General features: G+C 45.4%; 47 protein-coding genes and 1 pseudogene. 32 read left to right on the forward strand and 16 right to left on the reverse strand.

The window, feature by feature from the left end; translation table 11 throughout:
- Nucleotides 1–54 precede the first annotated feature (54 nt).
- The 3 genes from B3F51_RS12700 to B3F51_RS12710 form a co-directional block, all read right to left on the reverse strand.
- Nucleotides 55–1,248 carry an IS256 family transposase gene (locus B3F51_RS12700; protein ID WP_422652835.1) on the reverse strand — a complete coding sequence of 398 codons (1,194 nt, stop codon included), beginning with the start codon at nt 1,246–1,248 and terminating at the stop codon, nt 55–57.
- A gap of 198 nt (nt 1,249–1,446) precedes the next feature.
- Nucleotides 1,447–2,685 (reverse strand): glycosyltransferase family 2 protein, encoded by a 1,239-nt coding sequence (locus B3F51_RS12705; protein WP_070371594.1) that lies wholly within the window; start codon nt 2,683–2,685, stop codon nt 1,447–1,449.
- 289 nt (nt 2,686–2,974) lie between these two features.
- Nucleotides 2,975–3,187, reverse strand: coding sequence for a hypothetical protein (locus B3F51_RS12710; protein ID WP_070371593.1), 213 nt, complete (start codon nt 3,185–3,187; stop codon nt 2,975–2,977).
- Between the two features lie 151 nt (nt 3,188–3,338).
- Between B3F51_RS12710 and B3F51_RS12715 the strand changes: the two genes are divergently transcribed.
- The 6 genes from B3F51_RS12715 to B3F51_RS12740 all read left to right on the forward strand — a co-directional run bounded on the left by B3F51_RS12715 (nt 3,339) and on the right by B3F51_RS12740 (nt 10,025).
- Complete coding sequence (locus B3F51_RS12715; protein WP_070371592.1) at nt 3,339–4,214, forward strand: efflux RND transporter periplasmic adaptor subunit; 876 nt, start codon at nt 3,339–3,341, stop codon at nt 4,212–4,214.
- Nucleotides 4,214–4,903, forward strand: coding sequence for an ABC transporter ATP-binding protein (locus B3F51_RS12720; RefSeq protein WP_070371591.1), 690 nt, complete (start codon nt 4,214–4,216; stop codon nt 4,901–4,903). The genes B3F51_RS12715 and B3F51_RS12720 overlap by 1 nt, the downstream gene beginning before the upstream one ends.
- A complete protein-coding gene (locus B3F51_RS12725) occupies nt 4,896–6,068 on the forward strand; it encodes an ABC transporter permease (RefSeq protein ID WP_286947455.1) in 1,173 nt (390 codons plus the stop codon). The genes B3F51_RS12720 and B3F51_RS12725 overlap by 8 nt, the downstream gene beginning before the upstream one ends.
- A gap of 20 nt (nt 6,069–6,088) precedes the next feature.
- On the forward strand, nt 6,089–6,760 hold the full coding sequence (locus B3F51_RS12730) for a response regulator transcription factor (RefSeq protein WP_148636927.1): 672 nt from the start codon (nt 6,089–6,091) through the stop codon (nt 6,758–6,760).
- Nucleotides 6,761–6,778: 18 nt separating this feature from the next.
- Nucleotides 6,779–8,092, forward strand: a complete 1,314-nt coding sequence (locus B3F51_RS12735) for a sensor histidine kinase (RefSeq protein ID WP_070371588.1) — start codon at nt 6,779–6,781, stop codon at nt 8,090–8,092.
- A gap of 244 nt (nt 8,093–8,336) precedes the next feature.
- Complete coding sequence (locus B3F51_RS12740) at nt 8,337–10,025, forward strand: HD domain-containing phosphohydrolase (RefSeq protein WP_286947458.1); 1,689 nt, start codon at nt 8,337–8,339, stop codon at nt 10,023–10,025.
- 87 nt (nt 10,026–10,112) lie between these two features.
- On the opposite strand, the gene B3F51_RS12745 is transcribed toward B3F51_RS12740, so the two are convergent.
- From B3F51_RS12745 to B3F51_RS12755, 3 genes are read right to left on the reverse strand one after another with little or no spacing between them, the layout of a single operon-like run.
- Nucleotides 10,113–12,044: an ABC transporter ATP-binding protein gene (locus B3F51_RS12745; RefSeq protein WP_250934410.1), complete on the reverse strand. Its 1,932-nt coding sequence runs from the start codon at nt 12,042–12,044 to the stop codon at nt 10,113–10,115.
- The gene (locus tag B3F51_RS12750; RefSeq protein ID WP_286947460.1) at nt 12,041–14,275 is read right to left on the reverse strand and encodes an ABC transporter ATP-binding protein; all 2,235 of its coding nucleotides are present in this window, start codon (nt 14,273–14,275) and stop codon (nt 12,041–12,043) included. Before B3F51_RS12750 ends, B3F51_RS12745 begins: the two co-directional genes overlap by 4 nt.
- Nucleotides 14,272–14,799, reverse strand: coding sequence for a MarR family winged helix-turn-helix transcriptional regulator (locus tag B3F51_RS12755; protein WP_263992915.1), 528 nt, complete (start codon nt 14,797–14,799; stop codon nt 14,272–14,274). Before B3F51_RS12755 ends, B3F51_RS12750 begins: the two co-directional genes overlap by 4 nt.
- Before the next feature lie 195 nt (nt 14,800–14,994).
- Between B3F51_RS12755 and B3F51_RS12760 the strand changes: the two genes are divergently transcribed.
- From B3F51_RS12760 to B3F51_RS12770, 3 genes and pseudogenes are all read left to right on the forward strand, one after another.
- Nucleotides 14,995–15,723: an AzlC family ABC transporter permease gene (locus B3F51_RS12760; protein WP_070371583.1), complete on the forward strand. Its 729-nt coding sequence runs from the start codon at nt 14,995–14,997 to the stop codon at nt 15,721–15,723.
- Nucleotides 15,720–16,055: a branched-chain amino acid transporter permease gene (locus tag B3F51_RS12765; protein WP_070371582.1), complete on the forward strand. Its 336-nt coding sequence runs from the start codon at nt 15,720–15,722 to the stop codon at nt 16,053–16,055. The genes B3F51_RS12760 and B3F51_RS12765 overlap by 4 nt, the downstream gene beginning before the upstream one ends.
- Nucleotides 16,056–16,093: 38 nt before the next feature.
- Nucleotides 16,094–16,231: pseudogene (locus B3F51_RS12770) on the forward strand (MerR family DNA-binding transcriptional regulator); the annotation flags it as partial.
- Nucleotides 16,232–16,434: 203 nt separating this feature from the next.
- Here B3F51_RS12770 and B3F51_RS12775 read toward each other — a convergent pair.
- Nucleotides 16,435–16,791, reverse strand: a complete 357-nt coding sequence (locus B3F51_RS12775) for a winged helix-turn-helix transcriptional regulator (protein ID WP_148636934.1) — start codon at nt 16,789–16,791, stop codon at nt 16,435–16,437.
- A 138-nt stretch (nt 16,792–16,929) separates the two neighbouring features.
- On the opposite strand from B3F51_RS12775, the gene B3F51_RS12780 reads away from it, so the two are divergent.
- Together B3F51_RS12780 and tsaA are read left to right on the forward strand one after the other, a co-directional pair.
- Nucleotides 16,930–17,238 carry a pyridoxamine 5'-phosphate oxidase family protein gene (locus tag B3F51_RS12780; RefSeq protein ID WP_148636935.1) on the forward strand — a complete coding sequence of 103 codons (309 nt, stop codon included), beginning with the start codon at nt 16,930–16,932 and terminating at the stop codon, nt 17,236–17,238.
- Nucleotides 17,239–17,474: 236 nt separating this feature from the next.
- A complete protein-coding gene (gene tsaA, locus B3F51_RS12785) occupies nt 17,475–17,951 on the forward strand; it encodes a tRNA (N6-threonylcarbamoyladenosine(37)-N6)-methyltransferase TrmO (protein ID WP_263992916.1) in 477 nt (158 codons plus the stop codon).
- Between the two features lie 8 nt (nt 17,952–17,959).
- Here tsaA and trmB read toward each other — a convergent pair whose 3' ends face one another.
- The 3 genes from trmB to B3F51_RS12800 all read right to left on the reverse strand — a co-directional run bounded on the left by trmB (nt 17,960) and on the right by B3F51_RS12800 (nt 21,357).
- Entirely contained in the window at nt 17,960–18,616 is a 657-nt protein-coding gene (trmB, locus tag B3F51_RS12790) for a tRNA (guanosine(46)-N7)-methyltransferase TrmB (protein WP_228880865.1), read from the reverse strand.
- A 24-nt stretch (nt 18,617–18,640) separates the two neighbouring features.
- Nucleotides 18,641–20,119, reverse strand: a complete 1,479-nt coding sequence (gene abc-f / locus B3F51_RS12795; RefSeq protein WP_250936207.1) for a ribosomal protection-like ABC-F family protein — start codon at nt 20,117–20,119, stop codon at nt 18,641–18,643.
- Nucleotides 20,120–20,454: 335 nt separating this feature from the next.
- The gene (locus B3F51_RS12800; RefSeq protein ID WP_286947464.1) at nt 20,455–21,357 is read right to left on the reverse strand and encodes an SPL family radical SAM protein; all 903 of its coding nucleotides are present in this window, start codon (nt 21,355–21,357) and stop codon (nt 20,455–20,457) included.
- Nucleotides 21,358–21,534: 177 nt separating this feature from the next.
- Between B3F51_RS12800 and B3F51_RS12805 the strand changes: the two genes are divergently transcribed.
- A complete protein-coding gene (locus B3F51_RS12805; RefSeq protein WP_286947466.1) occupies nt 21,535–22,680 on the forward strand; it encodes a transglutaminase domain-containing protein in 1,146 nt (381 codons plus the stop codon).
- 59 nt (nt 22,681–22,739) lie between these two features.
- Here B3F51_RS12805 and B3F51_RS12810 read toward each other — a convergent pair whose 3' ends face one another.
- From B3F51_RS12810 to thrC, 3 genes are read right to left on the reverse strand one after another with little or no spacing between them, the layout of a single operon-like run.
- A complete protein-coding gene (locus B3F51_RS12810) occupies nt 22,740–23,183 on the reverse strand; it encodes an ACT domain-containing protein (protein ID WP_286947468.1) in 444 nt (147 codons plus the stop codon).
- A gap of 4 nt (nt 23,184–23,187) precedes the next feature.
- Nucleotides 23,188–24,078 carry a homoserine kinase gene (thrB, locus tag B3F51_RS12815; protein ID WP_070371573.1) on the reverse strand — a complete coding sequence of 297 codons (891 nt, stop codon included), beginning with the start codon at nt 24,076–24,078 and terminating at the stop codon, nt 23,188–23,190.
- Nucleotides 24,071–25,576, reverse strand: a complete 1,506-nt coding sequence (gene thrC, locus B3F51_RS12820) for a threonine synthase (RefSeq protein WP_286947470.1) — start codon at nt 25,574–25,576, stop codon at nt 24,071–24,073. Before thrC ends, thrB begins: the two co-directional genes overlap by 8 nt.
- A gap of 150 nt (nt 25,577–25,726) precedes the next feature.
- On the opposite strand from thrC, the gene B3F51_RS12825 reads away from it, so the two are divergent.
- Complete coding sequence (locus B3F51_RS12825) at nt 25,727–26,980, forward strand: homoserine dehydrogenase (RefSeq protein WP_148636941.1); 1,254 nt, start codon at nt 25,727–25,729, stop codon at nt 26,978–26,980.
- Between the two features lie 20 nt (nt 26,981–27,000).
- Nucleotides 27,001–28,209, forward strand: coding sequence for an aspartate kinase (locus tag B3F51_RS12830; RefSeq protein WP_148636942.1), 1,209 nt, complete (start codon nt 27,001–27,003; stop codon nt 28,207–28,209).
- A gap of 63 nt (nt 28,210–28,272) precedes the next feature.
- On the opposite strand, the gene B3F51_RS12835 is transcribed toward B3F51_RS12830, so the two are convergent.
- Nucleotides 28,273–29,721 (reverse strand): TrkH family potassium uptake protein, encoded by a 1,449-nt coding sequence (locus B3F51_RS12835; protein WP_070371569.1) that lies wholly within the window; start codon nt 29,719–29,721, stop codon nt 28,273–28,275.
- The gene (trkA, locus tag B3F51_RS12840) at nt 29,721–31,091 is read right to left on the reverse strand and encodes a Trk system potassium transporter TrkA (protein ID WP_286947473.1); all 1,371 of its coding nucleotides are present in this window, start codon (nt 31,089–31,091) and stop codon (nt 29,721–29,723) included. Before trkA ends, B3F51_RS12835 begins: the two co-directional genes overlap by 1 nt.
- 238 nt (nt 31,092–31,329) lie before the next feature.
- Between trkA and B3F51_RS12845 the strand changes: the two genes are divergently transcribed.
- Both B3F51_RS12845 and B3F51_RS12850 read left to right on the forward strand, forming a co-directional pair.
- Nucleotides 31,330–32,994 carry a GspE/PulE family protein gene (locus tag B3F51_RS12845; RefSeq protein WP_286947475.1) on the forward strand — a complete coding sequence of 555 codons (1,665 nt, stop codon included), beginning with the start codon at nt 31,330–31,332 and terminating at the stop codon, nt 32,992–32,994.
- A 9-nt stretch (nt 32,995–33,003) separates the two neighbouring features.
- Nucleotides 33,004–34,230 carry a type II secretion system F family protein gene (locus tag B3F51_RS12850; RefSeq protein ID WP_286947476.1) on the forward strand — a complete coding sequence of 409 codons (1,227 nt, stop codon included), beginning with the start codon at nt 33,004–33,006 and terminating at the stop codon, nt 34,228–34,230.
- 149 nt (nt 34,231–34,379) lie between these two features.
- On the opposite strand, the gene B3F51_RS12855 is transcribed toward B3F51_RS12850, so the two are convergent.
- A complete protein-coding gene (locus B3F51_RS12855) occupies nt 34,380–34,664 on the reverse strand; it encodes a hypothetical protein (RefSeq protein ID WP_070371565.1) in 285 nt (94 codons plus the stop codon).
- Nucleotides 34,665–35,092: 428 nt separating this feature from the next.
- Between B3F51_RS12855 and B3F51_RS12860 the strand changes: the two genes are divergently transcribed.
- The 16 genes from B3F51_RS12860 (at nt 35,093) to B3F51_RS12935 (ending at nt 54,207) form a co-directional block, all read left to right on the forward strand.
- Complete coding sequence (locus tag B3F51_RS12860) at nt 35,093–36,283, forward strand: FprA family A-type flavoprotein (protein ID WP_070371564.1); 1,191 nt, start codon at nt 35,093–35,095, stop codon at nt 36,281–36,283.
- Nucleotides 36,284–36,328: 45 nt separating this feature from the next.
- Nucleotides 36,329–37,405, forward strand: coding sequence for a tRNA 2-thiouridine(34) synthase MnmA (gene mnmA, locus B3F51_RS12865; protein WP_070371563.1), 1,077 nt, complete (start codon nt 36,329–36,331; stop codon nt 37,403–37,405).
- Nucleotides 37,406–37,597: 192 nt separating this feature from the next.
- Nucleotides 37,598–39,658 carry a hypothetical protein gene (locus B3F51_RS12870; protein ID WP_286947477.1) on the forward strand — a complete coding sequence of 687 codons (2,061 nt, stop codon included), beginning with the start codon at nt 37,598–37,600 and terminating at the stop codon, nt 39,656–39,658.
- 11 nt (nt 39,659–39,669) lie between these two features.
- Nucleotides 39,670–40,353, forward strand: a complete 684-nt coding sequence (locus B3F51_RS12875) for a response regulator transcription factor (protein ID WP_070371561.1) — start codon at nt 39,670–39,672, stop codon at nt 40,351–40,353.
- A complete protein-coding gene (locus B3F51_RS12880) occupies nt 40,340–41,653 on the forward strand; it encodes a sensor histidine kinase (RefSeq protein WP_070371560.1) in 1,314 nt (437 codons plus the stop codon). Before B3F51_RS12875 ends, B3F51_RS12880 begins: the two co-directional genes overlap by 14 nt.
- Complete coding sequence (locus B3F51_RS12885) at nt 41,650–42,789, forward strand: iron-containing alcohol dehydrogenase (RefSeq protein ID WP_286947479.1); 1,140 nt, start codon at nt 41,650–41,652, stop codon at nt 42,787–42,789. The genes B3F51_RS12880 and B3F51_RS12885 overlap by 4 nt, the downstream gene beginning before the upstream one ends.
- A gap of 97 nt (nt 42,790–42,886) precedes the next feature.
- On the forward strand, nt 42,887–45,094 hold the full coding sequence (pcrA, locus tag B3F51_RS12890; RefSeq protein ID WP_070371558.1) for a DNA helicase PcrA: 2,208 nt from the start codon (nt 42,887–42,889) through the stop codon (nt 45,092–45,094).
- 30 nt (nt 45,095–45,124) lie between these two features.
- On the forward strand, nt 45,125–47,116 hold the full coding sequence (gene ligA / locus B3F51_RS12895) for an NAD-dependent DNA ligase LigA (RefSeq protein WP_414632378.1): 1,992 nt from the start codon (nt 45,125–45,127) through the stop codon (nt 47,114–47,116).
- Between the two features lie 138 nt (nt 47,117–47,254).
- The gene (gene gatC / locus B3F51_RS12900; RefSeq protein WP_286947483.1) at nt 47,255–47,542 is read left to right on the forward strand and encodes an Asp-tRNA(Asn)/Glu-tRNA(Gln) amidotransferase subunit GatC; all 288 of its coding nucleotides are present in this window, start codon (nt 47,255–47,257) and stop codon (nt 47,540–47,542) included.
- Nucleotides 47,543–47,551: 9 nt separating this feature from the next.
- Entirely contained in the window at nt 47,552–49,024 is a 1,473-nt protein-coding gene (gene gatA, locus B3F51_RS12905; protein WP_286947486.1) for an Asp-tRNA(Asn)/Glu-tRNA(Gln) amidotransferase subunit GatA, read from the forward strand.
- 3 nt (nt 49,025–49,027) lie between these two features.
- Nucleotides 49,028–50,464 (forward strand): Asp-tRNA(Asn)/Glu-tRNA(Gln) amidotransferase subunit GatB, encoded by a 1,437-nt coding sequence (gene gatB / locus B3F51_RS12910; protein ID WP_286946277.1) that lies wholly within the window; start codon nt 49,028–49,030, stop codon nt 50,462–50,464.
- A gap of 106 nt (nt 50,465–50,570) precedes the next feature.
- Complete coding sequence (gene rph, locus B3F51_RS12915) at nt 50,571–51,329, forward strand: ribonuclease PH (RefSeq protein ID WP_286946275.1); 759 nt, start codon at nt 50,571–50,573, stop codon at nt 51,327–51,329.
- Between the two features lie 13 nt (nt 51,330–51,342).
- Nucleotides 51,343–51,942, forward strand: a complete 600-nt coding sequence (gene rdgB / locus B3F51_RS12920; protein ID WP_286946273.1) for an RdgB/HAM1 family non-canonical purine NTP pyrophosphatase — start codon at nt 51,343–51,345, stop codon at nt 51,940–51,942.
- Between the two features lie 56 nt (nt 51,943–51,998).
- The gene (locus tag B3F51_RS12925; RefSeq protein ID WP_070371551.1) at nt 51,999–52,484 is read left to right on the forward strand and encodes a metallophosphoesterase family protein; all 486 of its coding nucleotides are present in this window, start codon (nt 51,999–52,001) and stop codon (nt 52,482–52,484) included.
- Nucleotides 52,485–52,510: 26 nt separating this feature from the next.
- Nucleotides 52,511–53,416 (forward strand): ABC transporter ATP-binding protein, encoded by a 906-nt coding sequence (locus B3F51_RS12930; RefSeq protein WP_070371550.1) that lies wholly within the window; start codon nt 52,511–52,513, stop codon nt 53,414–53,416.
- Between the two features lie 8 nt (nt 53,417–53,424).
- Nucleotides 53,425–54,207: an ABC transporter permease gene (locus B3F51_RS12935; protein WP_228880816.1), complete on the forward strand. Its 783-nt coding sequence runs from the start codon at nt 53,425–53,427 to the stop codon at nt 54,205–54,207.
- Nucleotides 54,208–54,348 lie beyond the last annotated feature (141 nt).

The raw sequence follows: 54,348 nt of genomic DNA on the forward strand, positions 1-54,348 counted from the left end.
GGTAGTGTCAATAATTTTTCGCAAAAATGGAAACAACCATTTGGGAAATAAAAATCACCCAACAATTGAATCATTTTCCTGAAGTACCATTTCTTTCAGATGATCCATGTTCATGTAGCGTTTCACACCCCATTCAGTGCCGGCAACATGACGTAGCCTGGCACAAACAAGCATTAACGCACTCTGACCATCCGGAAAAGCACCAATGGCTTTAGTCCGCCGTTTTATTTCCCGATTCAACCGTTCAATGGTATTGTTAGTTCGAATTCGTGTCCAGTGCTGAGATGGAAAACCCATATAAGTGAGGGTTTCATCAATGCCATCTTCGAGTTTTTTGGCCGCTGCAGACAGCTTCATTTCCCGGAGTTTTTGAGCCACCTGCTTTGCTTTTTCCTGAGCGGAAACCCGGCATTCCTGGGCGTGAATAGCTTTAAGCATCATCGATACGGTCTTCATTTTATTGCGTGGCGTGACTGAAAAGATATTGCGGTAGAAATGGACGGTGCAACGCTGATACCGGGCATCCGGGAAAACTTCGGGAATGGCATTAAGCATTCCAAGGTTTTTGTCACCAATAATCAGTTGAACCCCTTTGAGGCCCCGGCTTTTCAGCCAGACAAAGAATTCATGCCAGCTGTCATGATCTTCCTTCATGCCTTCAGCGGCGCCTATGATTTCGCGACAGCCATCTTCGTTAACACCGATGGCAATCAGTACGGCAACGTTCTGAATTTCACCACCCCAGCTGCGTTTCAGATAAATCCCATCGACATAAACATAGGGATAGTTCCCGGACAGTGGTCGGGAACGCCAAGTTTCAATGTGGCCATAGGCTTTTTTATTCAGATTGCTGATGGTGCCCGGGGATACCCTGGTTCCCCACAGGGCTTCGGTAATATCTTCCACACGACGGACTGAAACACCAGCGAGATACATTTCAATCAGCGCTTCCTCCACTGAGCATTCCCGGCGTCGGTAGCGCTCAATGATTGCCGTTTCAAAGGGGATTCCCTTGAGTTTTGGCACTTTCAAGGTCACTTCGCCTGCTGTTGTATGAAAATTCCGGTTATAATGACCGGAACGATGGCCTTTTCGTCCTTCACTTCTTTCATACTTATCGGCATTGATCAGTACATCTGCTTCCTGATCCAGCATGGCATTGAGCGTTTCTTCGACGCTGTTTCTCACCAGATCACGCAATTCATTATGGATAATTTCCTGGTTCAGTTGTATAATATTCTCAGACATGGTTTTAGCCTCCTGGTTTATATTTGGTTGTGGTGACTTTATTCTACCAAATGGCTATAGACCATGTCTATTTTTCGTTATTCACTTTTGCGAAATATATTATACGTTATCAACAACAAAAGGAGCTGCAGCGAAGGACGAAGCATAAATTAATTATCAGCAAAAAAACAAGGATGATCCGAAGATCATCCTTGTTTTTTATTCGACTAATTGTGAGATCTTAATACTTTTGGTATGTTCGATGGGTTCCCAGATTTCGATTGGTTTGATAAAACATAAAACATTAATGGGAATCCAGGAAGCCAGATATAACCAGAAAGAAAAAACCGAAACATTATTAATCTGACGAATCTTTTTACCTTCCAGCCATAATACCATGGCGGTAAAGACCACACTGAAGATGACACCACCAACTGAAAAGAGGATGGCAAAGGTTAAAGCGTTGGACCAGACAGAGGTGGTGACAAAGAGCATACCCAGGATGATAAATGAACAAATGGTATAGATACAGGTCAGCACCTGCATAAAGGGGGAAACCAGAAACATTAGCATATCCAGGGCACAACGGTTTTTATCGTTGATCACGGCATCGATGAGCTGTTGGGAATACTGGTTAAAACATTGAATGGTACCAGTCGACCAACGCTTACGCTGGGACCAGGATTGATCAAAGGCAATCGGGTGCTCGTCATAGGTAATGGCTTCAGGTACCCAGGCAACCCGGTAGCCCTTAATAATGCACTGGGTGGTAAATTCGATATCTTCAGTCAGACTGAACGTTTTAAATCCTTCTTTTTTGATGACATCAGCATGCATCATAAATCCGGTACCATTTAAGGTGGCTGACCAGCCGAGTTTGTGACGGGCCAGGTTCATAAAGCGGTTTAAGGTCCAGTAAAACACGGACTGACAACCAGAAATCCAGGAATCATCCGGGTTCTTGCTGTCCCGGTAGCCTTGGGCAATTTTTTCACCTGATTCAAGAACATTATTCATGGTCGAAACAAAGTGCTTATCGACCAGATTATCAGCATCGAAAACGCAGAAAGCATCATAGATGTCATTTTCGGCAAAAATATAATCAAAAAACTGGGAAAGGGCAGCTCCTTTTGATTTGACTTCTGCTGTACAGGTCATGATTTTAGCACCATGTTCAAGGGCCACTTCTCTGGTATTGTCAGTGCAGTTATTGGGAATCACATAGACATCCATCAGTTCTTTGGGATAATCCTGCTGATGCAGACTTTCGATGAGGTTTCCAATAACCGCAGCCTCATTTCGGGCGGCAACCACCACAGCAATGCGGTTTTTGGGAGGGGAGAGGGTATATTTATTGTGTTTGGTATATCCAAATAAGCCAATTCCGAGATAATAGATACCATAAATAAAAAACGGGATACCTAAAATAAATAACAGAGTAAAAATTTGTGAAACCATCTCTCTTTAATTTCTCCTTTATATTCAGTTACATCGATCGTTTTGAGAACCGAAAACAAGTTGTGTTGTTCGGTTCAAATAACTACCTGATATAGTATAAATGCTTTTTTATCATGACACAACCACCAGGAATGATTATTCATGGTGGTTGTGTGAGTTTATGTTCGTCGCATTTAAGTTGTCTCATTTTAACATGAAACAGACTTTTTATCAAGGATAGGGACTACTTCCTGAAAACGAGATCATCAATATTTTAAGGTTATTCAAAGGTTTGTATCGGTTATTCGGCTTATATATCCTCTAAATTATCTTTGATCAGTCGAGTTCGGGGCATTTCATTTTTATGCATGTTGGCGTAATAGCCCCAAACCATTAGCAATCCAATTGGCCAAAGCAGAAGGCACCACAATAACAACCACCACTTAGAGTAATAAAAGGGTTTTTTTTCTGTGTTATCATCGGGTATCTTTTCTTCCATCATATCTAATTTATCATCTAACATTGTCACATCCTCCTTTAATTTCTTTTATTAACATATAGATACCCAAAAACTGTAATAAACAACAAAAAATAAAATCAATGGGTTCATTTTTAATTCATATTGATTGGTTAGAATGCCGATACTAAATAAATTCAGTAAGTGGAGGATCGACGTGAAAAAAGGAAGTACAAAGAAAATTGTGATTGGTAGTATCATTGGGGTGTTGATGATTGGCGGAGGATTTTTGGGCTATCAGGTACTGGCAGATTCGGCAACGACTCAGTACACAAAAACCACCGTTACAGTGGGTAATATTATTAATGACAACCGTTTTACAGGGGTCATTGAGAGTCAGTCCCGGGAAGCGATTGTTGCGACCAGTACCCTGGAAATAAGTGAGCTATATGTCAGCGAAGGCGAACTGATTGCTGAAGACACTGATCTTTATGAACCCGTCACTGGGGATATCGTCACATCATCTGTGGCTGGAGAAGTCGCCGATATTTTTTATGAGGTCGATGATACGGTGGCTGCCGGGGAGAAAATTATGGAAATCGTTGATTTTAATAACCTTCAGTTAAGCATCAAAGTCGACGAGTATCAGTTGTCAACGCTGAGCGTTGGGGCTCCGGTTACCATTAATATTGACAGCATCGGGCGTAGTGTTCCGGGCACTGTCAGTGAAATCAGCCGGGAAGCTAAAAATGAAAATGGGGTCGCTTATTTTACTGCGATTGTAGATTTTTTAGGGGATCCGCAAATTCGCATTGGCATGAATGCAGAGGTGGTTATTGTAAAAGAGCAGGTCGAAAATGCCGTGATGGTTCCGGTGACGGCTATTTTATTTGGGGAGGATAATATGACTTATGTGCTGGTCAAGGGCGAGTCAACGGATCCCGAGCAGCGCCCGGTAACTACCGGGATTACCGATGGCATTAACATTCAAATCATCACCGGTTTAAGCGAGAATGAGGTGGTTTGTGTGCCCATCCTGGACGCCACCGAGGCAACAACCTTCCAGCGACCAGAAAGCGGCGGTGGAATCTGATGAAAGAAAAAATTCTGGAAATGAAAAATCTCGTTAAAACGTATACCATGGGTGATGAGGAGCAGGTGGTTCTAAAAGGCATTGATCTAAAAATCAATCGGGGTGATTTTTTATCGGTGCTGGGCCCATCGGGCTCGGGCAAATCCACCTTGATGAACATTATTGGTTGTCTGGATGTACCCACCAGTGGCAGCTATTATCTGTCCGGAGAACGGATTGAGGATCTGCCGGAGACGGCGCTTTCGCATATCCGTAACCGGGAAATCGGCTTTATCTTTCAGCAGTTCCAACTATTGCCCCGACTATCAGCCCAGAAAAATGTCGAGCTGCCATTGATTTATGCTGGTGTCCCGGAGAAAGAACGACAGCTCCGCAGTGCCGATATTTTAAAACGGGTGGGACTGGCCGAAAAAATGAAAAACCGGCCCAATCAGTTATCCGGCGGTCAGCAGCAGCGGGTGGCCATTGCCCGGGCGCTGGTGACTGAACCAACCATTTTGCTGGCCGATGAACCCACCGGCGCCCTGGATCAACAGACCGGTCATCAGATTATGGAACTGTTTAAAGAACTGTATCAGGAAGGAAAAACCATTGTGATGATTACCCATGATGGCGATGTCGCTAAAAATGGTAGCCGGATTGTGCGGATTGTTGATGGGAATCTCAGCGAGGGGGTATACAATGCTTAAGGAAAGTATTAAAATGGCGTTAGAAAATATCATCAGCAATAAAATGCGCTCCTTTCTCACCATGCTAGGGATTATTATCGGGGTGGGATCGGTGATTGCCCTGATTACCATTGTCTCGGGAGCGACCAGCACCGTTACCGATCAGGTGGCCTCAATGGGGGCTAATACCGTGACCATTCAGGTTCAGGGAACACCGCTGAAACAGGGACTGACCCAGGGGAATGTCACTAAAATTTCTGAGCTTTCAAATATTGAAGGAATTGCCCCGACCATTTCCGGCCAAACGACGGTGGCTTTCGACGGCAAGACCATGGATGAGATCAGCCTCCAGGGAAAAAATGATGTTTACTTTCAAAACACTGAAGATGTCATTTCGGCTGGGCGAATCATTAATCCTGTTGACACTGAAAATAAAAGCCGGGTGGCTTTAATTGGAAATGATATTGCCAACGAACTTTATGTCGGGAAAAACCCCATTGGCCAGGAAATAAAAATCGGCGGCATTACCTATCAGGTCATTGGCATCTTACAGGAATCGGACAGCTTTGCTCAGGCGGATACCAATAAGGCAGTGATGATTCCCTACACCACCGCTATGGGGGTCGTTGGCGCCAAGTACATTAACAGCTTGACTGTTTACATTGCTGATGAGGCTCTGGCGGACACGACCACCCGGCAAATTGAAGGGGTTTTAACCAAAGCTTTTAACGGTGATGATGATGGCTACTCGATTGTAAACATGCAGAGTATTCTAGAGACCATAGCAGAAATGACCAGTATTCTGTCGATGATGCTGGGTGGCATCGCCTCAATTTCGCTGGTCGTCGGGGGGATTGGAATTATGAACATGATGCTGGTTTCGGTCACTGAACGAACCAGCGAAATCGGCTTGCGCAAGGCCCTGGGAGCAGAGCCGAAGCAGATTCAGCTCCAGTTTCTAATTGAATCAGTGGTGCTTTGTCTGATTGGTGGCATCATCGGCTTTGGGCTGGGGGTCGTTCTGGCCTGGGTCGTGGCCAACCTGATTGGAACCAGTTTTGCTCTGACGGCTTCCACCGTTTTATTGGCAATCGGCTTTTCCGCTGCCATCGGCGTTGTTTTTGGCTTCATGCCAGCCCGCAAGGCGTCCCGACTCAACCCGATTGATGCCCTGCGCAGTATTTAGGAGAAAAACAGGAGAAAGAAATGTTTCGTATTTTGATTTGTGAGGATGATAACCATATTCGCCGACTGTTTCGGGATGTTCTGGAGAAAGAAGGTTATTCGGTGTTTGAAGCGATTGATGGCGTTATGGCCTTGGATGCACTGGAAAAAAACCACATTGATCTGCTGATCACCGATGTGATGATGCCCCACATGGATGGTCATGCCTTAACCAAAACCCTGCGGGACGGCGGCCTGGAGCTGCCGATCCTGATGATCACCGCCCGGGAAAGCATCGATGATAAAAAATCCGGTTTTAAAGCCGGAACTGATGATTATATGGTTAAGCCGGTGGACATGGATGAAATGCTGCTGCGGGTCTTTGCCTTATTACGGCGAGCCAAAATTGCCAATGAACAGCGGCTGGTGGTGGGAAAAACAGTTCTGGATTATGAAGCCTTGACCTTAAGCATCGGGGATGAAACCATCACCCTCCCTAAAAAAGAGTTTCTGTTGCTGTTTAAACTATTATCGGCACCGAACCGGATTTTTACCCGGGCTCAGATTATGGATGAAATATGGGGCTATGAAAGTGAAAGTGATCACCGCACGGTGGATGTTCATATCAAACGGTTACGGGAAAAACTGGAACACAATCAGGATTTCGAAATCATCACCGTTAAGGGCCTGGGATATAAGTCCCGGGTTTTATAGTGGAGACTAAGGAGTTATATGAAAAATAAAATTTTTCATTCAATTTATACAAAATTTCTGGTGACCTTTTTAGGGGTGCTTTTTTTCTCCTCGACCCTCACCTTTGGCGTGATTTACTGGTCACAACTGGGCAATATTCTCGAACAGCTCCGGGTAGAACTGGTCAATCAGGCCCAGGCAGTTCAGATTCTTAATCAGGAAAAGTTGGGGGATGATGTCATTGTCAATTTATATAGCCAGGGCATTGTGGTGTCCCGGATTGTTGCCAGCTTGGATGAAGTGGGGGTAACCTTAACCGATGCGGAGCAAAAAAAAATCGAAGCCGGGGAGATCGTCTATCTGAATACCCACCAGGCCCAGGATTTACCAATGGCATTGGGAAAACTGGCGGATGGCTATGTGGTCAGTCGGCCGAATCTGGAAAAAAATCAAATTGCTGGCTTTATGGAACTTCAGCGCACCACCATGCTGGTCACCTTGTTGATCGGATCGGTGCTGATTGTCATTGCGGTTGCGATGATTGCCAGACCGATTAAAGCGGTTTCTGAGGCTACAAAAAAAGTGGCCAATGGTGACTTTGATGTCAGGCTAACGGTTAGAGGAAAGGATGAACTGGCCGTGCTGGCGCAAAATTTTAATATCATGACGGCTGCCCTTTCCCGTAATGACTATATCCATCGAGATTTTGTCAGTAACGTGTCCCATGAGTTTAAAACCCCCATCGCTTCGATTAAAGGCTTTGGCAAGCTTTTAAAAGATCCCGATCTTTTGGAAACCCAGCGGCAGGAATATATTGATATTATTGTCGACGAAAGTGACCGGCTATGGAAACTATCAGCTAATGTGTTAAAACTCTCGGAGCTGGAGAATGGGGTTCTGGGTTTGAGAAAAGAAGCCTTTGCCCTGGATGAAGCCATCCGGCGGGTGATCTTGCTGCTACAGGAAAAGTGGGAAGCTAAAAATATCGATTTGGATATCCAGTTGGATGATACAATCTACCAGGGTGATCCCGAGCTGATGGCGATGGTTATTATCAATCTGTTGACCAATGCCATTAACCATAGCCCGACAGCTGGTCACATCAGCATTGCGCTGCACAAAACCGCCAAAGAAGTGGTTATCGAAATAGCCGATACCGGAAAGGGTATCGCTAAGGAAGACCAGAAAAAGATCTTTGATCGCTTTTATAAGGCCGATCAATCCCGCAGTACGCCTGGAACCGGTCTGGGACTCACCATTTCCCAGCGGATTGTGACGCTTCACGGGGGCACCATCGGGGTGGAGAGTGAGCCGGGAAAAGGCAGTCGTTTTTTGGTCAGACTGCCTCAATAAACAGTCACATATCAGTCAGTCCTCGATGCCTAAGTAGACGTTCCAACGGCTTTGCTGTTGAAACAGTTTGCTTAAAGGTCGGAGACTGGCTTTTTTACGTTGTCAGCAGCAGCAAAAAAGGTCAGAAAGACAGCTCTTTTTAAGATGCGCAGGGATTTAGTAATAAATTCTATTGAAGTTCACAAAAAAATAATATATCATGAAATTAGTTTTATTTCGATTACAATAAAGGATGTTGGCTGATATGACAATCTATGATTCGCTGTTTCTTTTATATTCCATTGGACTGGTTATTTCAATCATCTGTATTATCGGTGTGGCGCTTCAAAAACCGTCCGATGAGCAGAAGCTGATGCTCCTGATTGCTTTTTTTGCGTTTTTAATATCGCTGGGATATTGGTTGGGGATTCAGGCCAATTCGGCCGAAGCCATCATAATTGCTTACAAACTGATGTATTTGGGTGGCTGTAGTCTTTATTTTCTGTTCGTCCTGTTTTTTGTCCGTTATTATAAGATTAAGGCACCAATCCTTTTTTTTCCGCTCTTTGGCCTGCTTTGTCTGCTGTTAATTGGGGCGACCCTGACGATAGATCTGCACCACTGGTTTTATCAGAGCTATGCCTTTGTTTATAAAACCGGTGTGCCGGTGCTGCTTAAAGAATATGGCATTCTTCATACCATCTACATGATCATGGAAGCAGCTGTGGTCGTGGGGCTGATTGTGGTGGTGATCGATCAAAGTCGCAAACGGAAAGACAAGGAATGGTGGGAGCCATTGCTTCTGGTGGCGGTACCTTTAATTCCGGCAGCTATTCATCTGAGCAAATTATATCTGCCAATTCAAATTGAGATAGCAGCCATTGGCATTTTGATTTCCGAGCTCTTATTGATTGTGCTGATCTATCGACTCAAGATTTATGATATCAACGATACCGCCAAACAATTGATCATTGATTCGATGGATGATGCCATCATCGTGGTTGATCACAATTACCAGTACAAAGAAGTCAATGAACAGGCCATTGTACTGTTTCCGGATTTTGCCAAAGCCAAAAAAGACACCGGTCTGGCGGAGATCTCCCCGGATCTCGATCAGATCCTCAGAGCGCAAGAAACCAGTTTATGCTATCGTGAAAGCCGGATTTATGAACCGCGGATCAGAACGATCCGCCGCAACAGCCAGATCCGCGGCTATGTGATCTGGTATCAGGATGTCACGGAAGCGGAAAAACGCAAAGAACTGATTCTTAATTACCAACAAGATCTACAGCAGGAAGTGGTGCAGAAAACCGCCCAAATCAAAGAGATTCAGGAACAGGTCATCATCAGTTTTGCCAATATTATCGAAATCCGGGATACCATCACCGGGGAACATGTCCGCCGAACCAGTCTTTACGCCGAAAAAATTGCGGCAGTACTGCTTCAAAATGGCGATTATCCGGAGACCGTTAATGAACACTTTATCCGGCTGCTCTATGCGGCGGCACCGCTGCATGATGTGGGGAAAATTATGGTTTCTGACAGTATCTTGAATAAGCCGGGAAAACTGACAGAAGCAGAATGGATACTGATGAAAAAACATGCCGAAAATGGACAGAAGATTTTAGAAAATGCCCTGTCAAAAATTGAGGATGTAGATTATTATAAGATGGTTTGCGAGGTTGCCAGGTACCATCATGAGCGCTGGATTGGCGGGGGCTATCCGGATGCTTTATCGGGCGAAGCGATTCCTCTGAGCGCCCGGATTATGGCCATTGCCGATGTCTTTGATGCCCTGACGTCGGCTCGGCCCTATAAAGAGATCTATGATTTTGATACGGCCTTTGACATTATCAAAAACGAACGGGGCCTGCAATTTGATCCGATCCTGGTTGATGCATTTTTGTCAATTCGCAAAGAAATCGAAGCGATTGCGATTGATCAGGGAAACTAAAAAACGTTACATTAAAACAGGGAGCTGTTCGGATCGGTATGTCGACCCGGACAGCTCCCTGTTATTTGAAAGAATCGGTGAGATGAATTAGCTAAGTAGCGGATTAACCGCCAATAAATCTTCGGCCAATTCGTTTTCCAGCTCTTCGGCTTTTTCAAACTGCGAATTATAAAGCTTGGCATAAAAGCCATTTTCAGCCAGCAGATCGTAATGGTTGCCCTGTTCCACAATATCGCCTTCATTCATTACCAGAATCAGATCGGCATTTTTAATGGTCGATAAGCGATGGGCGATGACAAAGCTGGTTCGCCCTTCCATCAGGTTATCCATGGCTTTCTGAATCAGCACTTCAGTACGGGTATCCACCGAGCTGGTAGCTTCATCAAGAATCAGGATTTTCGGATCAGCTAAAATGGCCCGGGCAATGGTCAAAAGCTGTTTCTGACCCTGAGAGACATTGCTGGCTTCTTCATTTAAGCACATGTTATAGCCATCCGGTAGAGTGTGGACAAAATAATCCACCTGGGCGGCTTTGGCTGCCGCTTCCACCTCGGTATCAGTGGCATCGAGACGACCGTATTTGATATTGTCCCGGATGCTGGCATTGTAAAGCCAGGTATCCTGAAGGACCATCCCAAAGAGGCTGCGCAGATCACCCCGGCTGAAGTCTACAATATTGTGGCCGTCCACCAGGATGGCCCCGGATTCGACATCGTAAAAACGCATCAGAAGTTTGACAATGGTGGTTTTGCCAGCGCCGGTAGGGCCAACAATGGCGACCTTCTGACCTTCTTTAATGTGGGCCGAAAAGTCTTTGATAACTGGTTTTTCGGGATGATAACCAAAGTTCACGTGGTCGAAGTCGACCTGACCAGAAACGCTTGCCAGATCAAAAGCCGTAGTGCTTTCTTCCACTTCTTCCGCTTCATCCAGAAAGGCGAAGACCCGTTCGGCGGCAGCGGTGGTTTGTTGCAGAATGTTTGAGATATTGGCAATCTGCATAATTGGCTGGGTAAACTGGCGGACATATTGGATAAAAGCCTGGATATCACCAACGCTTAAGCGACCATTCACGGCCAGATAACCGCCGAGGATACAAACCGCCACATAGCCCAGGTTACCAATAAAATTCATCATTGGCATCATCAGTCCCGATAAAAACTGGGACTTCCAGGCTGAGCTGTAAAGGGTGGTGTTATAATGGTCAAATGTTTCAAAAGAAGCTTCTTCACCGTTAAAAGCCTTAACGACGTTGTGGCCACCGTACATTTCTTCGACATGGCCGTTAATGTGGCCCAGATAGGTTTGCTGTTCACTGAAATGAGGCTGGGATTTTTTAACAATGTTTACCACCACCACAAATGAGATCGGTACGATCAGCAGCGCCACAATGGTCATTTGCCAGCTGATTGAAAACATCATGATCAGTATACCCACCAGGGTCGCCACGGAGGTAATGATCTGGGTGACGCTCTGGTTCAGGGTCTGATTGACCGTTTCAATATCGTTGGTCAGAAAGGAGAGCACTTCGCCATAGCTGGTTTTGTCAAAATATTTAAAGGGCAGACGATTAATTTTGGCAAAAATATTGCGTCGCAATTCATAGGTGACTTTCATCGAAATGCCGGTCATGATATAGCCCTGTATATAGGAAAACAGCGCCGCAATGACGTAGAGACCAAGGAGCAGTAGCAGAATCTGACTGATATAGCCAAAGTCAATGCCCTTGCCATTATCGGCAATTAGATTCATAACCCCTTCAAAAAGAGCCGTGGTGGCATTACCCAGAATTTTTGGTCCAACAATCATAAAGACCGTCGAGGCAACGGCGAAGATCAGCACAAAGAAGAGTCTGATTTTATAGACCGACAGATAACGGGCCAGTTTTTTAAGGCTACCCTTAAAATCCTTGGCTTTTTCGCCGGGCATCATGCCAGCGGGGCCACCGGGGCCCCGGCCCATTCCGCCGCCGCCCATGGGGCCGCGTTTTGGTGTTTTGAGATTATTTTGATCGCTCATATGTTTAGTTCCTCCTCTGATAATTGTGAGGATGCAATTTCCTGGTAGGTGGCACAGCTTTTTAAAAGTTCATGATGGGTGCCCTTGCCAACGATTCGGCCATGATCCAGAACGATGATCTGCTCCGCATGCATAATGGTGTTGATTCGTTGGGCGACAATCAGCACCGTACTGTTACCGGTGTATTCTTTTAAAGCCCGGCGCAGAGCCACATCGGTTTTATAATCCAAAGCTGAGAAGCTATCATCAAAAATATAGATATCCGGTTTGCGCACCAGCGCCCGGGCAATTGATAATCGTTGCTTCTGACCGCCGGAAACATTGCTGCCACCCTGGGCGATTTCCCGCTCGAAACCATCAGGACTGCCTTCGATAAAGTCGGAGGCCTGAGCAACCTGAGCCGCAAGGGCCAGATCGTCATCACTGGCATTTTGATTGCCATAGCGCAGATTAGAAGCGATCGTACCCGAAAAAAGCACCCCTTTTTGGGGAATGTAACCAATCTTTTCCCGCAGATCATGTTGGGTAACTTCCCGGATGTCCAGACCATCAATTTTGACTGCACCAGCAGTCACATCAAAGAAGCGGGGAATCAGATTGATCAGGGTTGATTTACCCGAACCGGTAGACCCGATAAAGGCCGTGGTTTCGCCGGGCTTAGCTGCAAAGCTGATATCATGAAGGACATCTTCCTCAGCGCCTTCATAGCGGAAAGAGACGTGGTCAAATTCGAGGGTGGTCTGGGCGTTCATCGGCAGTTCTTTGGGGGTAGCCGGATCGACAATGCTGGGTTTAACCGCCAGCACTTCCTGAATCCGATCGCCGGAAACGGCCGCCCGGGGAATCATGATAAACATCATTGACATCATCAGGAAGGAGAAGATAATCTGCATGGTGTACTGCATAAAGGCCATCATATCACCAACCTGCATGGCGGCATCAGCGATTTGCTGGGCACCGACCCAGACAACCAGGAGGGTCACACCATTCATGATAAACATCATCGTTGGCATCATAAAGACCATCACCCGGTTGACAAAGAGATTATTGGCAGTGGTGTCCTTATTGACCGCATCAAAACGGTTTTCTTCAAATTTCTGGTTGCCGAAAGCGCGGACGACCATCAAGCCGGTCAGGCTTTCCCGGGTGACCAGATTCAGTTTATCAACCAGTTTCTGAATCAGTTTGAAACGGGGCATGGCAACGGTAAAAACGACCCCAATAAGTAACATAATCGCAACAACCGCGACAACGATAATCCAACCCATCGAGGTGGTTCGGCGCAGTGCCATAATAATCCCGCCAATGGCCAAAATCGGTGAATAGATGAGAATCCGGATGCCCATAATCAGCATCGTCTGGATTTGGGTGATGTCATTGGTGTTTCGGGTGATTAGTGAGGCGGTTGAGAATTTATCAAATTCGGTATTCGAGAAGCACTGAACTTTTCTAAAAACATCCTGGCGGAGGTTTTGGGAAACCCCGGCAGCGATGCGGGCTGAAAAGAAGCCGATTAAAATTGATGCCAGAGCGGCAATTAACGATAACAGCAGCATCAGTGCACCAATTTTTAAGATATAAAGATTCTGTATCGCACCAACATCGACACCCAGTTCAATATAGAATTGTTTGGTGAATTGAACGGCGGTTTGAATCTGCATCGATTCTGGAGTTTGGGCAGCTTGTTCCCGGGCCTCATCAAAGGTTGATGAAGGTAACTGCGTCAGCATTGGCAGAGCTGCATAAATCTGGGTAAAATCCAGGTCTGTCATGCTTTCGGAGGCGCTGGCATCGGCGGCTCCGGTATCCAGCGAACGCATGTAATTAATAAATGTCCAGGTAGCTTCGCCAAAAATGGGGTCTAGCGTAGCAAAGGTTTGCTCGGAAGGATCGGTCAGCACATAGATACTCTCGGTTTCCAATGCCGGAAATTTTGCCAGGGTGCTCTCATAATTGGGATTACTGGTATCCTCCGGGCTCATCAGTAGATAGTTATCGGCTACCGTTTGCTGATCATCCGCAGTCATAAAGGTTGTCATCAGGGTATAGCCGTCTTCACTGATGGCTTCCGGGGTGGCATGCTCGATCCCGTTTTGCTGGATACCGACATTGACAATATCGGACATGTAGTTGGGCAGATTCAAATCGGATATCGCTTGCACAAAAAGCAGCACCAGGGTAATGAACAGTACCCCCAGATAGGGTTTTAAATAGCGTGAAAGCTTGATCATGTTGTTTTCCTTTCTGCTTGGTCTTTTTGTTTCAGGCCGCATTGTTTTTGATCAATCTGATCAAAGGCGACCGCTAATTTGTCTAATAAAAGCACCAGCGCCTGGGCATCTTCTTCGCCCAGTAAGGTGGCGGCTTCGTCATAGATTTGGAAGCAGGATTTTGATACATCGGTTTCCAACTGAAGGCCTGCGGCAGTGAGGTTAACGTAAACCAGGCGGCGATCCTTGCTGGAGGCAATCCGCTCCACATAGCCATGTTTTTCCAACGTCGAGATGGTTTGAGAAACGCCAGGCATGGAAATGGCGGTTTCTCGACTGAGCTGGGAAATTTTAACCCCGGGGGCCAGCGGAAGATTATTAGTCAGGGCTGTTTTTTGTTCCTCGTCATACATTTTTTTAAGGGTTTTTAACATAAAAAACTCATGGGGTTTGAGATCCTGCATAAATTCTTTATGAATCCGCCCCATGCTTGATTTTTTAATGCGATGAAATGCCTTAAAAAGATCGTGTCCATTTAAATTCAATGATAACTCCTTTCGCAGATTAATGATTAACTGAGATAACAGTTAATCACCATAATAGTTAATTTACTTAAGTAAACATATTATAAACAAAGAGCAGAATTATGCAAGGTAAAAAACTTTTGAAAAGCATTAACACAAAAATTTATGCTATAATAGTTCAGTAACTTAAGGAAAATTAAGATAAGGAGCAGAAAATTGAATACAACCAAGAAAAAAGAAGCATTTAAAGAGACGTTAAAGTTTGCCTTCATCCAAACTGTGCCGGTACTTTTCGGCTATGTTTTCATGGGCATCGCCTTCGGCATTCTGCTGGAAAAAGCCGGATACAATTTCATCTGGGCATTCTTTATCAGTCTGATTATATACGCCGGTTCGATGCAATTTGTATTAATTGGATTACTGGGTGGCGGAATGGGATTATTGTCGTTGATCGTCCTGACCCTGTCGGTACAAAGCCGTCATATTTTTTATGGATTATCCTTTATTGAGAAATTCAAAGCAATGGGAAAATGGGGCTGGTATATGATTTTTTCGCTGACTGATGAAACCTATTCGCTGCTCTGTGGGATGAATATTCCCAAAGAACTAAATGAGAAACAGGTTTTTTTTACCGTAGCGGCCCTGGATCAGAGCTACTGGATTATTGGCTGTACCCTTGGGGCAGTCATCGGCAGCTTCATCGGCTTTGATACTACCGGCATTGATTTTGCCATGACTGCCCTGTTTGTGGTAATTTTTATTGAGCAGTGGTACAGTTATCAATCCCATTTACCGGCCCTGCTGGGGACGATTTGTGGGGTGGCATCGCTTGTTATCTTTGGACCTGGCGCTTTTATTCTGCCAGCGCTGATTGCGGCGGTATGCTTGCTGCTGGTTTTTAAAAACAGCATTAAAATCGGCGAGAATCAGGAGGTGTGTCAATGAGTACAGAATTTTTAACGCCGTTATTGGTAATTCTGGTGGTGGCCGCCTGTACCTTCCTGACCCGCTTTTTGCCCTTTGCCCTGTTTGGCGGGGGGAAGGAAGTACCCGCTCTGGTTAAAACCCTGGGTGATCTGCTCCCACCGGCGGTGATTGCCATTCTGGTGGTTTATTGTTTAAAAGGCGTCAGTGTGATGGTGGCACCCCATGGTTTTCCCGAGTTTATTGCGGTTGCCATTGTGGCGCTGCTGCACATTTGGAAGCGTAATAATCTGCTTAGTATTGGCGGGGGAACGCTGGTCTACATGGTGTTGATCCAAATGGTGTTTGTATAGATAGTCACCAGAATCAAAGCAGATGATAAGAGGTAGAAATGTTTAAAATTGGTGAGTTTTCTAAGCTAACCCAGGTATCGATTCGGATGCTCCGTTATTATGACGAAAATAATTTGTTAAAACCGGCGAAGACGGATCCTTATAGTGGCTATCGCCTGTATTCGGTGGAGCAAATTCCGCCGAAAATATTGCCGGGGTCTATCGTTCACTGGCCTATTGGCTGACTGAGCATGGTGGGTTTAGAATGAAAGGAAATAACCGACAGATTTGTCACCGGGGGCCCTGGAATGAGGAAAACCCGGCTCATTACCTGACCGAAATTCAGATTGGATTGGAAAAAGCAAATTAAAACATGGGAGATAGTATTATAGATTTTTAATCAGTTTTTTATGTCCTTGCCCCATGCAGAAAGACTTCCCAGAATCGGAATAAGACGATTCGTGTTTTTGGTTAATTCATACTCGACTCTTAAGGGCATTTCGTTGTATTGTGTGCGGAGGATGAGACCATCCGCTTCGAGTTCCTTCAGTGAGGAAGCGAGCATGGTGTTGGTTACGCCTTTAATTTTTTTTCTTAACGCATTATAACGTGTCGGCCCGTCGTTATACAGTGCACACAGGATGGGAATCTTCCATTTACCTCCAATGATTTCAAGAGCAGCTGAAAGTGGGCATTTTTCTTGGCATGGGCAGATGTTTCCGGAACATAAGGAAGTTGTGTTTTCAGAGATAGTCATTTTTTTCTTATCTACTTTCTATTTTCGTATTTGATCATATTTTTTTGCGTAGTTTACAAGCTATTTAAGTTAGTATTATAATTGTATCAGGTAGTAATTACGGAGTCAATTGCTATACTAAACTTTGGAGGAATTGAAATGGTTATTAATGAAGAAATGAAAAGTGTTATCGAAAACTCGGCGTTCCTGACAATTGTAACAATGTGTCCCGATGGTAGCCCACACCCAATTATTGTTGGAGGTGGTACAGTTGAAGGGGACACTGTTTCGGTGGGCGTCTATGCAATGAAGGTTACGCAGGAAAATATCAAGAAAAACGACTGTGCGATGTTGCTGGCAGCTCAAAAATTTGAAGGTGGAGCCAAAGGTTGTCGTTTTACTGGCAGTGCAAAAGTTATTGACGGGAAATTTGTATTTACGGCAACAAAGGCTGAAGCCCTTATTTAAATCAATAAGAATAATACCGCTATTAAAAAACCACTGATTATGTGAGACCTTGAGAGTCTTTGTAATCAGTGGTTTTTAATTGGACACTAATATTAATGCATTTTTCAGGATTAAAGAGATTTCGATTAAGTTTAGTAGAGGTGCTTTCTTTCAATTATATAATTATGATTCTTATTGACTCTCACATGGTGTCAGGGTCTAGAATAAGAATATAATAAAGTTATGGAGGTAAACAAATGAAACAAGGTTACGTAAAACCAATTGGCACCATTCGTGTTCAGGGGGAGGAGATCTTTATTGAACTGGAAGAAGCCTATCGGGAAGGGCTGGAAGGACTGAACGGGTTCTCGCACATCAATGTTTTCTGGTGGTTCAGTGAGTTTGATAATGAAGCGGCCAGGAAGGTTCTTTCCGGCCCCCAGCCCTATAAACAGGCCCCGGCGGTGATGGGCGTATTTGCCACCCGATCACCAATTCGGCCCAATCCCATTGCCTTGACCCCGGTTTCGGTGTTGGAAATCGACGATCAAAAAGGGACTATCAAAATTCCCTACATTGATGCCAATGACGGCACCCCGGTGTTGGATATTAAACCCTATACCCCCAGTCTGGATCGGGTACAAAATCCTTTAGTGCCACATTGGTGTGAACATTGGCCTAAAAGTGTGGAAGCATCTGGTGATTTTGATTGGGCGGCGGAGTTTAATTTTTAAGTTCAGAGCTAAGTTAAGCTGGCAATTAAGAACTTTATCTTAATCCCCTGGTCACTAAACATTCTTTCATGTTCGGTTTCAATGTTGTCGGAATAGTCTGCGGCGTGAAGATCATTAATTAAAGTTGTGATGGTAAAGCCGGCGGATTCTAAATACTTGATGGAATCCCGGAATAAATCATCACTGTCAGTTTTAAAATGAATCTCGCCATTTTCTGCTAAGAGTTTTTTATATTTTTCCAGTTGTTTAGTGTGCGTCAGCCGCTTTTTATGAAAGCGGCGGCGAGGCCAGGGATTACAGAAATTAATGTAAATCCGCTCGACCCCATCCTCGGGAGCGAGGATCATATCAATCCGTTCAATATCCCAGGACATGATCTGGACATTGTCAATGGCTTGGTTCTTGTCAGCGTAGGCTGCTTGAATATTACGTTTGGTTAAACCCAGAACGGCGTCAATCAGATCAATGGCCAGATAGTTGGTTTCGGGATGGCGGCTGGCCAGTTCGGCAATAAAGGTTCCTTTTCCGCAGCCCAATTCAATATGAAGGGGCTGCTTTTTCTTAAATAAGTGGTGCCATTGGCCGCGATGAACCGGCGGTGTGGCCTGAAAAAAGCCACAGGCTTCCAGCTCCGGGCGGGCCCAGGGTTTTGGTCGTAGATGCATGGGTTACTCCTTTGGTAAATTGTTTTATAGTTCTATAATTTTTGTCGCAATATGGTCAATGAAGGATCGGTCATGTTCCACAAAGATCATCGTTGGCGGGGTCTGTAGCAAAAGCTCCTCAATCTGCAACCGGGAGAGGACGTCGATATAATTAAGCGGTTCGTCCCATAAATATAAGTGGACCGATTGACAAAGGCTGCGGGCTAAATAGACTTTCTTTTTTTGCCCCTCACTAAAGCTAGTCAGGTTTTTCTCAAATTGCTCCCGGTTAAATCCCAGCTTTCGCAAAATGGTTTTAAAGAGACTTTCGTCAATCCCTTGGCAGCGGGAAAAATCACGAAGATCACCGGTTGGTAAGTCGGTGTCTTGCGGAATATGCGATAGCTGCAGCTGACTGCCCAGCTCCAGATTGCCGGAAAAGCTGATTGGCTGGCCCAGTAGCAGTTTAAGCAAACTGGATTTACCCGAGCCATTCGGACCGACGATGGCAATCCGGTCGCCCTGGTTGATCGTAAAATTTAAATCGTTCAGAATGGGGCGGTCATCATAGTAAAGGGACAGGTGGTTGGCCGAAATCAGCCGCTCTTTTTGATAAGCCCGGGGCCGGATCTTGAGACTGTCGTTCCAGTCGATATTTTTCATTAACTTTTCTTTTGACTCAATATTCTTTTGCTGACGCTTTTCCAGCGATTTGGAGCGTTTCATCATTTTCGCAGACTGATGACCAATATGGCCCCGATCCGGGCGAAGGCCGGAAACCCGTTGTCCGTTTTTTGACTTCTCAACGGCATTCGACCAATTTTCGGTGCGTTTGGCAGCGGTTTTTAATTGATCGATTTCCTGTTTGAGTTTTTTATTTTGATTGCATTCAAACTGATCCTGACGCTGTTTATTAAGAAGCCAGCTGGAATAGTTGCCTTTTTGAATCTCAATGTTCATTTTGTTAATCGACAAGACGTGATCGACGCAATTATCCAGGAAGGTGCGGTCGTGGGAAACCAGAATAAAACCCGGTTTCTTTTTCAAATACTGACTGACAACACGTCGACCTTCCAGATCGAGATGATTGGTCGGCTCATCAATTAAGAGAAATTGATTTGGTTTTAAAAATAAGGCCGCCAGTAATACCTTGGTTTGCTCGCCCCGGCTCAGGCTGCTAAATGGCCGCTCCAGCAGCGCTGCATCCAGGTTCAGTAGCGACAGCTCCCGCTGCAGTTCCCAGAGCGGGTAATCAGGATAAATCTCATCGACAAGAGTGCGAGTCAGTTGGGAAGGGTTCTTGATTGCAAAAGGAAAATATTCAAAATCGACCGCTGCGGCGATCACGCCGCTATAGTCATAAAGACCCATCAGAAGTTTTAAAAAGGTCGTTTTGCCGCGACCATTACGGCCGATAAAACCCAGTTTCCAGTTTGTGTCGATGGTAAAGGAAACATCTTCAAAAATATTTTCGCAACTGCTTTCGTAGTTAAAGCTTAAATGTGATATGGAAATTTGTGACATCATTGTACCTCTCTTGCCAAGCCAGATAACAGTAGCTTGGACACATAAAAAACCGCAAGAAAATTATCCTGCGGCTCAATGATGGGCAGCCCAAAAAATCCATAAATAAGGAGTTGATGGTGCTAGAGAGGCAGTGCTTTTCTTGTAATTCTCTTGCTTAAGCGCACCAAAACAAGCGGTTTAACCGCAGGTTTTGAAAACACTTTCCAATTGTTTCTTAGCAAGATAAATTACGCATCCTCTTTACTCCTTTTTGTAGTCTGATTACAGTCTAACATCTTTTTTAAAAGAATTCAATCCCAAACCGGGTGATTAGTATCCATTGCTGGATATAATTAGGGCGTTAAAAAGGAAACCTGTTCTTCTGATGGCGGATAGACCTTCAGCTTTTCTTTAATCGGTTTGCTGTAGCTATTGGATAGACCAAAGGACTGACGCAGGGGATTGAGTCGGCCATAGAGTTCGTCTTTATATTCTTTGGGAGCGCCGCCTTTTTTGTAGAGCTTCCACAGGGTATCGTATTTTTCGGGATAGTTGGTTTTAATGAAGTCAAAAAAGGCTGGCTTGGTGGCTCCCCGCAGATACAGGGCGCCGGGCAGCACATAATCGATACCGGCATCCTGGCCGGCGGCAAACAAAGCCGAAAGGGTCTCGGAATCATCGGTCAGCGTGGGAATAATCGGCATCAGATGGTGACCGATGGAGGCATTGGTTTTTCGAAATTGTTTGAGCATTGCAAAACGGGCAGAACTGGAGACAGCGCCGGGCTCGATTTTTTTTCGGACAGCTTCATCTAAAGTCGTCACCGTGGCGGCAACATTGATATAGGTAATCCGGGACAATTGGTCAATCAGGTCATAATCCCGGAGCACCAGGTCTGATTTGGTGGAGATAATCGCCGGGGTCTTATATTTGATCAGGAGCTTTAATATTTCCGGCATCAGCCGGTACTGGGCTTCCGCTGGTTGATAGCTGTCGGTAACGCCGCCAATATTGATGATTTCCCGTTTCCAGTTTGGCGAGGCGAGTTGTTTTTCCAGTACGTCGACGATATTGGTCTTGACCGAAATGTTGGTTGTGAAATCAGCAAGGCCGCTAAAACCATGGGTTCCCATGGCATAGCAGTAGCTGCAGCCATGGCTGCAGCCCTTAAAAATATTTAAATCCCAGCCATAGGGAGTTTTTCGCTTCAATTCATGCAGAGCCGTTGTGCAGGTGATTGGGTGATACGTTGGCATAGTAGCCTCCTTAAGATTTCTTTATCCTTACTTAAGTATAGGTCATAAAAGTTTAGGGTGTCCATAAGAATTTGTGGTAAAATTATTTACTGTTTGGCATAAATCTCGGGATAATAAATGCAGATGTTTAAAATAAAGGGTAATAAAGAAAAGAGATCACACAAGGGGGCAACAGGCATGAGCAATCATAACGGAAGAAAAGTAGTTGCAGTCATCATTATTTCAATGCTAATTATTTTACTGGTAGCAGCCGGGGCCTATCTGGCTTTGGAAGATCTGGTTGGCGGCATGGATATCCAGTCATTTTTTGAGGATAGTCAAGCTCAGCAGAATGAAGAAATCGCCGCCAGTCAGCAACAGGCCTTTGATGGCTATGCCTTTCTGGAGGATAATGAAAAACAGGCCTATGCCAGAGTTGTTGGTATGCTCACCGATTTTGAAACCGAGGTGAAAGTCAGTGGGGTCAATACCGAAGAAATCGAGCGGGTTCTGGCGGCCATCGATTATGACTATCCGGAAATATTTTGGGCCGGGGAGTTTTCCTATTATTTTGATGAGGGCAATCAGAAGGTCAGCAAGGTGATGGTTGAATATCCCTACGATGAAGCCGAGAAAGAAAGACGGCAGACCGAAATTGAAGCGGCTTTTCAGGAATACAGCAGGGGTATAAAAAGCGGCATGAGCGACTATGACAAAGTCAAATATGCCTATGAATATGTAATCAAAAACACCATCTATCAGGAAGACCTTGAGGATGATCAAAACATCTACAGCGTCTTCGGGAAAAAGGGCTCAGTCTGTGCGGGTTATTCCAAAGCGATACAATATCTGTTAAAGCGAACTGGGATTGAGTGCTCCTATGTGGCCGGTGAGGCCATTGGCCAGGGGGCCCATGCCTGGAACCTGGTGCGGGTTGATGGGGAGTATTATTACCTGGATGCCACCTGGGGGGAGTTTAACATTGCTGATAACGCTGAGCCGGAAAAGAGCATCTTCTATGACTATTTCTGTGTCACCACGGTGGAATTGCTTAAATCGCATCATCCCGATCAGACCTTGATTGCCTACCCGGAGTTTACCGCTACGGCAGCCAATTATTTTGTCAAAGAAAATAAGCTCTATGACCTCAACAAAAAAAGCGAGGAAAACCGCTTTGTTGACGATCTGGAAGTAGCCCTGAATACCGGAGAAAAGTATTTTCATTATGCCATAACCGACGCCAATACCATCGGCGTTGCTGAAGATCTGATGGATGATGTGTTGGGATCTTATTACTGGTTTTCCAGTGAGGACAGTTTATCAAATACGATTGAGCTTTATTAAAGTGGAAACACGTTTTGTGTTGTCAAAAAGCCCCATTCTGATTTTTCAGAATGGGGCTTTTATTTATTNNATTCCATCGCAATCAGATGAACACCGTGAACGCCATCCAGGGCTTCCAGTATGGCCATCAATTCATCGATAGTCAAGATCAGATCTTTGCCGTCCAGAGTCACAATCACAATGGCGGCCTGGTTAATGGGGATATCCTGATGAATGGTGATGATACTGGTCTGGTGATCCCGAAGAATATTTAAAATATTGGAAAGGATTCCGGGTTGGTCATCCAACTTAAACGACAGGGTGAACTTCCGGCCATAGTTTTCCGAAGGCGTAAAAATATAGTCCTTATACTTATAATAGGTGCTGCGGCTGATACCCACCTTTTTGACCGCATCACTGACAGATTTACACTGAGAGGACTCCATGAGGATCCGGGCTTCCACCACCTTGGAATAATAATCGGGGAGGATTTTTTTATTGACAATCAGATAATCTTTGATCATTGGCTTAACCTCCCAAAATCTGGACACCAGTATGATCGGGCGTCAGGGAAATGAGCTGCCAACCTGGTGCTTTTTCTGCTAGATAGGCCTGCATATCCGGCTTAAAACCACGGTTATCCACTGAATTAATAGCCAGAATGGTGGGCCCGGCCCCGCTGATGCAGGTGTTGAGGCAACCCATTTCCCTGGCTTTTTTGGTAATCACGTCGTAATGGGCAATCAGCTTTTTGCGATAGGGCTGGTGCAGGCGGTCCTTCATGCACAGCTTTAAAATATCCTCAGCACCGTTGGCCAAGGCCAGATAGGTCATGGTGGCCCGGGGCAGATTATGGGTGGCATCGGCAAAACTGATTTTTTTAGGCAAAACCTGACGGGCATCGGATGTCGATAATGGAAAGTCCGGCACCAGGGCATAAAATTCATAACAGGGATGCACCAAACTCTTGATATAGGTGTTTTTGCCGTGATCGTTCATCGATACCACCAGGCCGCCGAAAATGGCCGGGGCGACGTTGTCCGGGTGGCCTTCCAGCTCCACCGCTATGTCAAACAGTTCATCCGCTTTCAAGGGCGAGCCAATCAGGGCATTGGCACCAAACAAGCCGCCGACAATGCAGGTGGCTGAACTGCCCAGACCCCGGCTGATGGGGATATCGACAGCGGTATGGATATAAAGGCCCCGGGGACGGTAGCCCACTTTTTTAAAGACCTTCTGCATCGACCGGTAAACCAGATTGGTATCACTCTGATATTTTCGTTCCACCCCCCGGATCGTCAGCTTGCCGTCATTCTTTTCTTCAAAACTGAAAGTATTATAAATCGACAGTGCCAGGCCAAAGGCATCAAAGCCCGGGCCGATGTTGGCACTGGTTCCCGGTACCTGAACCTTAATCATTTTTGTCCACCTGATCGTTTAAAAAATCAAGAACAGCCTGGGACATATCGGTTTTATCGCATTGACCCTGATGCTGATTGGCTTTTTTATCCAGATCCTTTAAAGGCTTGGGAATGGTGGTGCCGGTTTTTTGTGCCAGAATATTTAACAGCTCATAATCGTTGCAGTCACAGTCACCGAAGATGCTTTCATAAACCGAACGTCCGAACTTGTAGGGGCTGGCGGTGGAGACAATCACCGTTTTGGTGGTATCTCCGGTTTCATTGAGATAGTCGTCATAAACCTTGTTGGCAACGGCCGTGTGGGGATCCATCAAATAATGACTGTCGTCAAAAATGGCTTTAATGGCCTGGGCGGTTTCGGTTTCATTGGCAGTACCGGCATAGAAAAGACCGGTTTTTTCCATCAGGGCTTTTGAAGCCTGGTAAGCACCCTGATTTTTAAGCTGGGCCATCAAATCACTGACGGCATCGGGATCGGCACCGGAGACATCGTAAAGCAGCCGCTCCAGATTGCTGGAAATCAGAATATCCATGGATGGTGACGAGGTTTTATAAAAATCGCGATTGCGGTTGTAGTTGCCGGTTTCAAAAAAGTCGGTTAAAACCTTGTTGGCATTGGAGGCACAGATCAGCTTGTTAATTGGTAAGCCCAGCAGCGCAGCATAGTAACCGGCCAGGATGTTGCCGAAATTCCCAGTCGGGACGACAAAATTTATTTTTTCATCCGGCTGGATTTCACCCCGCTTAAGCAGTTCATAATAGCTGTAAAAATAATAAACCACCTGAGGCAGCAGCCGGCCGATATTAATCGAATTAGCTGAGGAAAAGATCACATTGGCTTTAGCCAGTTCGGCCGCCAGTTGGGGATCGTTGAGGATCACTTTAACACCATTTTGGGTATCGTCAAAATTGCCGTCGACACCAACCACACAGGTGTTAGCACCGATTTGAGTCAGCATTTGTTTCTCCTGAACGGTGCTGACCCCATCCTTGGGGTAAAAAACAATGATGCTGATATCCGGAACATTGGCAAAACCTTCCAGGGCGGCCTTGCCGGTATCACCCGAAGTTGCTGTTAAGATCATAATTTTCTGCTGGTTGTTGACGTTTTTCATGGACTCCACCATCAGATATGGTAAAATAGTCAGAGCCATATCTTTAAAGGCACAGGTGGGCCCGTGAAAGAGTTCCAGAAAATAACGGTCGTTGACTTTTTTTAAAGCAACCGGTTCTTGTTCTTCGAATTTACCGGAGTAATAAGCGCCCTGAATCGAATCATCAATTTGTTTGGCGCTGAAATCATCAAGAAAAGCGCAAAAGATCGCCTTAGCCATCTCGCCATAGCTTTTTCCGATAAATTGGGTTGGGTCTAAATTAATCTGATCAATAAAATTGGGGACAAAGAGTCCACCATCTGGGGCCAATCCTTGCAGGATGCCCTGGGATGCGGTAACGTTGATGTCTTTGGATCGCGTGCTGTTATAGCCTTTTTTCATGTAATTCCTCCAAAAAAATATGGTGTGCCTGAAAAAATCTTGAAAAAATCTTCCCGGGAGGGTATTGAATAACCCCTAGCTATATGATAGAATGTTTTCACTGAAAAAACAAGTGTTTTTAGAATAAATACATATACGAGGTGAATTTTATTGAATATCGCACTTTTAGGCTTTGGAACCATCGGTTCTGGCGTCTATGAACTCATCAATTTAAATAAAGGCAAGTTTGCTGGTAATTTTACCGATGTGGAGTCACGCAGGTCAAGTCCGGTCATTACCAAGGTTCTGGAACGGGATGCATCCAAGGATCTGGGCGATACCGTCGGAAAAATTGTGACCCACCCCAGTGAGATTTTGGAAGACGAAAGTATTGGCCTGGTGATTGCCCTGATGGGTGGCATGGACTTTGAATATGAAATGATCAAAGAATGTCTCCGGGCGGGAAAACATGTTGTGACCGCCAATAAGGCTGTCATCTCCGAGTACTTTCAGGAATTGTTGACGTTAGCCGAAGAAAATGGCGTGGTCCTGCGTTACGAGGCATCTGTTGGCGGCGGGATTCCGATCATCGGCAGTTTAAAAGAAGAAATGAAAATCAATCGGGTGACCGAAATCAAAGGGATTCTAAACGGAACCACCAACTTTATTTTGTCCAAAATGACCGAAGAAGGAGCCGATTTTGGCGATACCCTGGCCCTCGCCCAGTCGATTGGTTTTGCTGAAGCGGATCCGACGGCCGATGTGGAAGGGTACGATGTCTCCCGGAAGCTCTCGATTCTCTCATCGATGGCCTATGAAAGCATCATTCGCGATGAAGATGTATATAAGCGGGGGATCACCGATATTCGGGCTGCTGATATCGAGATGATCGGATCGATGGGTTACGTGGTCAAGTATCTGGGACACTCCATTTTGGATGAAAAAAATGTCTATACCACCGTGGAGCCGGTGCTGTTTAAGGAAGCTTCGATTATGAGTAACGTCAACAGTGAGTTTAATATCATCTCGATTACCGGGGATATCATCGGCGAGCTGCAGTTTTATGGCAAAGGTGCCGGGAAAGACGCGACTGCCAATGCCGTTGTTGGCGATGTCCTCTATATCCTCAATATTGTCGGGGAACAGAATTTGCCCAAACCGCTGCGGCTTAACCGCCATCTCAATAAAATGGGTACTGACATTTTTAAAGGTAAATATTATTTACGAGCAAATCTGGCTGACAAAGAAATGCTTGATCAGGTGCTGACTGCCGTGGAAACGGTGGCCGCCCGAAAAACCGTCATTGTTAATGATAATCAGGTCTATGTGGTGACAAACGCCATTGCCGCCAATGATTTTAATAAAATGGCAGAAAAATTAAAAGAAACGGTGCCTGAATGTTTTTATGCCCGGATCTATGAATAAGGAAAGAGTGACTGAGGTAAATGCAAGATCTAATCGTACAGAAATATGGTGGCTCCAGTGTCGCCAATGTTGAAAGAATAAAGCGCGTAGCAAGTCGGATTATTGAGACCAAGGAAAAAGGAAAAAAGGTAGTGGTGGTGGTCTCAGCCATGGGCGATACCACTGATGACCTGATCGAATTGGCAAAAAAAATCAATGATCATCCCCCCAGCCGGGAAATGGATATGCTGCTGGCTACCGGTGAGCAGGTTTCGATATCGCTGCTGGCGATGGCGATTCAGGCGACGGGCCACGATGTGGTCAGCTTAACCGGTGCTCAGTGCGGAATCGTGACATCCAATGTTCACAAACGGGCCCGGATTAATGATATTCACACCCATCGGATTGAAAAGGAACTGGCCGCCGGTAAGATTGTCATCGTCGCCGGTTTTCAGGGGATCAACGAAAACAAGGATATTACCACCCTGGGCCGTGGCGGTTCCGACACTTCGGCGGTGGCGGTGGCAGCGGCATTAAAAGCCGAGCTGTGTGAAATCTATACCGATGTTGATGGGGTCTATACTGCCGATCCCCGGATCGTTGAAGAGGCCTCGAAAATTGATGAAATCTCCTATGAAGAGGTGTTGGAAATGGCCAGTACCGGGGCCAAGGTATTGCATCCCCGGTCGGTCGAAATGGCCGAAAAATTCAAGGTGCCGCTGGTGGTACGATCAAGCTATAATCATAACGAAGGAACCATTATTAAGGAGGAAGTTATTATGGAAAAAGTATTAGTTCGAGGGGTATCTCTTGATGAAAATATCGCAAAAATATCAATCTTTGAAGTGCCGGACCAACCGGGGATTGCCTTTAGACTGTTTTCTGCCCTGGCAAAAGCTAATATTCATGTGGATATGATTGTGCAGAATGTCAACCGGACAGCGGTTAACGATATTTCCTTTACCATCGATGTGGATGAGCTTCAGGAAGCCGTTTCGGTGGCCCAGAAATTTGCCTTTGAGGTCAATGCCCAAAAAGTCGAATACGATCAGGGCGTTGCCAAACTTTCCGTGATCGGCACCGGCATCGTCGCCAATGCCGAAATTGCCTCCAAGTTTTTTGAAGCACTGTTTGAACTGGGCATCAACATCCAGACCATCAGCACTTCGGAAATCAAAATTTCCTGTCTGATTGACAAGGAGCGGGGCAAAGAAGCAATGGTTCATATCCACAAGAAATTCGATATGTAGCAGGCAACAAAAAACCTGAAGCCACAATTGGTTTCAGGTTTTTTTATTTGAATTTGTAGCGAGCTACCCCCGGCGCCAGGTGCGGGGACTAAGCAGAACCAGAATCGGGAATAATTCCAGACGGCCCATGATCATGGCCAGACTCAGGGTGAATTTGGTCAGATTATTAAAGCCAGCATAGTTTCCCATCGGGCCGACCATATCCAGACCGGGACCGATATTGTTAAAGGTGGCTGCAACGGCACTAAAGGCAGTAAGAAAATTAGGGGCTGATAAAGCGGTGATCATCAGAAAAATCACAAACATAAAGGCATAGGTAATCAGATAAACACTGGTCTGGCGGCTGAGCAGGGCACTGATTGGTTTGCCCTCAAAAAGAATCGGCAGTCGACGGTTGGGGCTAACATTAACCCGGATTTCCTGGATCGTGGTTTTAATATAGATGCCAATTCGGCTAACCTTGATACCACCAGCGGTGGAACCGGCCATACCACCGATAAACATCAGAAAAATCAGGATGACCTGGGAAAATACCGGCCAATTGTCAAAATTGGCGGTGGCGTAGCCAGTGGTTGTAATGATGGTGGAAACCGTAAAGAAGACATCACGAACCAGTAGTGGCATCGAGCTGTAAAGCGGGCTAACATTAATGCAAATCAGCGCAAACCCAACTGCAATAAAACCAAGATACCAGCGCAGTTCTTCGTTTTTAAAAATGTTTTTAGAACGCATAAAGAACAGGGCATAATAGAGATTAAAGTTAACACCGAAAAGAATCATGCTGACAGCCAGCACATAATCGATATAAGCGCTGTTATAATAACCAACCGACAGGGTCTTATCGCTGAAACCGCCGGTACCAGCGGCGCCAAATGCGTGAATAAAACTGTCGAAGAGCGGCATCCCGCCCAAGGTCAGTAAAATTACCAGGATACCAGTCATACACAGATAGATGACATAGAGAATCCGGGCCGAACTTCGCAGTTTAGTTCGGACTTTCCCAAAGGTGGGGCCGGGAACCTCGGCCCGCATGATAAATACATCACCAGACTCAATTTTAGGCATCACTGCCAGGGCCAGAACCAGTACCCCCATTCCACCAATCAGGTGGGTAAAGCTGCGCCACCATAACAATGAGTGGGGTAGGGCTTCGACATCGGTTAAGATGCTGGCACCGGTGGTTGAAAAACCACTGGCGGTTTCAAAAAAAGCATCGATGGGATAGGGGATGGTACCGCTGAAGATAAAAGGCAAGCTCCCGAAAAAAGATAAAGCCAACCAGGATAAGGCCACCACCACCAGACCTTCCCGGGCAAAAAAATCACTTCGAATCGGTTTTTTGAGACTAATCAGCAGGCCAAAGGCACAGGTAATGCCGATGCTGAGCAGAAAAGGCCACAAGCCTGGCCAGCCCTCCCGGTAAATCAGTGCCACAATCAGAGCGGGGAGCATCAGAATGCCCGTGATAAATAAAATCCGACCGAGGATGTAACTGACCATTTTGTGATTCATTACAGGCCTCGGTTCTTTTCAAAGATATCATCAATATCCTGAAAGTTTTTATGCTTGGTAGTCACAACGATGACGTCATCATTGGGTAAAATCCGGATGGTACCGTTGGGATAGATGATTTTACCATCACGGACAATACAGGCAATCAACAGCCCCGGCTTTGTTTTCAGGTTGACAAGGGGGATATCCACCTCACAGCAGGTGCCTTTGACCTTAAACTGTAATACCTCCACCCGGCCATCCAACAGCCGATAGAAGGCGCTGACATTGGAACCCTGGGAGTTCTCAATGGAACGGATGAAGCGGATAATGTGGTTGGCAATCAGCCGCTGGGGGGTAATGATGGACTGCAGCCCGACATTATCCAGAACTTTTAGCAAGTCGGTGCGATTAACCTTGGTTATGGTTTTCTTGACCCCTGAGCGGTAGGCATAAATAGCAATCAGAATATTCTCTTCATCAACGCCAGTCAAGGGGATAACGGCATCATAGTCGGAAAAATGTTCTTCATTTAAAAATGACTGTTTGGTGCCATCGCCAAAAATAATTTCAGTTTGGGGATATTTGATGGCTAGTCGATCAGCATTGTCAGTATCAATTTCGATAACTTTTAGCTTCAATCGCATTTTTACCAGTCGGGCTAAGAGATAGTCAGTCAGTTTACCGCCACCGATGATGACCGCAGAGTTGATCTTGACCAGATTGGGTTGGCAGAGTTTGCTAAAAGTGCGAACTTCACCGGGACTGCCGGTTACCATCACATGGTCCCCGGCCCGCAGAATTGTTTCACCATCGGGAATCATCACCCGATCATTCCGGATGACGATGCAGATGACCACCTCGCCAAAACGGCCATGATGGTCTTTAAGTTTGACGCCCACAGGAGCAGTGTCTTTTTGCAAGACGACCTCAATCATGTTGACCCGGCCATGTTCAAAGGATTCGACGTGCAAGGCGGATGGAAAGATCAGGGTTCGGGCAATTTCCTGGGCTGCTTCCAGTTCGGGGTTGATAATCAGGGTGATCCCCAGACTTTCTCGCAGAAAGCTCATTTGTTTGGAATACTCCGGATCGCGAACCCGGGCAATGGTAAATTTTGCCCCCAGCTTTCGGGCAGTGATGGCAGCGATGAGGTTGGTTTCATCGTTACGAGTGACCGCTATAAAAACGTCACAGGTATCGACACCGGCTTCGGTTTGAATATCAAACATGGCGCCATTACCGTGAATACCGCTGATATCATAGAGATTAATAAACTGATCCAGCCGGGATTCATTTGGCTCAATCAACATAATATTATGGTTTTCACTGGCCAGATCACGGCACAGAACTTCACCAACTTTGCCAGCTCCGGCGATTACGATGTTCATAGTGGGACTCCTAAGATTAATATGTTTGCAGCGATGCATTGTCTCTCATTATATAGAATCGGCCAGTGATTTGCAATATAAGGTTAAATCAGGAACAATAAGCGGTGCAGGTGCTATCAATTTAGTGAAACAACGGTAAAAATTCCGGCTATGGTTGATTTGTATGGATATTTATGGGCAAATCAGCTATACTGCAAGTATTGAGATGAACGAATAAGCTCTGACATGAGGAGGCGAAATGAAGGAAAATAAATTGGTTTTGGAAATGCTTCTCAGAAACCAGATAATTACCCGAAAAAACATAGCTGAACGAATTGATGAAGCAGAGCGATCCGGGAATTCAGTTTTAGATATATTGATTAAGGATCGGATAGTTGCCCAGGAGCGTTTAGTGACTATTTTTCACAATGAATGGGGATTTGAGTTATATAATCCACAAAAAGATCGATTGGAGCTCCGGGCAATAAAATTCTTTTCAAAAGAACAGGCTAAAAAATATATGGTTTTTCCACTGAATCAAGAGCATGAAGATCAGCTGACGGTTTTGATGGCCGATCCTACCGATGAGGAAATCCTGCGCCAGGTGAAACGAATCGCTGATAAACGGCTCAAACTATTAGTCGCCACCCGGGATTGCATCCTGGGTTTGATTGGCAAATACTATCATCAAACGCATGTTTATCGGGACAACATGGATTTAATGAATGCGGGGGGAAATAAAGAAACGGCCCCGGAACCCACTGTCGTCACCTTAGTTAATGATCTGATCGATGAAGGTGTTTCCCGAGGTGCCAGTGATATTCATATGGAAGTCTTTCCTCAGAAAATTCAGGTGCGTTTTCGAATTGACGGCGTCTTAATACCGGTTGGGCTACTTAGCAAAGAAACCTGGAAGGGTGTAATTACCCGGCTGAAAATAATGGCTGGTTGCGATATTGCCGAGCAACGTCAGCCTCAGGATGGTGCTTTCACTACCACATATGAACATCGGCAAATCGATGTGCGGCTATCGATTATTCCGACCATTCACGGGGAGAAAATTGTTCTGCGGCTGCTGGATCAAAAGAATTTTCTTGTTTCAGTTGATGATCTGGGTTTTTCCAGTGAACAAAAACGTTTATTAAAGGAATTATTGGAAGCCCCCCATGGCATGATTCTGGTTTGTGGACCCACCGGAAGCGGAAAGTCAACCACACTGTACAGTCTGCTAAATGGGATGGATCCCCGAACACAGAATATTATTACCATCGAAGACCCGGTGGAGTTCCAGATGGACGAAATCAACCAGATTCAGGTGAACGAAAAAATCGGCCTGAACTTTGCCAATGGCCTGCGGGCGATTCTGAGACAGGATCCCAATGTGATTATGGTTGGTGAAATTCGTGATGAAGACACCGCAGAAACGGCTATTCGGGCGGCGATTACCGGGCATTTGGTATTATCGACTATCCACACTAATAATGCCATTGCGTCCATCAATCGGTTGATGGATATGAAGATTCCCCTTTACCTGTTGTCGGCAGCGCTCCGAGGGGTAATTTCCCAAAAATTGATCAAGCGTCTATGTCCAAACTGCCGGAAAAAAGCGCTGGCAGGTGAGGCAGAAAAAAAGCTACTGGGCATTACGGATCAGGATGTTGCGCTTTTCTATCCAGTGGGCTGTTCGCTTTGTCATGGTACCGGCTATCAGGGGCGCATAGCGGTTCAGGAAGTGTTGAAAATCACCAGAAGAATCCGGGAAGTAATTGGTCAAGGAGCGGACTATGATACAATTCGTAAAGTAGCCATTGAAGAAGGGCTTCAGCCCATTGAAGAATCCCTAAAGCGCCATCTCCTGTTGGGAAATACATCCATCAACCAGGGGTTGGAGATTTTATCATTCGAAAATGCGTGGCATCGTTAGGGTGGAGCGATGGAAAAATGGTATTTTTATAAAGCAAAGGATAGGCAGGGTGCGGACGTCAGTGGAACGGTAACCGGTTCAAACCGGCGGGAGGCAGCCCAGGTTCTTCAGGCTCAAAATCTGATTGTACTGGAAATCAGAGAAAAAAAGAAATGGGACGAGTTATTTAATAAAGAGTTCAATATTCGGGTTCGCTCAGTAACCGGCAGTGACTTTAGCCGTTTCTGCCGACAGTTTCATATCATGTTAAATGCCGGAATTCCAATTTTGACATGTTTGGAACTCATTGGTGGTGAGACTCCAAATCCCGGCTTTTCTCGGGACATTTTTGGAGTCCGCCAACGCATTCAATCAGGAGAAAACCTCTCCCAGGCGATGGTCGCCTTTCCCAAGTCATTTCCGTCGTTATTTATTTTTATGGTGGAAGCAGGAGAAACGAGTGGACATCTTAATGAGATCCTGTTAAAAATGGCAGAGCATTACGACACGGAAGAAAAAAATCGGCGACAGCTCCAACAGACGCTTTTCTATCCAATGGTTCTGAGTATGGTATTTGTATTGGTGCTGATCTTTCTGATCACCATGGTACTGCCAACCTTTGCGGATATGTTTACAGTAATGAATGCCGAACTGCCAGGTCCAACCCGGTTTTTGATGGGACTGAGTCACAGTTTAAGTGCCCGGTGGCCAATCATTCTATTAAGTCTGATGGGGCTGGCAGGCGGTTTTGCGTTCTTTTGCGAAATTGATATGGTGGCAAAGCTTAGGGATCGTTTAAAGATAAGAATACCGCTTGTGGGAGTCTTGAATCATAAAGTCTGTCTGGCCCGGATGGCGACAATCCTGGGTATGTTTCTGGAAAGTGGAATTGATTTGCTGGTAGCATTATCGCGATTGGAAGGTGTAGCGGATAATCGATACATTAAAACAGAGCTGAGTCAACTGCGCAATAAGGTAACGAATGGCGTAAGTTTGAGCCAGGGAATGGCCGAAAGCGATGTTTTCCCCAGACTTTTTTGTCAATTGGTGGCCACCGGGGAAGCATCAGGGTCTTTGCCGGAAGTGCTGGATACCTTGAACCGCATTTATGCTGATGAGGTTCGATCACGAATTCAGCTCCTTCATACATCATTGGAGCCGCTTATTCTGCTGGTGTTCGGAGGATTGGTGCTGTTCATTCTGGCTGCCATTATGTTGCCAGTATTTGATATATATTCGGCGTATTCCAGTATGTAGGTAAAACGTGTTAAAATATTTAAATATGGCAAAAAAGCTTGAAAAACCTCAAAGTTGTTCGAATATGGTTCATGTTGGACTTGTTATTAACAGTATCAAAAAAGGGCTTTCTCTGTAAGCAGGAGAAAGCCCTTTAAACAATGTACTAATTAAATATGATTGCGCCCGGATAAAATGGCGTGACATTCGTTGTAATAGAATTTTTTTGCGTCGCTGACGGTCAATTCATCGAACAGATGATAAAGGGTGATCGCCAGGGTTTGGGTCGTTTTGATATCCAGATTGGTGCGTTGGCAGGTTTTTAAAAAGTATCCCATGCAAGCTTCCTTACTCCAGTCATCGCCCCCCAGAAATAAACGACGCAACTCTTCTTTGATTTCTTTTTCGGTCCATTGTGAATCAGTTGAAGAGACGGAATCTCGTGTTTCAGTCATTTAACCAGCTCCTTTCACTTCAGATAAATGCTTGATCGAATTCATTATAGCACAGCTTCAAAAAAACTGTAATGAGAATGGAGGGTAAAAATTTTTCTAAGTTTTTGTTAAGCAACGAAGGCAGTAAATGAAAAAAAAATTAAAATAATGCATAAAAAAATTAAAAAAGCACTGGATTTTTAAAATGTAATCGGTTATAATAAGTTCATGGTGTGAAAACGTTTTAATTTCCTTTCTTAATTTTCTTGAAAAAGAGGTGTGCATACATCTCTTTTTTATTTTTTGCCACGTGTTCATTCATATCGGCCGAGCTTAATTTTGGCTTATTCTCTAGATCCATTCCGGTTTATCTGTTTTTTTCTCTTGAAATATTTTCTATTTAAGGTTATATTTAATTTCGAGAGAACATCAGGAAAGTGGGGAATAAAATGAATGCAGTAAAAATTAAAGACGATATTTTTTGGGTCGGTGTGAATGATTATCAAACAACACTTTTCGAGGGGCTTTGGCCAATTGATCAGGAAGGGGTTTCCTATAATGCTTTCGTGATCAACGATGAAAAAGTCGCCATTATCGATACGGTAAAAACCATCAAAGCTGATGAATACATAAAAAAAATCAAATCCCTGATTGGCGATAAAAAGGTAGATTACCTGATTGTTAATCATATGGAGCCGGATCATTCCAGTGGGATTACTGATCTGTTGGCTGAGTATCCGGAGATGGTCATCGTTGGGAATAAAAAAACCTTCCCGATTATGAACAATTTTTATAAAATAACGAAAAACCTTCACGAGGTTGGTGAAGGTGATACCCTTTGTCTGGGAAAACACACCCTTCAGTTTTTCATGACACCGATGGTTCATTGGCCGGAATCGATGGTTACTTACGATGTCACGGATAAGGTGCTCTTTTCCATGGATGTCTTTGGTAGCTTTAAGGCGCCAGTCGGCAGTATTTTTGACGGAGAAAATGATCTGGACGCGTTTGAAGAGCCAACCCGTCGTTACTATGCCTGTATTGTGGGCAAGGTGGCTGGACAGGCCTTAAAAGCACTCAATAAGCTGGGTGGCATTGAAATCAACACGATCTGTCCTTCACATGGATTGATCTGGCGGGATAATCCTAAACATATTTTGGATATGTACATAAAAATGAGCGCCAAAGAAACTGATCCTGGGGTTGTCATCGCCTATGGTTCGATGTATGGCTGTACCCAGAAGGCGGCAGAGACTTTAGCGATTGCCTTAAAGAATGAAGGGGTCAAAGAGGTGAAGCTCTATGATGTGGCTAAAACCGATATTTCTTTTATCGTTTCGGATATCTGGAAATATAAAGGTCTGTTTTTAGGTGCCCCATCTTATTACGGACAGATTTTCCCCAAAATGGCCAATCTGCTTTATAAATTGGGCGAAATTAGAGTTGATAATCACAAAGTCGGTTTTTTTGCCGATTACAGCTGGAGCGGTGGTGCCGATAAAAGCTTTAATGAATTTATTGAGCATGCCAAGGTGGATACCCTTGATGAAATCTTGATGATTAAGGGCACCCCAGACGAACAGGATGTCGCAGATTTAAATGAATTAGCCAAAAAAATGGCAAAAGAAATAATCCAGTAGAATAAAGCGTGAATTCGGTAGAAAAAACGGAGGGGGAAAACATAAATGAAAATCGTTGTGGGCATGTCAGGCGGGGTTGATTCATCGGTTGCAGCATTATTGTTAAAAGAACGTGGTTACGAGGTCATCGGGGTCTTCATGAAAAATTGGGAAGAACAGGATGAATCGGGAGTATGTACGGCCACAGAAGATTATGATGATGTGCGACGGGTGTGTGATGCCATTGACATTCCCTACTATACAGTGAATTTTGCCAAAGAATATTACGACTCTGTTTTTTCTTATTTTCTGGAAGAGTATAAAAAAGGGAGAACGCCCAATCCGGATGTTCTCTGTAACCGAGAAATAAAATTCAAACGCTTTTTGGATTATGCGCTGAAGGTTGTTGGCGGTGATTACCTGGCCACCGGTCACTATTCGCAAATTGATTTTGTCAATGAACAGTACCGGTTAAAAAGAGCTTTTGATCATAACAAGGATCAAACCTACTTTCTTTGCCAACTGGGACAAAAAGAGCTGGCTGATGTGATGTTTCCGATTGGACATCTTTCAAAAGAAGAAGTACGGCATATCGCCGAAAAAAATAATCTGGCTACGGCCAGAAAAAAAGATTCCACCGGCATCTGCTTTATTGGTGAACGCAATTTCACCCAGTTTCTTAGTCAGTACCTGCCCGCTCAGCCAGGCCAAATCGTGGATCTGGCTGGCAATGTGAAGGGGACGCATCAGGGGCTTATGTATTATACCCTGGGTCAACGAAAAGGTCTGGGAATTGGCGGCGAAGGAAGTGGTGAACCATGGTTTGTAGTCAGTAAAGATCTGGAGCGGAACGAATTGGTGGTCGTCCAGGGAGAAAGCCATACGGCCCTGTATTCAAAGTCGCTGGAAGCTACCGAAATGAATTGGGTGGGGGGCTATCCGCCTGCCAAAGAGTTTAAATGCACGGCTAAATTCCGCTATCGCCAGGCTGACCAGGACGTAATGGTTCGGGTAGCTCCGGATCGGATCTACGTTAAATTTGATCAACCTCAAAAAGCGGTAACCCCGGGACAGGTTGTGGTTTTATACCAGGATAATATCTGTCTTGGAGGCGGAACCATTGAATCAATCGAAATGGTTTAAACAGTCAAATTAAATCGATAAAAGAGCAATCTTAAATTAGCTTGCTCTTTTATTTTTTTTGAGTAAAAACCACGGTTTTATGGTAAACTATATTCAGTGATATTCGTATAATGGGTGAAGCTTGTTAAAAAACAAGTGAAATTTGTGAATATAGAGAAAAGATAGCAGGACGACAGGGAAGGATTGTAGAAAATGAAAACGCCGTGTAATAAGTGTGGGAAAACAATCGGTTTTTTTGATAGAAGTTATAAGATAGAAAATGAAAAGTTAAACATAAAGTATGAAGGCCTTTGTAGTGATTGCAATAATGTTTTGAAAAAGGGCATTGAAAAACTGGATGACATGTATCAATGGATGATGAACAACCTTAAAAAAAACAAGGATGTTCAAAAAAATGGATTGGTTTCTGTCGAGGCAGATCTGCTGATCTTACTGGCAGTTGAAGCACTCTTTTCGGTGGCACCAGACTATTATCAATTAGACTCGCCCCTCAATCAAACTTTTATTCGAGCCAAAGAAAGCCGGGGCGTTGATCGGCAACGGGACATTGTCCGGATCGTCCACATATTGTTGCTTTATGGCTTTGAAGCCAATTTAAAAGAGCAGGGTTTGGACACCACCCGAAATTTTATTGCCTACATGATTCAGAACGAGCAATTTTTAGAAGAAGTGGAAGTCAATTGCGGTGTTGAGGAAGAACTGATCAAGGCAAACGTCTTTTTAAGCCGTCGGGGTCTGATCATTGATACGCTTGACAACCCCAAGCTGATCTATATTTCGATCCCCAGTGATTTATTGGTGGATTATCAGGTGCAATCTTCGGAAATTATCAATGAAGTGATTCTCAAAAATGTTTTCTATCCCTGGGATCGGAAGAAAAAGGTTGTTTTGACTCTTGTTTCCGAAAGTGTATTGTTTTCTGTGGCCAATGCCATTGATCGTTTTAACCAGAAGACCAGTAAACTTCAGGATAAGCTGAAAAAAGACAGTCTGGAGTATTTTAATGACCGGGTTGTAGAGGATCTGGAGAAAATAAAACCCGGCGAATTCATTGAGGCAATCCATTTGGATTGTTTGCTTTTGTGTATCGTCAAAAATCTAAAAAGTCAAAAAATGTTCTCGATGGAAGCGCTGTTTGATCCTAAAGGTACCGCCATTGAGTTGCTATGGGCTTACTATCGACAGAACCTGCGAAATATGGGGATCGACAATAACGAAAAGATTGTCACCTATCTGTTGAAGAACTGTCTGTATGCCGAAGGCTTTAATATCAAACACGGCAATAAACCAAGTGACAAAGGCTGGGGGTTTTTCACTACCAAGGGTTATATTATTTATTTCCGACGTAGCCGGCAGGTGTTTTTCATTTACACGGAAACCTTCCCCAATCCCCTCTATCATCCCTGTAACCGGGTGACTTATGAAAATAAGCAATATTTGCAACTGATTATGAACAATGGCCGCAGTCTCGGGGAAGAACAGCGTGAACTGGATGAACTGATCTTTTACAGCGACGAACCGGAAACCATCACCCAGATGGAACGTTTTTTTGAACGCCATAACCTCTATTATCAGATGGAGACCTTTCTTAAAAAACAGAAAGAAGTACAGCGCAAACGGGAGAAGTATCTGCAAGTGCAGCGGATTATCAACCATATTTTCAATGATTTTGGATTTCTTCCCTACTGCATCTATGATGAGTGGTATGTCATTCAAAACGAGCTGAAAAAGGATGATATTCTACTCAATAAGCTTATTGATACGGATGCCGGTCTGAGAAAAAATTATACCCTGGGCCAGATTACCTATGCTCCCAAAATCATCGAAGCCTTTAACCGGGGGGCGGAAGCTGTTCAAAGTTCACTCAATATTGTTGAAGATTCAGTGGCCCGGGCAATCCTTTGGGTGGCCTTCAAGGAGGCTGTTACCGAGACATTGTCTCAAGAGTGGGTGCGAATCGCTGGAGAAATTCTGGATAAGGATGATAATGCCCTGTCAGCCTTTTTTAAATACGCAAATCTTAAAAATATCGAGCCGGATAAGGTTTATTTTATGGGATTGTTTATCTACCATCTGATGGATCGGGAGATCCTGCAAGCGGATAATTTTCTGGAGAACTATGAGGGGGCCGTACGGATTTTCCTGGAATGTCGCCGGGTTATTGAAGAACCCCAGTTAGCTGGGGATATTTTGCCGATGGACGAACTGTTGGAAGAGGTGTTTCCGGAGAAGAAGAACGAGAGCAATCTATAAGGAGAAAAATCATGCGAGTTCTTTTAGTTGAGGATGAAAAACCTCTGGCGGCGGCATTAGGAAAGATATTTGAGAAAAACAAAATCCTGGTTGATGTTGTCAATGATGGGATTGAAGGGAAGCTGCTCAGCGAGAACGATGTCTATGATGTGATTATTCTGGATATTATGCTGCCGGGAATGACCGGTCTGGAAATTTTGCGTTCGATCCGGGAGGCGGGCAAAAATGTTCCGATTCTTTTATTGACCGCTAAAGATGATACCAAGGATAAGGTGAATGGACTGAATATGGGCGCCGATGATTACCTGGTTAAACCCTTCGTTACGGAAGAGTTAATTGCCCGGGTAAGGGCTTTGGGCCGACGACCCTGGGAGGTTTATCAGGACAATGTGATCCACTTTTCAAATATTTCGCTGAACATTAATTCCGGGGAACTGTATGTCGATGAAGTCTTAAACCGACTCACTGCCAAGGAAGCCCAATTACTGGAAATGTTTATCCGAAATCCCGGCATGACCATCTCCAAAGAGCAGATTCTGGACCGAATCTGGGGAATTGAGAGCATGGCGATGGAAAACAGTGTGGAGATTTATGTCCACTATCTGCGAAAAAAGCTGGATAACTCTAAGGCTTATATCAAAACCATTCGGGGCTTGGGTTATGTTTTAAAGGAGAAGGAGAATGTTAAGTCTTAACAAGCTTCGGATCAACCTTACCCTGATGAATACAGGAGTCCTGATCGGACTCCTATTATTTATTTCCATTTTTCTGTATGTCGTTTTGAGTATGGATGTGGAGACAAATGTCAATAACAATCTTAAAATATATTGTTCCCAACTGGCCAATGAAATTGAATATCTGGAACGGCAGGAAGCAGGAGAAGCAGTTACCGAGGAAGAAAAGCAGGGTTATTTTGAATATACCCGCAGTCTCGTCCAGAATAATATCGCTTATGTAATTTTTGACCAACAGTTTGGCGTTCTGGATCAGTCCTATTCGCTGCCGCTTGAAGAGGCCAAACTGGTGGAGATATCGAAACATTATTTTGCTGGTAACAAAGAAAAATATCTGATCAGCAATTATAAACAGGGTGACAAAGACTATAAAATTTGCACCTATGCGGTAGTCAATAAAAATGGCGAATTAAAAATTGTCCAAGCGATGAAAAATATGGCCTCGGAACGGTCGCTATTGGGAAATGCTCAGGAAATGGTGGGATTTACAATCCTGATTGGGGCATCACTATCCTTTTTAGGTGGTTATTTTTTGTCTGGCCGATCCCTGATTCCGATAAAAAAGAGTGTTGAACGACAGCAGGAATTTTTAGCGGATGCTTCCCATGAGCTGCGGACCCCAATTGCGGTGATTCAGACAAATCTGGAAGTGGTTAAGGCCAGCACCGATGAAAGTGTGGAAAGCCAGCTGACCTGGATCAATAACGCCTATGATGAAATCCAGTGGATGCAGCACATCGTTGAAGATTTGATGTTTCTGGCCCGGGCCGATTCCGGGGACATGGTGGTACAGCAGGAGCCGGTGGATTTAACTTATGCAATCAAGGTGGTTTGCGAAAAAATGGCGCCCATAGCCGGGAAAAAGGGAATTGCTTTGATCAATAAGCTGGAGGATGATCTGATTATCACCGGGGATGAAAAACAGATTACCCAGTTGCTGGTGATTTTGTTGGATAATGCCATCAAATACAGCGGTGAAAATACCATTATTCGGATCATCGGAAAGCAGACCCTCCAGGGCGTTGCGGTGGAAGTTATTGATCAGGGGATCGGGATTCCCAAAGACGAGATCAGCAAAGTAACCCAACGGTTTTATCGGGTCGACAAAGCCCGTTCCCGAACGGAGGGGGGCACCGGTCTGGGGCTATCGATTGCCAATTGGATTGTGGACGAGCACCATGCTGGCATGATAATCGAAAGTGAAGAAAAAAAAGGAACCAGGATTATTTTGAATTTTGATAAGGGGGTAGAGAAAAAATGAGCAGTTTAAAATTTTGCGGCGATGAGATTATCACCGGGCCAGGAACACTGGATGCCATAAAAAAGATCGATGGACAGCGGTTCTTTTTAGTAACCGGAAAGTCTGCCTTGTTCAGAAATGGAACAATCAAACGGGCCGAAGGCCTTTTAAAAGAGAGCGCTAAGGCTTATGATATCCTGAGTGGGATCGGAGCGAATCCTAGTGTTTCTGATGTGGAAGCTGGCTTGATTAAGATGAAAGATTTCGATCCGGATGTGGTCATTGCCATTGGTGGCGGATCGGTTATGGATGCGGCCAAGGTGATGACGCTGATGTGCGAATACCCGGGATTAACGATTGAGGCAATCAAAAATGGCCAGGTACCGGAAAAACGGGAGCGGATTAAACTGGTCGCCATCCCCACGACCTCGGGGACGGCCTCGGAAGTCACCCGGGCAGCGGTGATTACCTTCCCGGAAGAGAATATCAAAATCGGGCTAAAGACCAAGGCCTTTATTCCCGATCTGGCGATTCTGGATGGGGAGCTGGCACTGTCAATGCCGAACGGTGTGATGGTGGAATCCGGGATGGATGCCCTGACCCATGGTCTGGAAGCCTATATTAATAAGAATGCCGATGACTTTACCAAAATCATGGCCAGAGGGGCGGTGGAGGGGCTGCTTGGGCACCTGCGTCCGTCTTTTGAAAATGGGGACATCGAAAGCCGCCAGCATGTCCATAATTTTTCCTGTCTGGCCGGGTTTGCTTTTCAGAATGCCGGATTGGGAATGGATCATGGGATTGCCCATGCCTTTGGGGGCCGTTTTGGAACCAGTCACGGGCTCCTCAATGCAATTGCCCTGCCCTTTGTGTTGGAATATAATCAGCGGGATCTCCAGGTAGCTGAGGATCTGGAGAAGTTATCCCGGTTAATCGGCAAAAACATCATTGACGAAATCAAAGCGCTAAATCAAAGCTTTGGTATCCCTGATTCGTTTCAGGCCGCGGGAATCCCGGAAGAACACTTTAAAGCCCACTACGAGGAGTTATTAAAAAATTCACTGCTGGGCTCCACTCAGCGAAATCCCGTGAAGATGGATGCTGCACAAATGGATAAGGTCTTACTTAGCATCTATTATGGGGAAAAGAAATTTTAATAAGGAAACAAATGCGGTAGTTGGAAAACTTGTTAAGGCCCAATCAAGGCAGCAGAGCTTTCTTACCTACCGGTGAAATAAATATTTAGGAGAATACATGAGTTTATTAGACGGGTTAAACGCTCGACAGAGAGAAGCAGCAGAAACCATCGATGGGCCGCTATTAATACTGGCCGGGGCCGGATCGGGAAAAACACGAACCATTATCCATCGCATTGCCCATATTATTGAAACCGGACAGGCATGGCCTTCGCAGATTCTGGCCATCACCTTTACCAATAAAGCCGCCGGTGAAATGCGGGAACGAATTGCCAAAATGAATATCGAGGACAGTAAACGGATCTGGATGTCGACCTTCCATGCCATGTGCGCCCGGATCATGCGAAGTCATGCCCAATGGCTGGGTTATGATGATAATTTTGTTATTTATGATATGGACGATCAGAAACGATTGTACAAGAGCCTGATTAAAGAGTTGGGTCTCAACGACAAATATTTTACCAATCAGTTTTTAAGTGGTGAAATCTCCACTGCCAAGAATAATTTTGTCAGTCCTGACGCCTATTTGAAAGAAAATTCTGGAGATTTCAGAAAAGAAAAGGTTGCTGTTTATTATAAACGCTACCAGGAAAGCCTCAAAGCCAACAATGCGATGGACTTTGATGATCTGATCTACAATACCCTGGTATTATTTAAAGGCTTTCCCGAAATTCTGGAACAATACCAGAATCGCTTTAAATACATCATGGTTGATGAATATCAGGATACCAATCACAGCCAATACGAGTTGGTCAATATGCTGGCCGCCAAATATAAAAATATTTGCGTCTGCGGCGATGATGACCAGAGTATTTATGGCTGGCGGGGCGCAGATATCAATAATATTCTGGACTTTGAAAAAGACTATGCCAGTGCCCGGGTAGTTAAACTGGAAGAAAACTACCGCTCCACCCAAACCATCCTGGATTGTGCCAACAGTGTCATCGCCAGAAACACCGGTCGCAAGGAAAAGGCGCTGTGGACCAATAATGACGGCGATGAAAAAATTATGATTGCCTCTTTTAACCAGGGTTATGATGAAGCCCGGTTTATTGTGGATGAGATTAATGACACGATCAATAAAGGCCAGGGTATCTATGGCGATTTTGCCATCCTTTATCGAACCAATGCCCAGTCCCGGCTGTTTGAAGAAGCCCTGATGCGGGCCGGTCTACCCTATCAGCTAATCGGCGGAACCGGATTCTACTCCCGAACCGAAATCAAGGACATTATTGCTTATTTAAATGTCCTTAGCAATCCCAAAGACAATATGGGCTTTATGCGGATTGTCAATGTGCCGAAGCGGGGGATCGGTTCGGCAACCATTGAAAAGATTGCCGAATATGCCAATTTTAAAAGCTTCAGCCTGATGCAGGCCTTCCATCACGTTGAAGAAATTCCAGAGCTGAGCCCCAGTGTCAAAAATAAGGTTCGGGCCTTCAGTGAACTGATGAAAGAACTGGCAGCGATCCAGGAGACGGCCAGCTTAAGTGAGCTGATCGCAGCAGTGATTGAAAAAACCGGTTATCTGGAAATGCTGGAAACCGGAAAAATGGATAAGGGTGAAAGTCGACTGGAAAATCTTCAGGAACTGGTCTCCTCAGCCACCGACTTTGAGAAAAACAGTGATGACCAAAGCCTCAGCGCCTATCTGGAAACGGTGGCCTTATCGTCAGAAACCGATAAATACGATGGCGATCAGGGCAAGGTGTTGCTGATGACTTTGCATAACGCCAAGGGTCTGGAATTTCCGATTGTCTTTATCCCCGGCCTCGAAGAGGGGATTTTTCCCCATGGTCGAGCGATGGATTCCCCGGAGGATATTGAAGAAGAACGGCGCATCTGTTATGTGGGTATTACCCGGGCCATGAAACGGCTCTATATTTCCTGGGCCGCCGAAAGAACCCTCTATGGTCGCCGTCAATTGCAAACCCCGTCCCGGTTTTTAAAAGAAATGCCGGATGCGGTGTGTGTGGAGAATAAACAGCGTTACGAGCGCAAGCCGGAGATTGACATTGAAATGAAGAAAAATAAGACCTTTTCCGAACGGGTGACCCAGTCGAAGGTGGCGATCCGCAGAAATAATGCCAATGCCGTTAACCTGAACAACAGCCCCTCAGAAAATAATTTTGGACTGACCGATAAGGTTAAGCATAAAAAATTTGGCATTGGCACTGTGGTTGAGGTAAAAAGCAACATGATTTCGGTGGCCTTTCCGGGGGTCGGGATCAAAAAAATGGATCCGACCTTTGTGGAAAAAGCATAGTTAATAAGCAGTTAAGGATAGGAAATGCGTATGAGTAAAACCCGAATTGAAGACTTAAAGAAAGAAATTGAAGCTCATAACCGGGCCTACTATCTTGATGATGCCCCCCTGATTTCAGACTACGACTATGATCAGCTGATTAAGGAACTGATTGACTTAGAAACCCAAAACCCAGAGTTGATTACGCCGGATTCCCCGACCCAGCGGGTTGGTGGCAGTCCTTCTGAGGGCTTCGAGAAGGTGGTTTATAGTCGTCCCAAGCTGAGTCTCAGCAATGCCTTTGATGCGGCAGATCTCCGGGATTTCGACCGCCGGGTGCGGCAAACCTGTCCCGAAGCCACCTATGTGGTGGAATACAAGTTTGATGGGTTAACGGTTGTGCTCAATTATGAAAAGGGTCTGTTTGTCCAGGGGGCCACCCGGGGCGATGGGGTGGAAGGAGAGAATGTCACTACTAACCTCAAAACGATCCGGTCGGTTCCGCTGCGTCTTTTGGAACCGAGAACCCTGGAAGTCCGGGGTGAGGTGTTTATGGGCAAGGCTGATTTTGAAAAGCTGAATCAGCGGCGCCTGGCTGAAGCGGAAAGCCCTTTCGCCAACCCCAGAAATGCCGCCGCCGGTTCATTGCGGCAACTGGATCCCAGGCTAACAGCTTCCCGGCCGCTGGATATTTTTATCTTTAATCTGGAAGCGGCGGCAGGGTTTGAACCCAAAACGCATCAGGAGACGTTGAACTATTTAAAAAAGCTGGGTTTTAAAACCAGTGCGGTTAAAACCTTTAGCGATATCGAAGCGATTATTGACTATTGTAGCGAGATGGAAGTGGAACGACGGGAGTTACCCTTTGAGATTGATGGTTTGGTGATAAAAGTGGATCAATTAACCTATCGGGAGCAGTTGGGTAACACTTCAAAGAGCCCCCGTTGGGCGATTGCCTATAAATTTGCCCCGGATCAGGCACTTACCACCGTTGATGCCATCACCGTTCAGGTTGGCCGTACCGGCGCCCTGACCCCGGTGGCTGAACTTAGACCGGTATCACTGGCCGGGTCGGTGATTGCCCGGGCCACCCTCCATAATGAAGACAATATCCGTAATAAAGATATTCGCATTGGCGATCATGTGGTGATCCAGAAAGCCGGTGATGTAATTCCGGAAGTGGATCATGTGGTGTTTGAAAAGCGATCGGGCAACGAGGTGGTTTTTCAAATGCCAAAACGCTGTCCGGTATGTGACGAACCGACCTTCCGAATTGACGGAGAAGCGGTGACCCGATGCCTGAACATGGCGTGTCCGGCCCAGGTGTTTCGCAAACTGGTGCATTTTACCTCCCGGGATGCGATGAATATCGAAGGATTGGGGCCGGGGGTGCTGCGATTGTTGATGGACGAGCAGCTGGTGAGTAACCCGGTCGATATCTATCATCTCGATCACAAGAGAGCGCAGCTGGTCACCCTGGAAAAGCTGGGTGAAAAATCAGTTGACAATCTTCTGGCCGGGATTGAAGCCTCTAAAAAACGCGACCTGTCACGACTGATTTTTGGGTTGGGGATTCCCCTGGTGGGTGCCAGAGGGGCGAAAATTCTGGCAGAGCATTTTAAGACAATGGACAGTTTGATCCTGGCCCAGGCAGACGATCTCAAAGCGATTTTTGAGATCGGTGAAAAAATGGCTGCCGAAATCGTCGATTTTTTTCAGACCCCCACCAATCTTGAAATTATCAGCGGGCTTTCAGCGGCGGGAATCAATATGGTTCAGGAAACCGGTCAGGAGTCCCAGACCCTGGTTGGCAAGACCTTTGTACTCACCGGCACCCTGCCCACCCTCGACCGCCGGGAGGCCAAAGCCCTGATCGAAGCAAACGGTGGCAAGGTCGCTGGCAGCGTCAGCAAAAAAACCGACTTTCTTCTATCCGGAGAAAAATCCGGGTCAAAATACACCAAAGCACAGGAGTTGGGAATTACAATAATTGATGAAGATGCGTTTTTAGCTCTTGTCACAGGTGGTGGGTTTGATCTATAATGAAGGGTGATTTTTAGAATCAGACTGACAGCTTTGGCTGTTAACATAGCAAATCAGTGCATTTATAGTAAATAAAGTGCGTAAACAGTGACCAAAAGAATAAGATCGAAAGTCAGCAGCAAAGAAAGGATAAGAACTATGAGTTTAACACGAGAAGATGTCACCTACGTGGCCAATCTTGCCCGTTTGGAATTTTCCGAGGATGAAGTGACCGCTCTGGCCGACCAACTGGGAGCCGTGCTGGATTATGCCGAAACCCTCAGCGGACTCGACACCTCCCAAATTAAAGCCACTGAACATGTGTTGGCCGTCCAGAATGTGTTTCGGGAGGACGAAATCAAGTCCTGTCTGAGCAATGAAGAAGCCTTGGCCAATGCGCCGGAAAGCGAAGCCGGGTGCTTTAAGGTTCCCCGGGTTATGGAATAGGAGGCAATAATGGAATTATATCAAAAAACCATACATGAAATAAATGACCTTCTGGATAAAAAAGAAGTGACGGTTACGGAGGTAACCCAGGCGGTGGTTAACCGCATTAACGCCGTTGAAAAAAGTACCGATGCCTATCTCAGTCTCCAGACCGAAGTAGCATTGGAAATGGCTCAGGGGTTGGATGCCGAGCTGTCCGTGCGAGCCCAAGGGACCCCGCTGGAAGGGATTCCTTACGGACTCAAAGACAATATGTGCACCAAAGGGATCTTAACCACCTGTGCGTCAAAAATGCTGTATAACTTCAATCCGCCTTATAATGCCGAGGTTTACGACCGGCTTAGCGAAGCGGGGGGGATTTTGCTTGGAAAAACCAATATGGATGAGTTTGCCATGGGTTCTTCCACCGAAAACTCAGCTTACAAAAAGACCCGTAATCCCTGGAATTTAAACAAGGTGCCCGGCGGTTCCAGCGGCGGATCAGCCGTTGCCGTGGCAGCCGACACAGCCTTTTACACATTGGGATCAGACACCGGTGGATCGATCCGTCAGCCGGCAGCTTTTTGCGGAGTAGTGGGGATGAAACCAACCTATGGTCTGGTCTCCCGTTATGGTCTGGTAGCCTTTGCCTCATCACTGGATCAAATTGGACCGTTCACCAAGGATGTCGAAGACTGCGCCCTGGTGCTGAACGCCATTGTTGGTCATGATGCCAAGGATTCCACCTCTCTCAATCTGGGAAAAATCGATTATACCCAAAACCTCAAACAAGGGGTTAAGGGGTTAAAAATTGGCGTGGCCAAAGAATTTTTCGGCGAAGGTCTGCAACCGGAAGTCCGCAAAAGTCTGGAAGAGGCCATTGCCATCTATAAAACCCTGGGGGCCGAAATTGTCGATGTGTCTTTTCAGCATCTGGACTATGCCTTGTCCGCCTACTATATGATTTCCTCGGCTGAAGCCAGCTCCAACCTGGCTCGTTATGACGGTATTCGTTATGGTTTCCGGGCCGAAGAATACAGCGATCTGGTTGATCTTTACAAAAAAACCCGAAGCCAGGGTTTTGGCGACGAGGTAAAACGACGGATCATGCTGGGGACCTATGCCCTCAGTTCTGGTTATTATGACGCCTATTATAAAAAAGCCATGCAGGTGCGAACCATCATCAAAGCTGACTTTGATCAGGTCTTTGGTGGTTGCGATGTGCTGCTGACCCCAACTGCTCCGACCACTGCTTTTGGTATTGGCGAAAAAACCAGCAATCCGCTGGAGATGTATCTGACCGATATTTATACCGTACCGGTTAATATTGCCGGGATTCCCGGGGTTTCAATTCCCTGTGGCCTGGACAATAACGGGATGCCGATTGGGATGCAGCTGTTGGGGCCGATTTTAAGCGAAGAGACGCTGTTAAAAGCCGCATGGGCCTTTGAGCAGGAATCCGGTCTGACGAATTTAAAAGCACCATTGGGAACGGAGGTCTAAATCATGGAATATGAAATTGTCATTGGAATGGAAATCCATGTGGAGTTGGGCACAAAAACAAAGATATTCTGTTCGTGTCCAACCGAGTTTGGCCAGGATGAAAATACCCATACCTGTCCGGTGTGTTTGGGGATGCCGGGAGTCTTGCCGGTACTCAATGAAAAAGTGGTCGAATATGCGACCCGGGCCGGTCTGGCGCTTAATTGCGAAATTGCTCATTTTAGCAAGATGGACCGAAAAAACTATTTCTATCCGGATTTGCCCAAAGCCTATCAAACCTCGCAATTTGATTTACCGATCTGTACTGGTGGTGCAGTCGGCATTGAGGTAGACGGGGTTAAAAAAGATATCGGCATTACCCGCATCCATATCGAAGAAGATGCCGGTAAGCTGCTGCACGAATCGGCCGATGGAACCCTGTTGGATGTCAACCGTTGTGGCGTCCCACTGATTGAGATCGTCACCGAGCCGGATTTGCGCAGTGCCGAGGAAGCCCGGGCCTTTGCCGAAAAGGTTCGGAATATTCTGGAATATACCGGCGTTTCTGACTGTAAGATGGAACAGGGCTCGATGCGTTTTGACGTGAATTTGTCAATTCGGGAAAAAGGCTCCGAAGTGTTGGGAACCCGAACCGAAATGAAAAACCTCAACTCCTTCCGGGCACTGATTCGAGCGGTTCAATATGAAAGCAAACGCCAGATCATCGAGCTCAAAAAAGGTCGGGAAATCATCCAGGAAACCCGTAAATGGGATGATGCCAAAGGGGTTTCCTCATCGCTTCGAAGCAAGGAAGAAGCGCACGATTATCGCTATTTTCCGGAACCGGATCTGGTCCCGATTGTGCTGGAACCGTCATATATCGAAAAAATTAAAAGTGAACTGCCGGAATTGCCGGAAGCTAAAAAACAGCGTTATGTAGAAGAATATAAACTGCCGGAATACGATGCCGGGGTATTGACAACCACTGGTGTTACCGCCCGCTTCTTTGAAGAAGCGGTGGCGCTATATAACGAACCCAAACAGATTTCCAACTGGATGATGGTGGAAATTCCGCCGCTTTTAAAAGAAAATGAACAAAGCATGGAAACTATCACCATTACCCCGGCGCAACTGGTGGAACTTTTGAAACTGGTTAAGGATAAGGTCATCAGCGGAACCAGCGGTAAAGAAGTTTTAAAAGAAATGTTTATTTCCGGTAAAAATGCTGGAGATATCGTCAAAGAACAGGGACTGGCACAGATGAGTGATACCGGCGAACTGGAAGCCATCATCGAAAAAATTGTTGCCGATAATCCCAAATCGGTCGAAGATATCGGGGCTGGTAACGAAAAGGCGTACGGCTTTTTAACCGGACAGGTGATGAAGGCCACCAAAGGAAAAGCCAATGCCCAGGTTGCCAACGAAATTATTCGAGCGGTCGTTGCCAAACATCTGGCTTAGGATGCGGTAACACCGAATAGTATTAAAGAACAAGAATTTTTAACTAAGGGATTATTGCATCTTTGCAGTAATCCCTTAAAAAATAAGAAACAGAAAAAGGTAAGATATGGAAAATAGTGAAGAAATAAAAGCAACAGAGGCGATCAATCAACGGATTGACGGCCGGGAAGCCCACGAATTAAGACCAATCAGAGTCACCCGACACTTTATAAAAAATGCCCAGGGATCAGTGCTGATTGAAGTCGGCGATACCAAGGTCATATGCACTGCGATGGTTGAAGACAAGGTGCCGCCGTTTTTAAAAGGCCAGAAGAAAGGCTGGGTTACTGCTGAGTATGAAATGCTTCCGGCATCAACCAATACCCGCAAAAGCCGGGATCGGAATCGGGGCAAAATCGATGGCCGAACCATGGAAATTCAGCGCTTAATCGGTCGAAGTCTACGATCTGTCATCGACCAGACGCTACTGGGGGAACGAACCATCTGGATTGACTGCGATGTGATTCAGGCCGACGGCGGAACCCGGACGGCAGCAATTACCGGCGCATTTCTGGCCCTTCATGATGCCTTGTCAGGGTTGATCGCAGCCGGAAAAATTGCCGAAATGCCGATTACCAATTATGTTGCAGCCACCAGTGTCGGAATTTATCAGGGCGAAGCCATTGTTGATCTGTGTTATGAAGAAGATTCACATGCCGAGGTCGATATGAATATGGTGATGACTGAAGCGGGTGAAATCATCGAAATACAGGGCACCGGTGAAGAACGGCCCTTTAAAAAGGAAGAACTGCAAAAACTATTAGAACTGGGCGAAGCGAGTATCAAAGAAATTATCGCTTTCCAGAAAGATACATTACAGGATTAACGGGTAAATAATCATGAGAACGATACTGTTAGCGACTGGAAATCAGGATAAGGCCAATGAGTTGAAAGCGATGCTGGGCGATGATTTTGAAGTCATGACAATGACGGATATGGGGATTGATCTGGATATTATTGAAGACGGCCTGACCTTTGAAGCGAACGCATTGATCAAGGTTCGGGCCTTGCAGCCCTATGTTCAGGGCAAAGATCTGATCATTATGGGGGACGACTCTGGTTTGTCGGTAGACTGCCTAAATGGAGCCCCGGGCATCTATTCGGCCCGTTATGCTGGCGACAATGTCAGCTATGCTGACAATAATGAAAAACTCCTGAAAGAAATAGCCGATGTGCCGGAAGAAAAACGCGGGGCAGCTTTTATCACCGTGATCGCAATGATTTTGCCGGATGGTCGGGAGTTGACCTGTGAAGGACTGGTTCGGGGAAAAATTGCCAGTGACTATTGCGGCAGCGGGGGATTTGGCTATGATCCGCTGTTCATTCATGAAGCATCCGGACGTTGCTACGGTGACATGAGCAAGGAAGAAAAAAACCGCCTCAGTCATCGTGCCCTTGCCATTCAAAAGGCCCGGGAACTGCTGAATCAGGCACGATAAAAAACGGGCAATGGGGATTTTTATTTGTACGAAAAGACTAAGGGATGGGGGATAAAATGAAAATTGGCGTAATGAGCGATAGCCACGGCAATCTGAAAGCTGTAAAACAGGCTGTTGAGGAAATGGGTCCGGTGGATGTGATTATCCATTTGGGGGATTATGTGGAAGATGCGCTGTATCTGCGAACGATCACGAACGCCCCCGTTCACATCTTAAAGGGCAACTTGGACTCGTTTGCTGATCAGGGTAGTATGTCACTGGAAACCACATTAGGTGGGTTTAGAGTGTTTGCCTGTCATGGTCATAAACACGGGGTCAAGAATGATCTGCATCATCTATACTATGCCGGGTTGGAAAAGAGTGCGCAAGTGATTCTCTATGGACATACCCACCACGCTTACATTGAAGATGATGGCCAGGTGTTGCTGATGAACCCCGGTTCGGTAGGGGCACCCCGCTTGGATGATCCCGCAAGCTATGGGCTGATTACCATAGAAAAAGGGGAAATCGAGGCAAAAATCATCCCGCTTTGGAATGATTGATTGTAGCAGGGAAAAGGAGGCAAGCGATGCTCAGTGTAAGAGATGTATCAATGACCTATCAAAAGGGAAAAAAAGAGGCTTTAAAAAACATCAATTTAGAAATTGCTGAAGGGGAATTCACCGCCCTGCTGGGACAAAATGGGGCGGGTAAAAGCACCTTGATCAATATCCTGGCCGGTAATGTGAAAAAGACCCAGGGGAGTGTCAGCATCGGTGGTTACGATCTTGATAAGAAGGAACTGGAAACAAAAAAAATTATCGGCATCGTCCCCCAGGATACGGGCTATGATTTTGTATTTACTGTTGATGAAGCCTTAAAAAAACAATCCGGTTACTTTGGGATCAAAAACAACAAGGCCTATATCGATGAAGTTCTGGAGGCCTTGTACTTAACCGAAAAACGTAGTGCCCGCATTCGGGATCTGTCCGGGGGAATGCGCAGACGGTTTCTGATTGCCAAGGCGCTGGTTCATAAGCCCAAAATCCTGATTCTCGATGAGCCAACAGCGGGTGTTGATATTGAAATGCGCCATACCTTATATGATTTTCTGGTTAAGCTGCATCAGTCCGGAACCACGATCATCCTGACCACCCACTATATTGAAGAAGCTGAAAAGCTGTGCAAGCGGATTGTGATTATTGATGGCGGGAAAATTATTGCTGATGAACCCAAAGAAGAACTGATGGATGCCTTTTCCCGGGAGTCAATCATCGAGGTTCACTTTGATCAGGCGCTTAATCTGGCTGACTTTGATTTTTTAAGTGACTATCATCCGCATATTGAAGATAAAACCAGGCTGCAGCTGAAAGCCTCAAAAAAAGACTTGTCCAAAGTCTTTAGGCAACTATCGGAGAAAAACTTGGAATTCACCAATCTGGTGGTCGAAAGACCAAAACTGGAAGATATTTATTTAAATATCATTAAACATTAGGAGGGCAAATGAAAAGTAGAGTTTTTTATAACAGAGTTGGATTTGCAACCCTCTTAAATAAAGAAATCCATCGGTTTATGAAGGTTCCGGTACAGACAGTACTGGCGCCACTGATTTCGAATATATTATATATGCTGATCTTCGGGGGAATGCTGCAAACCAGAGAAGTTGGGATTGATGGAATTAGCTATCTCAATTTTCTGGTTCCCGGTTTAGCGACGATGGGAGCAATTTTTGCGGCCTTTCAAAATCCCGCTTTTTCAATGATCTCACAGAAATTTCAAAACACCATTCAGGATCTAAACAGCTATCCCATCTCACTGGCAGAAAAAATTCTGGCTTTTGTCTTTGGTGGAATGTTTCGCGGGGTGCTGGTGGGGATCCTGACTTATGTGGCGACGATATTTTTCGTGGGCTATGAAGTTGCATATCCAATCTTTTTTGTTCTCTCACTGACGGCAACGTCCTTTGTGTTTGCTTCGGTGGGTTTAATTGCCGGTCTTGTTTTAGATAATTTTGAAAAGATGAATTTTGCTTTGGCAATTATTATCACGCCACTTACCTATTTAGGAGGGGTCTTTTTTGAGGTTTCCAAACTACCGGGATTTCTGGCCAATCTAATCTATCTCAACCCGATCTTTCCGCTGGTTAATGTTTCCCGATACGCCTATATCGGCGTCTGTGAGGGTAATATCGTGATGCATGTTCTTTTGACAATGGGATTGCTGATCAGTTCATTTTTAATTGCGGCCTATATCTTCAAAAAAGGTGTTGGAATTAAAATCGTCTAAGCCTTGTTGCGGTTCAGACTGACCTGGTTTTGAGAGCCCATAAAAAGAAAAAATAATTAAAAAAGAGTTGACAACACTGCCTATTTCAAGTATACTAACACTTGTCTCTAAGAGAGGCAATGCGGGTGTAGCTCAGTGGTA

Source organism: Acetobacterium sp. UBA5834 (assembly GCF_002435675.1).
Taxonomy (GTDB): Bacteria; Bacillota; Clostridia; order Eubacteriales; family Eubacteriaceae; genus Acetobacterium; species Acetobacterium wieringae.

Bases quoted from the DNA above. Each gene is read 5' to 3' on its own strand.
- B3F51_RS12710 (WP_070371593.1), bottom strand. From the start codon at position 3,187: ATGTTAGATGATAAATTAGATATGATGGAAGAAAAGATACCCGATGAT.
- rph (WP_286946275.1), top strand. From the start codon at position 50,571: ATGGAAAATAGTGAAGAAATAAAAGCAACAGAGGCGATCAATCAACGG.
- thrB (WP_070371573.1), bottom strand. From the start codon at position 24,078: ATGATTAAGGTTCAGGTACCGGGAACCAGTGCCAACATCGGCCCGGGC.
- gatC (WP_286947483.1), top strand. From the start codon at position 47,255: ATGAGTTTAACACGAGAAGATGTCACCTACGTGGCCAATCTTGCCCGT.
- B3F51_RS12875 (WP_070371561.1), top strand. From the start codon at position 39,670: ATGCGAGTTCTTTTAGTTGAGGATGAAAAACCTCTGGCGGCGGCATTA.
- B3F51_RS12870 (WP_286947477.1), top strand. From the start codon at position 37,598: ATGAAAACGCCGTGTAATAAGTGTGGGAAAACAATCGGTTTTTTTGAT.
- tsaA (WP_263992916.1), top strand. From the start codon at position 17,475: ATGAAACAAGGTTACGTAAAACCAATTGGCACCATTCGTGTTCAGGGG.
- B3F51_RS12935 (WP_228880816.1), top strand. From the start codon at position 53,425: ATGAAAAGTAGAGTTTTTTATAACAGAGTTGGATTTGCAACCCTCTTA.
- B3F51_RS12830 (WP_148636942.1), top strand. From the start codon at position 27,001: ATGCAAGATCTAATCGTACAGAAATATGGTGGCTCCAGTGTCGCCAAT.
- B3F51_RS12720 (WP_070371591.1), top strand. From the start codon at position 4,214: ATGAAAGAAAAAATTCTGGAAATGAAAAATCTCGTTAAAACGTATACC.
- B3F51_RS12885 (WP_286947479.1), top strand. From the start codon at position 41,650: ATGAGCAGTTTAAAATTTTGCGGCGATGAGATTATCACCGGGCCAGGA.
- B3F51_RS12855 (WP_070371565.1), bottom strand. From the start codon at position 34,664: ATGACTGAAACACGAGATTCCGTCTCTTCAACTGATTCACAATGGACC.
- mnmA (WP_070371563.1), top strand. From the start codon at position 36,329: ATGAAAATCGTTGTGGGCATGTCAGGCGGGGTTGATTCATCGGTTGCA.
- B3F51_RS12765 (WP_070371582.1), top strand. From the start codon at position 15,720: ATGAGTACAGAATTTTTAACGCCGTTATTGGTAATTCTGGTGGTGGCC.
- thrC (WP_286947470.1), bottom strand. From the start codon at position 25,576: ATGAAAAAAGGCTATAACAGCACGCGATCCAAAGACATCAACGTTACC.
- B3F51_RS12700 (WP_422652835.1), bottom strand. From the start codon at position 1,248: ATGTCTGAGAATATTATACAACTGAACCAGGAAATTATCCATAATGAA.
- B3F51_RS12705 (WP_070371594.1), bottom strand. From the start codon at position 2,685: ATGGTTTCACAAATTTTTACTCTGTTATTTATTTTAGGTATCCCGTTT.
- B3F51_RS12880 (WP_070371560.1), top strand. From the start codon at position 40,340: ATGTTAAGTCTTAACAAGCTTCGGATCAACCTTACCCTGATGAATACA.
- B3F51_RS12860 (WP_070371564.1), top strand. From the start codon at position 35,093: ATGAATGCAGTAAAAATTAAAGACGATATTTTTTGGGTCGGTGTGAAT.
- B3F51_RS12805 (WP_286947466.1), top strand. From the start codon at position 21,535: ATGAGCAATCATAACGGAAGAAAAGTAGTTGCAGTCATCATTATTTCA.
- B3F51_RS12775 (WP_148636934.1), bottom strand. From the start codon at position 16,791: ATGACTATCTCTGAAAACACAACTTCCTTATGTTCCGGAAACATCTGC.
- B3F51_RS12845 (WP_286947475.1), top strand. From the start codon at position 31,330: ATGAAGGAAAATAAATTGGTTTTGGAAATGCTTCTCAGAAACCAGATA.
- B3F51_RS12745 (WP_250934410.1), bottom strand. From the start codon at position 12,044: ATGAGCGATCAAAATAATCTCAAAACACCAAAACGCGGCCCCATGGGC.
- B3F51_RS12730 (WP_148636927.1), top strand. From the start codon at position 6,089: ATGTTTCGTATTTTGATTTGTGAGGATGATAACCATATTCGCCGACTG.
- gatA (WP_286947486.1), top strand. From the start codon at position 47,552: ATGGAATTATATCAAAAAACCATACATGAAATAAATGACCTTCTGGAT.
- B3F51_RS12735 (WP_070371588.1), top strand. From the start codon at position 6,779: ATGAAAAATAAAATTTTTCATTCAATTTATACAAAATTTCTGGTGACC.
- trkA (WP_286947473.1), bottom strand. From the start codon at position 31,091: ATGAACATCGTAATCGCCGGAGCTGGCAAAGTTGGTGAAGTTCTGTGC.
- B3F51_RS12740 (WP_286947458.1), top strand. From the start codon at position 8,337: ATGACAATCTATGATTCGCTGTTTCTTTTATATTCCATTGGACTGGTT.
- ligA (WP_414632378.1), top strand. From the start codon at position 45,125: ATGAGTAAAACCCGAATTGAAGACTTAAAGAAAGAAATTGAAGCTCAT.
- gatB (WP_286946277.1), top strand. From the start codon at position 49,028: ATGGAATATGAAATTGTCATTGGAATGGAAATCCATGTGGAGTTGGGC.
- B3F51_RS12850 (WP_286947476.1), top strand. From the start codon at position 33,004: ATGGAAAAATGGTATTTTTATAAAGCAAAGGATAGGCAGGGTGCGGAC.
- B3F51_RS12725 (WP_286947455.1), top strand. From the start codon at position 4,896: ATGCTTAAGGAAAGTATTAAAATGGCGTTAGAAAATATCATCAGCAAT.
- B3F51_RS12780 (WP_148636935.1), top strand. From the start codon at position 16,930: ATGGTTATTAATGAAGAAATGAAAAGTGTTATCGAAAACTCGGCGTTC.
- abc-f (WP_250936207.1), bottom strand. From the start codon at position 20,119: ATGTCACAAATTTCCATATCACATTTAAGCTTTAACTACGAAAGCAGT.
- B3F51_RS12835 (WP_070371569.1), bottom strand. From the start codon at position 29,721: ATGAATCACAAAATGGTCAGTTACATCCTCGGTCGGATTTTATTTATC.
- B3F51_RS12930 (WP_070371550.1), top strand. From the start codon at position 52,511: ATGCTCAGTGTAAGAGATGTATCAATGACCTATCAAAAGGGAAAAAAA.
- rdgB (WP_286946273.1), top strand. From the start codon at position 51,343: ATGAGAACGATACTGTTAGCGACTGGAAATCAGGATAAGGCCAATGAG.
- pcrA (WP_070371558.1), top strand. From the start codon at position 42,887: ATGAGTTTATTAGACGGGTTAAACGCTCGACAGAGAGAAGCAGCAGAA.
- trmB (WP_228880865.1), bottom strand. From the start codon at position 18,616: ATGCATCTACGACCAAAACCCTGGGCCCGCCCGGAGCTGGAAGCCTGT.
- B3F51_RS12925 (WP_070371551.1), top strand. From the start codon at position 51,999: ATGAAAATTGGCGTAATGAGCGATAGCCACGGCAATCTGAAAGCTGTA.
- B3F51_RS12750 (WP_286947460.1), bottom strand. From the start codon at position 14,275: ATGATCAAGCTTTCACGCTATTTAAAACCCTATCTGGGGGTACTGTTC.
- B3F51_RS12800 (WP_286947464.1), bottom strand. From the start codon at position 21,357: ATGCCAACGTATCACCCAATCACCTGCACAACGGCTCTGCATGAATTG.